This window comes from Effusibacillus consociatus (assembly GCF_042652925.1).
Lineage (GTDB): Bacteria > Bacillota > Bacilli > Tumebacillales > Effusibacillaceae > Effusibacillus > Effusibacillus consociatus.
Map to the genome: position 1 here is coordinate 1 of NZ_JBHSHC010000137.1, position 51,211 is coordinate 51,211.

The 51,211-nt window shown below is 49.2% G+C and carries 26 protein-coding genes and 1 CRISPR repeat array; of the genes, 1 reads left to right on the top strand and 25 read right to left on the bottom strand.

The window, feature by feature from the left end; all coding sequences use genetic code 11:
* The first annotated feature begins 106 nt into the window (after positions 1–106).
* Positions 107–3,980: a CRISPR direct-repeat array (repeat unit 37 nt; unit sequence CTTTCAGTCCCCTTGAAATTCGGGTCTATGTTGAGAC).
* 530 nt (positions 3,981–4,510) lie between these two features.
* The 25 genes from ACFO8Q_RS19470 to ACFO8Q_RS19590 form a co-directional block, all read right to left on the bottom strand.
* Complete coding sequence (locus tag ACFO8Q_RS19470) at positions 4,511–5,266, bottom strand: Fic family protein (RefSeq protein ID WP_380028173.1); 756 nt, start codon at positions 5,264–5,266, stop codon at positions 4,511–4,513.
* A gap of 73 nt (positions 5,267–5,339) precedes the next feature.
* On the bottom strand, positions 5,340–5,513 hold the full coding sequence (locus tag ACFO8Q_RS19475; RefSeq protein ID WP_380028175.1) for a hypothetical protein: 174 nt from the start codon (positions 5,511–5,513) through the stop codon (positions 5,340–5,342).
* Positions 5,514–5,757: 244 nt separating this feature from the next.
* Positions 5,758–6,528 carry a hypothetical protein gene (locus tag ACFO8Q_RS19480; protein WP_380028177.1) on the bottom strand — a complete coding sequence of 257 codons (771 nt, stop codon included), beginning with the start codon at positions 6,526–6,528 and terminating at the stop codon, positions 5,758–5,760.
* Between the two features lie 13 nt (positions 6,529–6,541).
* Positions 6,542–7,498: a hypothetical protein gene (locus tag ACFO8Q_RS19485; RefSeq protein ID WP_380028179.1), complete on the bottom strand. Its 957-nt coding sequence runs from the start codon at positions 7,496–7,498 to the stop codon at positions 6,542–6,544.
* The gene (locus tag ACFO8Q_RS19490; protein WP_380028182.1) at positions 7,495–8,142 is read right to left on the bottom strand and encodes a hypothetical protein; all 648 of its coding nucleotides are present in this window, start codon (positions 8,140–8,142) and stop codon (positions 7,495–7,497) included. Before ACFO8Q_RS19490 ends, ACFO8Q_RS19485 begins: the two co-directional genes overlap by 4 nt.
* Positions 8,132–10,090, bottom strand: a complete 1,959-nt coding sequence (locus ACFO8Q_RS19495; protein WP_380028184.1) for a hypothetical protein — start codon at positions 10,088–10,090, stop codon at positions 8,132–8,134. Before ACFO8Q_RS19495 ends, ACFO8Q_RS19490 begins: the two co-directional genes overlap by 11 nt.
* A gap of 13 nt (positions 10,091–10,103) precedes the next feature.
* Positions 10,104–10,820 (bottom strand): HD domain-containing protein, encoded by a 717-nt coding sequence (locus tag ACFO8Q_RS19500; RefSeq protein WP_380028186.1) that lies wholly within the window; start codon positions 10,818–10,820, stop codon positions 10,104–10,106.
* Positions 10,817–13,624 carry a DEAD/DEAH box helicase gene (locus ACFO8Q_RS19505; RefSeq protein WP_380028188.1) on the bottom strand — a complete coding sequence of 936 codons (2,808 nt, stop codon included), beginning with the start codon at positions 13,622–13,624 and terminating at the stop codon, positions 10,817–10,819. The genes ACFO8Q_RS19500 and ACFO8Q_RS19505 overlap by 4 nt, the downstream gene beginning before the upstream one ends.
* A gap of 84 nt (positions 13,625–13,708) precedes the next feature.
* Positions 13,709–14,683 (bottom strand): helix-turn-helix transcriptional regulator, encoded by a 975-nt coding sequence (locus ACFO8Q_RS19510; RefSeq protein WP_380028191.1) that lies wholly within the window; start codon positions 14,681–14,683, stop codon positions 13,709–13,711.
* 479 nt (positions 14,684–15,162) lie between these two features.
* Positions 15,163–16,122 (bottom strand): CRISPR system precrRNA processing endoribonuclease RAMP protein Cas6, encoded by a 960-nt coding sequence (gene cas6, locus ACFO8Q_RS19515; protein WP_380028193.1) that lies wholly within the window; start codon positions 16,120–16,122, stop codon positions 15,163–15,165.
* Positions 16,123–16,577: 455 nt separating this feature from the next.
* Positions 16,578–19,886, bottom strand: coding sequence for a UvrD-helicase domain-containing protein (locus ACFO8Q_RS19520; protein ID WP_380028195.1), 3,309 nt, complete (start codon positions 19,884–19,886; stop codon positions 16,578–16,580).
* Positions 19,870–22,644 (bottom strand): PD-(D/E)XK nuclease family protein, encoded by a 2,775-nt coding sequence (locus ACFO8Q_RS19525; RefSeq protein ID WP_380028198.1) that lies wholly within the window; start codon positions 22,642–22,644, stop codon positions 19,870–19,872. The genes ACFO8Q_RS19520 and ACFO8Q_RS19525 overlap by 17 nt, the downstream gene beginning before the upstream one ends.
* The gene (gene cas4 / locus ACFO8Q_RS19530; RefSeq protein ID WP_380028200.1) at positions 22,631–23,251 is read right to left on the bottom strand and encodes a CRISPR-associated protein Cas4; all 621 of its coding nucleotides are present in this window, start codon (positions 23,249–23,251) and stop codon (positions 22,631–22,633) included. Before cas4 ends, ACFO8Q_RS19525 begins: the two co-directional genes overlap by 14 nt.
* Complete coding sequence (gene cas2, locus ACFO8Q_RS19535) at positions 23,235–23,489, bottom strand: CRISPR-associated endonuclease Cas2 (RefSeq protein WP_380028202.1); 255 nt, start codon at positions 23,487–23,489, stop codon at positions 23,235–23,237. Before cas2 ends, cas4 begins: the two co-directional genes overlap by 17 nt.
* Positions 23,490–23,492: 3 nt before the next feature.
* Positions 23,493–24,503, bottom strand: a complete 1,011-nt coding sequence (cas1, locus tag ACFO8Q_RS19540) for a CRISPR-associated endonuclease Cas1 (protein ID WP_380028204.1) — start codon at positions 24,501–24,503, stop codon at positions 23,493–23,495.
* Between the two features lie 107 nt (positions 24,504–24,610).
* Complete coding sequence (locus ACFO8Q_RS19545; protein ID WP_380028206.1) at positions 24,611–25,189, bottom strand: Uma2 family endonuclease; 579 nt, start codon at positions 25,187–25,189, stop codon at positions 24,611–24,613.
* Between the two features lie 61 nt (positions 25,190–25,250).
* On the bottom strand, positions 25,251–26,339 hold the full coding sequence (locus ACFO8Q_RS19550) for a tetratricopeptide repeat protein (RefSeq protein ID WP_380028208.1): 1,089 nt from the start codon (positions 26,337–26,339) through the stop codon (positions 25,251–25,253).
* A 28-nt stretch (positions 26,340–26,367) separates the two neighbouring features.
* Positions 26,368–27,768, bottom strand: a complete 1,401-nt coding sequence (locus tag ACFO8Q_RS19555) for a TIGR02679 family protein (RefSeq protein ID WP_380028210.1) — start codon at positions 27,766–27,768, stop codon at positions 26,368–26,370.
* A 71-nt stretch (positions 27,769–27,839) separates the two neighbouring features.
* Positions 27,840–31,964: a TIGR02680 family protein gene (locus tag ACFO8Q_RS19560; RefSeq protein WP_380028212.1), complete on the bottom strand. Its 4,125-nt coding sequence runs from the start codon at positions 31,962–31,964 to the stop codon at positions 27,840–27,842.
* Between the two features lies 1 nt (position 31,965).
* Positions 31,966–33,186, bottom strand: coding sequence for a TIGR02678 family protein (locus tag ACFO8Q_RS19565; protein ID WP_380028214.1), 1,221 nt, complete (start codon positions 33,184–33,186; stop codon positions 31,966–31,968).
* Positions 33,183–34,742 carry a TIGR02677 family protein gene (locus ACFO8Q_RS19570; protein WP_380028217.1) on the bottom strand — a complete coding sequence of 520 codons (1,560 nt, stop codon included), beginning with the start codon at positions 34,740–34,742 and terminating at the stop codon, positions 33,183–33,185. Before ACFO8Q_RS19570 ends, ACFO8Q_RS19565 begins: the two co-directional genes overlap by 4 nt.
* 588 nt (positions 34,743–35,330) lie before the next feature.
* A complete protein-coding gene (locus ACFO8Q_RS19575) occupies positions 35,331–43,676 on the bottom strand; it encodes a glycoside hydrolase family 94 protein (RefSeq protein ID WP_380028219.1) in 8,346 nt (2,781 codons plus the stop codon).
* 213 nt (positions 43,677–43,889) lie between these two features.
* On the bottom strand, positions 43,890–46,022 hold the full coding sequence (locus ACFO8Q_RS19580) for a PAS domain S-box protein (protein ID WP_380028221.1): 2,133 nt from the start codon (positions 46,020–46,022) through the stop codon (positions 43,890–43,892).
* 13 nt (positions 46,023–46,035) lie between these two features.
* Entirely contained in the window at positions 46,036–47,226 is a 1,191-nt protein-coding gene (locus ACFO8Q_RS19585) for a beta-ketoacyl-[acyl-carrier-protein] synthase family protein (RefSeq protein WP_380028223.1), read from the bottom strand.
* A 130-nt stretch (positions 47,227–47,356) separates the two neighbouring features.
* A complete protein-coding gene (locus ACFO8Q_RS19590) occupies positions 47,357–49,915 on the bottom strand; it encodes an AAA family ATPase (protein WP_380028225.1) in 2,559 nt (852 codons plus the stop codon).
* Positions 49,916–50,213: 298 nt separating this feature from the next.
* On the opposite strand from ACFO8Q_RS19590, the gene ACFO8Q_RS19595 reads away from it, so the two are divergent.
* A complete protein-coding gene (locus tag ACFO8Q_RS19595) occupies positions 50,214–51,170 on the top strand; it encodes a glycosyl hydrolase family 18 protein (RefSeq protein ID WP_380028227.1) in 957 nt (318 codons plus the stop codon).
* The last annotated feature ends 41 nt before the right edge of the window (positions 51,171–51,211 follow it).

Below are 51,211 nucleotides of genomic sequence, written 5' to 3' on the forward strand. Positions count from 1 at the left end.
GTTCCTGTTTTCACAGGTGGGGGAAAATTAAATGAGCGAATGGCGGAATTTTCAGTTGACAAATACAACGTTGCCCAGTGCTTCGAAAATGGAATCTAGGCACTTTCTTTCAGTCCCCTTGAAATTCGGGTCTATGTTGAGACACAAGTATTAACGCGCAAGACATCTTTAACATTGTCTTTCAGTCCCCTTGAAATTCGGGTCTATGTTGAGACGTCATTTTGAAATACGGCTCGTTACCTTTCGTCGGCCTTTCAGTCCCCTTGAAATTCGGGTCTATGTTGAGACTTTCAAATGACTCTGTAGGAGCGATTTCGTTAGATCTTTCAGTCCCCTTGAAATTCGGGTCTATGTTGAGACTGGTGGAGAGAGACTTTACAAGGTCTGCAGGGTATTCTTTCAGTCCCCTTGAAATTCGGGTCTATGTTGAGACTGAATATGGCACTTGTGATTACATGCCCCTTTGTCTCCTTTCAGTCCCCTTGAAATTCGGGTCTATGTTGAGACATGGCGTTCCTCTTTGTTCAAACGCTCATCCGAACCGTGCTTTCAGTCCCCTTGAAATTCGGGTCTATGTTGAGACAGCGGAAGTATATGAATGCAAACGGCTCCCAATCTTCTTTCAGTCCCCTTGAAATTCGGGTCTATGTTGAGACATAGTTGGGTAGGCAACCGGCATATTTCCGAGATTGCTTTCAGTCCCCTTGAAATTCGGGTCTATGTTGAGACTATGGGAATCGATCAAAACGTATTTCAGTGCTGTCTCTTTCAGTCCCCTTGAAATTCGGGTCTATGTTGAGACACGACACCTGCTTCAATCCAATCACGAGCCATTTTTTCCTTTCAGTCCCCTTGAAATTCGGGTCTATGTTGAGACGGTGAGTCAGTATATTTTAGGCAAGGCACCGATATGTCTTTCAGTCCCCTTGAAATTCGGGTCTATGTTGAGACTGTACTTCTTTCCGTTAGCCCCTTTATAGTTGTTTACTTTCAGTCCCCTTGAAATTCGGGTCTATGTTGAGACGCAAGCAAACTAATAGATCGGCTCAAAAAGGAGGCTCTTTCAGTCCCCTTGAAATTCGGGTCTATGTTGAGACTGACGTACTAGGTGTTATTCAAGGTTTGTCTTATGACTTTCAGTCCCCTTGAAATTCGGGTCTATGTTGAGACTGGAGATACAGCAGGCGAAGGCTCTGACTGGTTTAGCCTTTCAGTCCCCTTGAAATTCGGGTCTATGTTGAGACGCAAGCAAACTAATAGATCGGCTCAAAAAGGAGGCTCTTTCAGTCCCCTTGAAATTCGGGTCTATGTTGAGACCTCTCACATCTTGTTGCCGACTCGACAACTCCGATGCTTTCAGTCCCCTTGAAATTCGGGTCTATGTTGAGACTGACGTACTAGGTGTTATTCAAGGTTTGTCTTATGACTTTCAGTCCCCTTGAAATTCGGGTCTATGTTGAGACTTGTGTATTTGTGTGTGCAGTTGCATTTTTGATTTTTCTTTCAGTCCCCTTGAAATTCGGGTCTATGTTGAGACAGCCGATAAACTCCCCACGGGAGGGCACAGGATTAAATCTTTCAGTCCCCTTGAAATTCGGGTCTATGTTGAGACTTGTTGTGGTTGTTGTTGTGGTTGTTGTTGCAACTCTTTCAGTCCCCTTGAAATTCGGGTCTATGTTGAGACAAAGCGAAGGGCAACGCGGTCATTGATGTATCCCTCGCTTTCAGTCCCCTTGAAATTCGGGTCTATGTTGAGACGACGCTTAAAAAATCCTTCATGGATGCTTTTACTCCTTCTTTCAGTCCCCTTGAAATTCGGGTCTATGTTGAGACAGTATTGGAGAAAAGGTTGTAAAGCGTTTATCATTCGCTTTCAGTCCCCTTGAAATTCGGGTCTATGTTGAGACGTTCGGCACCTCAAACGGCTCGTCCATGGGCTTGTTGCTTTCAGTCCCCTTGAAATTCGGGTCTATGTTGAGACCGTTTGTAAAAACAAAAGATACCCGCAATACTTATCCTTTCAGTCCCCTTGAAATTCGGGTCTATGTTGAGACTTCAAGCGATCCTGTATATTTATGCGGTTTCCGATTGATCTTTCAGTCCCCTTGAAATTCGGGTCTATGTTGAGACTGGGATGAGCGAGATGTAACGAAGGTTCGGTTTCTGTCTTTCAGTCCCCTTGAAATTCGGGTCTATGTTGAGACTTATGAAAGAGTTGTTGTCTCGGTTGTGGTTTATACTTTCAGTCCCCTTGAAATTCGGGTCTATGTTGAGACGTCCTAACACCTATGTATACTCCACGCCGGAAAACAGTCTTTCAGTCCCCTTGAAATTCGGGTCTATGTTGAGACCGCGCCTCCTGCTAATTAGCAGGCAAAACTATCTCTTCTTTCAGTCCCCTTGAAATTCGGGTCTATGTTGAGACCTGATCGAAGTGCTGTCAGGCTTGCCATGACCCCTTGCTTTCAGTCCCCTTGAAATTCGGGTCTATGTTGAGACAAACAACTCATCCAGTTGTCGTAAAAACGGATTAACTCTTTCAGTCCCCTTGAAATTCGGGTCTATGTTGAGACGCGTGGGTAATCGGACATACCGCGGATAATATCTACGACTTTCAGTCCCCTTGAAATTCGGGTCTATGTTGAGACATGTACCGCGTCCTCGTTTATACATACGAAGTGACGCTTTCAGTCCCCTTGAAATTCGGGTCTATGTTGAGACACACCGGTCGGTATCCCGTCGTCTCAAACTCGCTCGGCCTTTCAGTCCCCTTGAAATTCGGGTCTATGTTGAGACTCGTGAAGTAGCGATTCCGTCCGTCAAATGCGCACTTCTTTCAGTCCCCTTGAAATTCGGGTCTATGTTGAGACCGGATGGCCGCGCTGGATCATGTGGCGTCACCATCCACCTTTCAGTCCCCTTGAAATTCGGGTCTATGTTGAGACAAGATGTCACGTTAGCCGATGGCACGATGCTCACGATCTTTCAGTCCCCTTGAAATTCGGGTCTATGTTGAGACGAGAATGCGCTTGTCATGATAGAGAGCGAGGCTTTCTGCTTTCAGTCCCCTTGAAATTCGGGTCTATGTTGAGACTCCCTTGCCGAAACAGGAAATATTCGCTTGATTGACACTTTCAGTCCCCTTGAAATTCGGGTCTATGTTGAGACGGGGTGGGTGCCGTGGCTTACTGTACATAACGTACACTTTCAGTCCCCTTGAAATTCGGGTCTATGTTGAGACGTTTTGCTGCCTTCTCTCAGGTGCGGGTAGATATCCTCCTTTCAGTCCCCTTGAAATTCGGGTCTATGTTGAGACCGCAAGAAGGTAACGCTTGGGTATCCGGTAACGCTTCTTTCAGTCCCCTTGAAATTCGGGTCTATGTTGAGACACCGATGATAATCACAAATGGATCTACTTTCTCATCTCTTTCAGTCCCCTTGAAATTCGGGTCTATGTTGAGACCGAAGGTTCATGATGATTGGATCACCTCGAATCCAGACTTTCAGTCCCCTTGAAATTCGGGTCTATGTTGAGACTTTCGTTACGTTCACTTGCGACAAGCCTCCTTCCCTGCTTTCAGTCCCCTTGAAATTCGGGTCTATGTTGAGACGCTTGAGCGATTTTACGAAAGATGAGCGGATTTTCACCTTTCAGTCCCCTTGAAATTCGGGTCTATGTTGAGACCTCAAGAGCATGACGAGCTTGTTATGAAGCGCATGAGCTTTCAGTCCCCTTGAAATTCGGGTCTATGTTGAGACTCTTCAGTGGTAACTACGTGTTCGGCGTTGGTTCACAACTTTCAGTCCCCTTGAAATTCGGGTCTATGTTGAGACCTTTTCCTTCCGGAATAGAATATGCTCATGGATCACTTTCAGTCCCCTTGAAATTCGGGTCTATGTTGAGACATCGAGGGGAACACACAAAATGCTGCCTTGGAACGTGCTTTCAGTCCCCTTGAAATTCGGGTCTATGTTGAGACCGACCGCGGTGGACATCATAAAATCCAATTGCGGTGCGGGTTTTCGTATTCTCTAACAGCGTCAATTTCTGCATTTTTTTCGAGTATTGTTTTTTTGTTGAAAAATGGTCGATATCCTCGAAAATAAAAATACCCCTCCTTCAGCCCGGTGAAAACCGGGTCTATTTTAAGACTGTTATCTAAACTTTTACACGATTTGCTTTTGGGTCTTTCAATACGTAGCATTCCCTTTTACAGTATAAATTATGTTACGAAAAGCCTATACTAAACTTTTTAGAACCTCGGGTCATGTCTAAAAGATCAAAAATTCTATTAATCATCTGAACGAGATACCTTCTCCCCAATCATCGGTAACGTCATTTCGTAAATCCGCAGAACGATTCTTCATTTTATTAGAGCTTCAATGATCTTGTCAAGCCATTCATGATGCCACAGACATGTTTTCGATACATCCATGAATCGCAATACTGTCTACTTGAACTTACCACACTCCCTATATGCTTCTTAATCACTGCTTCAAGATTTCATCATCATGGTTCACCCGTTTTATCGGTCAACCCAAGCGCCCATAGATAAGCGTCCAGCAACCGTTCCACCGCTTCAGAAACCAGTAATACAAGCGGTTCCATCATCCCTGTTTCATCCGCTTCACGTAAAGCACTATAATATGTCACGCGATCTTCTTGACGAATGATTGCCGGCGGATATTGCTTCTGCATTAAAATCAGATTCATAAGAAGCCGGGCAGTACGCCCGTTTCCGTCCACAAATGGGTGGATGTGTACAAACCGGTGATGGAAAGTGGCTGCTCGCTCTATCGGGTGCAACATTTGTCCCTCACCTTCAAACCATTCCAGCAAGTCTCTCATCAAACCGGGAACCAACGAATTCATGGGCGGGACATGAGAACTGCCTTGTATGAACACATTGATCGTCCGATAGCTTCCGGCATCCCGCTCGCGGATATTTTTTAAAACCAGTTGATGGATTTGCTTGATTACAAATTCAGTAATCGGACTATTCTTACTTACAAGATCTTCAACCAAGCCAATAGCCTCCGCATGATTAATGACTTCAAAATGCTCACGCAGAGATTTCCCTCCGACGGTAATCCCTTCCAGTACAACTTTAGTTTCCGACAAGGTGAGGGTGTTCCCTTCAATAGCATTGGAATGATAGGTCCACTCCACTAAAAGGCGTTCCCTTAGATTCTTTACAACAGCTTCAGGAAGTGGTCTTTTTAAATCCAACAATTCCTTTTTTTCATCAATACGCTTGAAGTCCATTTTTTCACCTTCTTCCTTAAAACTCCACGTTTAAAATAACCATCCGGAGGGAGAGTGACTTTCTATAGAGCCGCTATTCGGCGGCTCTATGTTTCTCTACTCGTTCGCAATACTTGACGATCGCATCGGTGACAACTTTCGTTTTGTCCACGTCAATACCAAGTGACTTTTCATATTCCAACGCCTTTTCAAAGCGTTCTTTGAGGATCGGACTGATGCGGATGTGCATGTTGTTGGTTTTGCTCATATTACGGCTCAATCCTCTCGTAAAACCGTTTCGAAGCCTGGTTTTGACTAAATTTTTCTGGCACTTTGAGCAATAACTGATTTTTCCTTTCACACGCGGATATCGATGTAAGGAAAGTCCATTTTACCACCACATTGCAGACACAAGCCCGTCGATGCAAGTTTTGCGCGCCCTTGTCGTTTCTTTTCACGTTCGGCGCATTTTCGATCACATTAAATGTTTTGGGAAACCACTCTAATTCAACTTAGCTGGAACCTCCAAAATATCTTTCAGCTCTCTCGACAAAAACACCCGGAAGAAATCTAGTTATGGATTTTCCATCTAAGTAAAAATGAACACGCCAGCATTTCAAAGCTTTTCCTTGGACGAGAAAATAACGTGCATTCACATCATGGATCGTGTAAGAAAAGTATTCATTCAAGTCTTCCATCTGAACCTGAGTCGGAATCGTTTCTTGAAGTTCATCCTCCTGCAGCCGTACGACATCTGAAACACCAAGGACTTCGAACATTGTACGCTTTTTTCCCATTAGATACACATCTTGCGGTGCGTAACAGGACAAGAACCGTTCTTCCTTGCTGATACCAATCGTAAAGACCTTCTGATTTGGCAGAACAGATTCAATTGAGCCGAAGGTTGCAATATTGTTTCGATCGATAAAATTTCGGTTTCCTTTTTTGTCAAACACCGTGCTTTTGGATGTAGACGGTACGATTTCGTCCACGACATTATATTTCACTCGGTCAGTTTTAAGCAGGGTATCACTCTCTTCAATGGACTCCACAAACATCCCGGGAGTGAACCAAATCGGCCTTGCTGAAACGTCATACCCTGTTAAAAAATCGGACTGCATGTTCGCATCAATTCTGCCAAATTTGCGGGTCTCCTCGCGTGTAAGCCCCGCATACAATGACTCCTCACTCAAAAAATGACACGTTGCGTAATCTGACCCAAAGTCAGATCGAACCATTGTATATCGCCCGCAATTCCTAAGGAGCAAAGCTCGTGCATACACTTCACTCCCTCCCTTAACGAATCATTTGAATATACTGTTCGAATTCGCCCTTCAATTCATCCCCGAGCGATACAATAGATTCATGTCCCTTTATAACTGCCCCTTCCGGAGCATCATATTGGAATTTTCCATTCTTAAATCCCTTTTCGATAGCACTTCCATCTCCGTTTGCCTCTTCAAGCAATGTAAGTACCGAAAAACGTGGCATTCCAGGGGCTACTGCCAGAAACGTCGTTTCAAATTTGCCATGGTTGGCGTTGTATTTTCCGTAACCATGAAGATCCGCCATTCGTACCGCTTGGATATACCCTGCAATGTCCAACGCAGTGGGGCTTTCAATAATCGTGATAAACGGAAAATGGGTACCAGCCTTTACATACTCATACAAATGGTAAGAAGCTGAATCACGTTCTCCCCGAAGATCCTCGCTCACCGTGTTCCCGATCCCCATTCCTTCTTCCGATTGCAGACTGGCCACGCACTGCTCTGTACTCTCTACAGACCACGTATCAAAATACCGGATACGAGCAAACGTTCCGCCTTTCCCCGCTTCCAAAGCACCAAAAAGGGAGCAGTTCCAACAGGTGACGCATAACCCGGATGGAATCGTACAGGCACGGCCGAACAACTTTTCAAAAGCGCTCTTCCACTCTTCTTCAAGTGTCCCTTCGATCAAACCTCTAAATACCGACATATGTGCGCGCCGTTCCATACCTTTTAGTTTCCTGGCTATAAATTCAGCCCGCTCTTGCCCTAGTAACTCCACTTTATCAATATGAGTCTCATTGGAATACCCCTCATGTGACACTGGGAGGAATCGCCCCGCCGTTCTTTTAATCCCCACAATTGACACTACATTGCGTTTCATCACCGGTGGCAGTGTTTTAGGCTCATTTTTCTTTTTTCCTTCTTCCAGTTTCAGCACACTTTCAACCGGATTCAACCATTCCCGAATCTGTTCGATACTCACTCTTCTTCTCCCCCGTTCATTTTTTTCATTGCCCTTTCCCTGTAAATCCCAACTTTGTTAAGAAGATGATCTCTAGCCATTTCTTTTAGGCGTGGAGTAATTCTGCCTTGTTCTTTCAACTCTTGGTACCGCTCTTCAACATCTGAAAAAAACCGCTCTTCAATTACTTCCGTGCTAAAAGCGTCCGCCTCCCCCTTGTGGAGTTCCGTATAGAAGTCACTGAGGGTGCGAACCGGAAAAACGTAAGCAAAAGCCCTTGCAAGCAGACTTGTAAGTAAATGATGGGCGTTTTTCTGAATTATGTCTTGATGATTACTACACCAAATTCTAAACCGGTCAAGTTGTTCAAATCTCATTTTACGAACAGTGTCACTTATTTTGTAGGATGGATGTAAACCTGATCGAATGACTCTGCTTTGCCAGTCCTTCAAAACTTCCGTAAAGTTTGCATTTTTGCGTTTCAGCGGGGCAAGTAACTCGCGTGCCCATTTTTCATAAGCATGCGGCTTATCACTCCATTTTTTTGGTAAAAGATCCAACATGTCCAACGTGTAGAAGAGTTCATATGAGAATTCATCAAGAAGTGCACTTTGTTCAGTCTTTTTCACGCCATTTGAAATTTGGGCAGCTGAATCAGTTGGCATTTCTCAATCCCTCCATTTCTAAAATTTCTTGAATTTTTCCATAGACGGTAAAAAATCGTTCCCTTCGATCAGCCGATAATTTCCCCTCCGACATCCAAAACCGTAACTCATCGCTCAACCGGCCTAAAGGGTCCGCTTGAAACCGTTCAGCCATCATCATCTGATGTTTAAACCCGTCTTTCAAACGTGACTGTGACAGTTCCGGAACCACCTGCAAATAAAGATCGTGAAGCTGCAATTGTGTTTCTGTATCGAACTCTTTCCCGTTGATTACCAACACCGATTTATTTTGAATCACTTGCTGAGGATGCGGCAGGGAAAGATAATAGTAAGGTCCCGCTTTACCGCCGATCTCCGTCAACCAGCTTAGCAATTGGCGAGTAGCATACCAATTTTGATTAAACCGTTTTTGGACATCATCATCCAGCCCCGGCAAAACAAAGAGTAAAAGCTGCCTTGTTCCGAACTCTATCGGAAAGAGATACGCTTCCCCTCCATCATTGCCTCGAAACATAGATTTTAGATTTTGAAACTTCGACTGCGAAAAAAACCAATCCATGTCATCTAAAAGTTCACTGGATTCCATTTTTATGTCTTTGTTAGGTTTGGCAAATACCCGACCGGACTGCTCCTCAAACGTCTTAATCATTTCCTCGATTTCGTTACCCGTGTAGGAACCGTAATGAAACACCACATTGCCTTGTCGGGGAACCTGGCCCATACCCGCTCCTTTAGATCCGGTGAACTTGATGTTTAAATATGCGTACAGTGCACAGTTAAGGCAAATCCTTTTTTCATTGTTACCGCGATTTATCGAGTGATTATGAAACTTGCTAAACGAATCGGAAGCAAGGATCGTGGCCCCTTGCAATTTTGCCGGATAACATCCGCAAAGCAGACAACTTTCTTCTGTTGATTCGGATTGAACATCCGAAACCGACCTTCCTGCAATCGTCACACCTGCTGCAAGCTGATTCATTAACTTCTCAGGAGTCTCATCAAGGAAGACCCCCTTCTCGCGATGGTAGCGAAATAGCCAATCGGATATGGCATCCTCTTCGGGGTTACTTGATTCGATCGAGTCGGCAAAGTGCTGCAGTGCTCTTTTAAATACCTGCTTTAAACCATCTGGATAATAAGCAGGGTCCCCTTTTTGAAACAACTTGCTTTGGATCAGGTTTTTGGTTTCCGGGTCGGTAAAATCCGTTCCTGCTGGGAGATTGAAAGCTGCGATCATTTCTTTCGGTTCAATTACATGATATTCCGCAACAAGTCGGCGCAGAAAATTGGGGCAGCTTTGCACATCTCCCGTACCACCGCTCGTCTGTCCATAGAAAAAGCTGAAATTTGCTGTGAAATTGGCAATTTGCTTTTGCCAATCCCCTGACTCCAACATTTCCAACAGATATTGCCTGATGCGTCGCTCTAGTTTTCTCGCATAACCAATCGGGACGATCATCAACGGGAAGGGTTGAATGTTGCTTTTAAAATAGTTTTGCAACATCGTGGAGAATCGCCCGTAATAACCTTTGCCCGCGTATTCGTCAGTTTCACCGTCTGAGGGTTCGGAAAAATAAAGATCCTCAAGCCCGTCGATCCAGCTATTCTTAATTTTTTCGATCAGATCATTCAATGACGTCACTGTGTGAACCAGAAAATAATATGAACTCAGATCGTTAAACACGGGAAGAACGTCAATATCCAATTCCGATTCCAATGTATGTTTCATTGCTAATCCGAGGTAAGCGTTAAACAGCACATTTCCAAGAAACATCTCTTGCCGCATAATGACTGGATGATAGAGACGGATTAGATGCAAATCGCCCTGCTGACAAGGAATTTTCTTATAAGCCACCCCTTTTTCAACATCGTTAACGATGGATTGGGCATCCACGCCACTCCCGTGCTTTTTCAGAAATTCTTCAACCTCCGCTTGCAAAGAGCGCATTGTATCACCTCCGTCACGCTATTAACAGTTCAAGCAAATCCAATGGGATCCGAATATTGTGGTCTTCTTCCTTCACCTGAAGCAATTGTGCCTTACGTGCCACAAGATAATGCTTCCAATCATCAGGATGTTGTGTTTTACGAATGTCAGTAAGATTGTCCCGTCCGGTTGCCAATTGTTCGGAATGCAGCATATCCGCAAAAATCACCGCTCCCCCAAGGGGATAATAACGAATCAGCAAATCAGTCAAAGTAATCCTTCGTTCCTCTCTCGAATGCATTTGGGTCCACTCACGCCGCGCATACCAAGTTCCATCTTCAAGAGCACTATAAAATAATCCGTGATGAGTAACTGCAAACGCAAACAGGTCTGACAAATCATTCGAGGTCACCATGCTACAGGCAAGCTCGTCAGCAATCCATTCGGCAACTTGATCGGCCTCAGCCAGAACTTCCCGATAAAAATCAAATGTTTGCGCCTCATGCTTGACCCGTTTCATTTGAATGCCCGGAGCAGCCCGTAACAAAACCTGAAAATCCGGGTTCAGCTTTCCGATGTCGTGAAAAAACGCTCCTAGCCGCACCATAGATGCCTTATCCACTGGATACCCCTTGGTATGAAGGATCATATGATCGACAATTTGCAATACGCCAAAGCAATGATCAAATAAACTTATTTTTGGAGTTGATTTGGCGTCCGCTTTTTTCATTCGTTCAATAATTGCAATCAAGCTTCCACCAACCTTCTGTACAATTCCGCGCAGGCTCCGGCAAGCCGATCAATCGCAATATGACCGATGGACCGATTTTTAGCTCCGTAATCACTATAACTTTGAACCAATAGTTCCTGTTCGAACCGTTTCCAATACACCGCATTTTCTTCTATACTATCGTCGGCAATTCTTGGTTGTAGCAGGAACATCTGATTTCTTAAAATAATATCTGTGCCCTCTGCATCGACCACTGGATTGACAACGCTCTCATCTGTCCTGCGAACAAGAAAGATATCCCCGATTCCCAATATGTACCGGTTGACCCGGGGATTTGACTTCACTACTTCCAAGTATGGACGAATCTGTTCAGCATTTTCTTTTTTCAAAATCATGTTGACAATGTCAGGCCTGTTTAAATAACAATGAACTGTCTTTGAATAGTCAAAATTCCCCTTATACGGAGGCACACTCTGCAGCAACAGTCTTGGATAGATTCCATGTAAAGTGCCCTTATGCCAATAAACTAAAATGGACATATTACGCAAAGTTCTTTCCTGATCGACAAAAACGTCATACTTCCAGGGTAAATAAATCAATTCATCAAAATAAACATCCGCTTTTGCAACAGAAAAGGGTCCGCTTGCAGCGCGTAACCGATCCGAGGGAACTTGGGCAAGAACTTGAAAAGGCTCGCGACCAATGCCTGTATCAAGAAGTTCAATCTGTGGAAGAGTACTTCGCAGCCCATAGAGAAAACCACTTTTTTCTAACAAAAGCCGCTCAAAATTGCCTTGTTTGGGGGCTATGATCTGTCCTACTTCTCCCAATCGCCTTGTAACGTTCGCTTGCAAGATCTCTAGATAGGGGGAAGATTCCAAATGTTCACGTTTTGGCAGGAGACAATTCATATACTGGGAAAACTCTTCCCGGCTACAGGTCTGGACGTCATTGAAGGTTTGGCGAAATCCTCCGTAAAGAGACCCGTTTTTTGTTACAAGGATAACCCGATCCTGCCCTCCACCGCGTCTGCCCACTCTGCCAAAACGCTGCAAAAAAGAACTGCCTGTACAATCTTCAGTTATTAACAAGTCGGCATCGAAATCCACCCCCGCCTCCACAGCACTTGTAGAAATCAAGATTGCCTGAGAAACTTCCTTTGATTGAAACGCCTGAATCAGCCCTCTACGGGAGTTTTTGGTCATACTTCCCGTATAAAGGATGACTGGAATATTCGTTCCCTTGAGTAATCGAATATGTTGGGTTTTAACCTTTTGTTTACTTACCAAGTGCTCAAATAGAGTGTCGAATGGGATGGCTAACTTATTACAATCTTCTATCAGATTAACCACGGATATGGTCCGCATAGGAATATGTACCATCTGCTGAACATTTATTCCAATCCTTTGCAAAGGGATGGTACAAGTCATGAAAGATTTTTCTATTTCAGAGGCGACGGCTTTCAGCCATCGAGACTCAGAAATCTGCTTCAACCAATTTGTCCATTCGACAACCGTCTGTTCCACTTCTTCCCGATCTTCTGCCAGAACTTGAATACTTTGCTCCCATTCCTTTTGTAATACATCACCATAATTCTCGATTGTTTGGATATACGAATGAAAGTGTAATGACCCGATCTGATTTAACCCGTAGTTGTGCTTATGCAATTTTCCATCAGGCTTGAACGGAAGTTTTTGGAAACTGTGCTGGTTGAAGAAATCTATTGATTCGGCACGCAGGTCAGCAATGGCCCGATTAATTACGGCGGTACCCAACTCGGCAAGAAAAGCAGAAGTTAAACGAACGACCGAATTCTCTGGGAGCAATTTAAAGAACACTACGTTATTCTCCTCATATACTTCCAGCCATTTTTTGATTCCTGCATCGTCTGCCCCAATCGCCATCATGGCGTGGATAACATCTTGGCACGCAACCAGACCAAATTGTTTGTAAAACATTTGCAGCACTGTCGAATTGTTTTGATCAGTACAATCATAAAAAATCTGATGGGCTCTTTTGGCCGAATTCAGTACAAGAATCATGCGATGAAAATTCTCGGAAGCTTCTCTAGACAGCAAATCTCTCCAATAGACCAAATCTTTCTTATCTGTAAACTCTGTACGAAACTGTACATTTCCGACTTTTGACCGTCCAAAAATCTGTTTGCCTCTTGAGAGACGGTCAACTACATTGGTAGGCGTGGCAGTGAGTATGTGACTACGTATTGGGCTACGGTGGAGAAAACGGGAACGAATCTCTTGAATTCGATCCAAAAATGATTTCAGGTTATATCCCATCAATCCCGACAACAAATGTGCTTCATCAATGACTACGTCATCCACGTGACATAAGCCGTAGAAAAGAACAGGACTGTACTTCACATTCTTTTCAAGAAACCAATAAATCGCGTCAGGAGTGGCAACAAGAACCGGTTTCACCATTTGTGAAATCAATTCGCTTCGACTCATACCTCCATAGATATATCCTATTTGATCACCATATCCAACAAGGGACGCTACCTTTCGGATCGTCTCCAACTGATCCTCTAACAAAGCCAGTGTTGGATACAGGAACAGCACTTTATTCGAAGAACCATTTTTTATCCTTAAAAGAAGAGGAATGACAACCGCCAAAGTTTTCCCGGCAGCAGTTCCCGCCACCAGCACACACTCCTCCCCTTTTCGCAAAAGCTGGAATGCTTGATATTGGTGGTGAAAGGGATATATCTTGTTGTTTCCTATGTAGTCTTGAAAGAGACGAACTTCTTCACCATTCGCTCCCAGTTCCTGTTCTGGCGGCTCGTTAGTAATCGTCACCCACTCCACAACGTTGCCCCCCTTCCTGTTCATGCTCATTATAACCAGCAAAGGTGACGTGTACGGTCACTCTAAAAATTACCAGTAATTTCTTTATCCACCGTACTTCTCCATCATTTTTTTGATCTCAAACTTTATTTCCTCACGTAATTCTTGAGGTCCAACCACTTCAACTTCGCTTCCATACTGCATAATCCAACGTTTAATGCTATTCAAGCCCGATGCCTGAAAGTGCATGACGATTTCGCCGTTTGGTTGATCGTAAACTTTTTGGCTTGCATGCCAAATTCGTTCTCGAATGTAAGGAGCTTGTCTGGCAGAAAAACGCAACGTGATTTCATACACCCGATCGCCTCGTTCTTCAAACAGACTGTCCCTCATGTAATGTTCGACATCAAATTCATCACGAATAAATCTTTCATTCGTTACTTGCAGAGACCGAACACGTTGTAAAGCGAACATACGCATGCTGTTCCGATTATGACAGTAGGCGATTACATACCAGATTCCTCGACTTTTACGCAGATGGTATGGATTGATCTTACGCCCGTCGGTAATTTGTGAAGAAAAAGAATCGTAAACAATTTCGACGACGCACCTTTGTTCAATAGCGCTTACCAATGAAAGAAACTGTTCACGAAGATTTCCCGTCTGAAAACTCTCTTGCGCAGAGGAAATTATTTCATTCCAATCGTCGGTATCGATGCTAAGTTCATCCGGTAGTAAACACGATATTTTTTCCATACTTGAAAGCATGGCATCGCGGACTATCGGATCGCCAATCTGTCCAGAGAATGCTAACGCCATTCCAAGAGCCAATTTTTCTTGACTGTTTAGATTGAAAGGAAGTAACGGAAAAGTATCCCGGCTGTAATAATAGCCCCCTCGACTTTTGTCGTACTCGATCGATGCTCCCAAGCTATCCCGTAACATATCAATGTCTCGCTGAATCGTCCGGGAACTGACTTCCAACCTTTCAGCCAGTTGCTGCCGTGAAGGATAACATTTTTGCAACAGCAATTGATGAATTTTATACAATCTTGGCCACACATGGCGCTCGATGGTCATATCTCACACCTCACATGTAAGATTCTGCATCAACTATGGATTTTCCTTCCAAGTGTCCCCTAAGACGGGTCAGTTCAGCTGTTTCAAATTATCTTTCAGTCCTCAATATTTGAGTCATTTCAATGAAAATAAGCTTTGAATTGAATATTTAGGGAGGGGAGGATATACCACGTTTACCTGCTCATTTATAATCAAGGTTCTTCGTGCAATACTTTATAGGTAGTGCTTCACCACTACCCTAAACCAGGTCTTCCGGCGATCGGGGGACCTTTTTGTTATTAGCGCCAAACACTACAAGTAAGGCAATAGGTCCTAATTTGAAGTAGACAACTCTTTACTTCAAATTCACATGCCACCTCCCTCTAATCCGTCCCATCCCTAATTCATTCGTATGCCGGATATCGGAAGAAATGCTGCATAGATAAATTTTTTAGCTTTTTTATATTATAGGTTGGATTTGTTCTCTACCAGGTAAGTAATTACCACCACACACATCGGATTTGCCCAAGGCCAAAAACGGCTTGTTTTGAGGCGTGGACTAGTTCACCCGCCAAGAGAAAAGGTACAAATGGTTCTAAATCCCCTTTGTAAGTGGCTTGTCCAATATATCCGCCCAAGCTCATTTTCGAATCCTGACGGGACGAGTATCTATCAAGATCTACCCACTTTGTATCTTGTGTGATGATCTCGACCGCTTCCGCTTTCTTCACCAGATCAGTAAAATCAATATTCAGACTGACTCCATGATGAAAGTAGAGGAGGCTGGATAATCGTCTCATTAAAGAGCGAAAGACAATATGAAAATCCGCTTTATTGGTGAATCGTCCTTGCCACTTGGTTCGAAAAGGGGTTTCAAAATGAATGGTTACTTGCCCCGAATCGACCATTTTGATTTTTTCAGTTAATGTTTCGCCCGTAAATGTGACTGACTTATTCGATAAGCGTCTAGTTGTCCCATCAAAAAGGACATACGAAAGATTTGAATGGATCTCCAAGCCTTCCACATTCAACAATTTTACAGGGGTTCTTCCGATCCCGATTCCGCTTTCCGTCAGTCGGTCAAAAGTATAAACAAAATACGGAAAATACTTGATTGCCTCTCCCATCAACAACAGATGAAATGACAATGTTTCACCTGGCTTGTAACGCGTCTTTCCGTCCACATGTTCACGTAAAATATATGGGCGCGGAATACTTTCAAATTTGCGTTGGATTTCGGCTTCCGAACTGGAACGAGTCATAAAAATATAGGGAAAAGCGCATGTGTTTCGTTTGGGGCATACCTCACATTCCACAGCAGGGTGTGTACATACCAGGGATTTAAAAACCTGACCAAAGCCACCTCGTAAGGCTGCCGTTTTAAAACTCGGCAGCTCCAATCCCCGCTCCCCGACCTGTAACGTAAATCGATACTTTGCAACTCTCAACTCTTCAAACAAATTTACTTCCTCCCAAAAGTCCCCTTGTAACGGGTCTAATCAACACTCAGTTCCTTCGATTACGGATTGCCACAAAAAGAGCCCACAAAGCAATGATTAGTCCTGCAACACTTATGATAAGGGTCGCGGTTTGCAAAACATTCCCCCCTTTTTGACAAAGGCGAATAATGAGGGTATGATAGACATAAGATGGAGTGTAGGGGAGGGCTTTCGCCCTCGCACCTACTGATTGAGTTGAGACTCTGACCGCGCTATCGGTTCAGGGTCTCTTGCTTTTTCGGTAGTTGATGAACGCTGTCGCGAGGTTCACCAAAGCCGTAATCAGCAAGATCCACTCCATCCGTACCACCCCCTTTCGTTTGGGAGTGGAGAGTGTTTATCACACCCTCAAGAAACAATATACCACAATTTTCTAGATTTGGACTCCATTTCTTTCAGCTATTGAGTTTCCCCATTCACTTCCACTTTCTTCTGCCCATCCAATACATCCGCTCCAACAATCTTTCCCTTTCCCCCTGATCAGAAGGCACTTCCACAAAAGTCCCCTTCGACGTCAAATACAACCCTGCCCGGTCAACGTTCCATCCCAGAAGCTTCTCCACTACGTGAACGTACAACTGAACTTGCGGTGTATACCGCTGAATCACTTGTTGAACTTCCTTTTGGCTCCGGCATCCGTGCGTTTTGAAGTCTACCACAGTCGCACCCCCATCAGAACGCAGCCATACTTTGTCGATTACCCCGTTCAAGAGCAATCCGAATTCCTCCCCGAACAATCGAACAGCAAACGGAAGTTCACTGTAAGCAGTTGAAGCTTTCCGACACTCGGCATGAATGTCACTGTTGAGATAAGTCTCGATATCTCGCCCCAGTCTCTCCCAAGCAAGTTCAGCCACATTTGAACCGGTAATGCCCATAGAAGCCAGAGCCGCTTTTAAATGTCGCGAGTGAATCGTTTCCATATCATCATCACGCCTCAAATGCTCCAAGACAGAATGAAGCACATGTCCCCACTCATGCCCTTCAAGGGTGGCCTGCCTGTTATTACGCCTGCCAATTCTGATAGGAGAACAAGAGTCGGATGCCTTCTCCCCGGACAGAAGGTCTACCCAGTCCGTCACACTCCAAAGCCGGGAGGATTGAGACAATCTTGACAAATTCACTTTTCCCGATGAATGAATCAAATTAGGTGAAGCCGTGAATCTCGTGGTCTGTAATCCAATTTGCCCATCCCCGTCTTTCCGATGCACAAGCCCATCCCTTAAATTGTCGTTTCCATGTTCTTCCCGGAATCGCACTCTTGGAACCACAGGAATGTCGTTCCGAATCCGAAGCTTCCATCCATTCCCCTCAATAATCCCTTGCCGCAATCCGCCTTCCCGCAACTCCGGAATCAGAAACGGCAGCCAGTCAAACCAGTTGGAGCATTCCTGCAAAGACTCCTTCTCCGAGAAAGCAGAAGCCGCTCCGGAGAGAATTAACCGTTCCTGAGCCCTAGTGACTGCCACGTAGAATAACCGCATTTGCTCGGAGGTCATGGCTGTTTTCTCTTCTTCAACGGCTTTCGCATAACTTAGGGAAGGCCGCCAGGATTTCTCATTCTCATCGTAATATTTTGCGGTCAATCCCCAGGCATCGCTGAGATGGAGCCGTCCCATACCAGTCGTAAAACGGTGTGTGAGATCCGGAACAAAGACGATGGGAAACTGGAGTCCCTTCGCCGCATGGATGGTCATGATCCGAACCGCCCCTTTGGGAAAATGGCTTCCAGAATCCCCGTCCTTTTCGTTTTGCTCGATAACGCGATCCCACCATGCCAGCAAATCGGACAGATGAATTTCGCCTCGCTTTTCGGACTCCTCCGCCATGCGAACAATCCTGTCAAAGCTCGCCCCACCCAGCCTTTCGGCTATTCCTTCTTCGTAGAGCACCGCGTAAATCCAGTCGGCCAATCCCATTTCGTCATAGCGAGTCCGTAACCATAAAAGAAGATCGTAAGCCTTTGCCAACCGTGCCTTGTCCTCGTCAGACAATTGGCTTTCGGCGCCCGCATCAAAGTTTAAAAATCCTTTCCCGAGTCCAACATTTTCCGCAAGCCTCCACAGCCCGTTATCCGTCAGGCCGACCAACGGTCCCCGCAAGTATCCCAGTAAGGCAAGATCATTTCCCGGATTCTCAACCAAGCGCAAAAGATGATACAAATCCTGGACTTCCTGGCGTTCCCAATAGCCACGGTCTTCGTATACAACATACGGGATTCCGTACTTTTCCAATGCCTTAAGATATTTCGCAAGATGTGTCCGTGTCTGCAAGAGAATCGCAATGTGTCCCCACATAGCATGGCCCGTTTCCAGTATCCGTTTGGCAACCATGTCCGCTTCTGCTTGGCGTGTGTCTTCTTCACCGTCAAGAACAGGGATCAGGAGTTCTATGATGGGTTCCTCATCCACCGGTACCTCAATTCCCGCAATCGCCCCCTTATCGCCAAACAAAGTTTTTGTCATGTCTGACACAAAAGCAACCAAAGAGGCGCAGGACCGGAAGTTTTCGCGCAGTTGAATATACGCATCGGATTCCCCAAGCTGATTGCGTACCCGTTCGAATCCTCTGACGTCCGCCCCGCGAAAGCGATAGATCGACTGTCTCATATCCCCTACCATAAAGAGGGAAGTTTCCCCTTGCGCTCCCTCCTCCAACAATTCCAATACCGACTGCTGGATAGGACTCGTGTCTTGAAATTCATCGACTAAAATGTGGTTGTAAAGCTTCCCGTATTTGGCTCGTGTTACCTGGGACTGCCTCAGCACATGGTACGCTTTCCTTTGCAAATCCGCAAAGTCACACCACCCGTGTTCCTCTTTCAACTGGCGATAAGCGGAATCCAAGAGTTCCAACAGAGTCAGAAACTCCTGCCGGATAGCATCTGTTTGATCCTTGAGCAACTCCTTCCAAAGCCGCTCGTTCTTCCACACCGCCAATTGCTCAAAGAGTGGCTTGGCTTCTTTTGCCACATTCCTTGAAACTTCCGAAAAAATTGCTCGGATGACCCTTTCCGATTCCGGGGAAGCCGAAGTTTGGCATGAAGCAGGCGAGTGCCAGTCAGTCTGGGGAAATTGCTCCCACGCAGACAAAATCGTCCGCATACGGGAAACTGTTCCAGCAGCTGTCACAGTTCCCGAATGATGCAGTCTTTTCAACCGGTTGATCACCGTCTTTACCTCTTCCCATTGAACCGTACGGTATGCCTCAATCGCAGTTTCCGTTTTTTCGCGTAAGAAGTCGATATCCCAAGGCCGTTCCCGCCACTGTTCATACAAAGTCAGAAGTAGTTCAGAGGACTCATCCAGACCGCAGGTTTCCACCCACTGCAGTACGTTACTAAACCCCGAATCATAAATGAGCCGGTTCACCAGATCCCGCAATAACTGACGTGCCGTGGCTTCGTCGATTAACGCAAAAGCGGGATCCACATCCGCCAGCAGCGGATTTTCCCTGACAATTCTGCCACAAAAGCGATGAAAAGTAAGAATCGTTGCGTCCGTATGACCCAGCTTCTGTTCGACCCGTTGTTTCATTTCCAGGGCTGCCTGGTCGGTAAAAGTAAGAGCGAGGATCCTGTTTGCCGAGACTCCCCGTTCCTGTACGAGGTGACAAATTCTTTCCACCAAAACCCGGGTTTTTCCGGAACCCGCTCCCGCCGACACAAGGATTCGCGCATCTTTTGCTTCAACCGCCATCTGTTGCGATTCAGTCAATTTGCTCATACAATGCACCTCTCTGTGCATATTCGTCCCGTCTGCAAACACCACGGTAAGAACAACGTCTGCATTCGGACAACTCGCGTGGGCGTGGTGCCGTATCGCCTTGCTCCATGCGCTTTACAAGATCAAATAGTTGCCCTGTGATCCTTTCCCTGAACTCATGAAATTGATCCCATGTCTCAAATTCGATGCTCCCTCCCTTGCCAGGATCCCGCAGAACGGCAAACCGCCCTCCGAGCGGTCGTTTGCCGTTCTGAACCAGTGAAAGGTACCCGATCAAGTACAAAGCCAGTTGGAACTCGCGTCCCTCTTCGACATCACGCCTCGTTGGACTCGATGAAAGTTTGTAGTCTACAACAGAAAATCCTTCTTCGCTTTGATCCACCCGGTCGATCATGCCCGTGATCCGAACTTCCCGGTCTCCACTTTTTATAATAAGGGGGGCCGGGGTAGATGCCGCATCCATTTTCTCCGCATGCACACTGCCGAATCCCCACTCTGCCATCTGTTTGATTCCTTCTGTTTGAAGCAATAAGTTCGCTTCGGCTGCCACGAATTCAAGCAAATCCCGCTTCAGAATCCGGCATTGCCCTTCCCATTTCGGCCCGGAGAATCCATACCTCCCCGCGAACTGCTGCAATCTCTCATCCAACAGTTCCTCCGTCCTGTCCATAAGTTCTTCTGTCGTCAAGACTGGTTCCGTGATCAACTTCCGCAGAACTTCGTGGGCAATACTTCCCACATCGACCGGCAAGAAGCCATCTTTCCGAACCGTCTTCTCCCTTACTGACAATACACTTTGTGCGAAAAACTTAAAGGGACATTTTGCGTACTGATTGATTCCCGTTACATGCAGAGGAGTTTGCGGATGGAAAAATTGGGGCTGTTGTACCTGTGCCTCTCCCTTTTTGACGTAACCCTTTCGGTCGTTTCCGGTAGTAAAGAGCATCTTCGGGCTTACCTCGCGCTCCTGTTCGCCTAACCAGTCTGTAACATACCGTGAAATGACTGTCGTGTGACCGCGCTCTCCCCGGATCGGCCCGGAAAGTACGATATCCTTTTGTCCACTCTCAACCGCCCATTCAAAGAACCGGCGATCATCAGCTTCCTGTTCATCAGCACCAGGAACCATTAGACCAGTACCCTCCGTCTCCCTCTTGCATAAGTCCCAGATCCAGTGCGGGTCAAACGAACGAGGCCACAAATCTTCCACAAGACCCAGTACATAAACAGTCGAGAATGCACCCCCGTAGATTTCATCCGGTTGACACACCCGAATACCATCCTCTTCCCTTCCTACCGTCAATTGGAATGTGGAAAGCCGTTCACGAAACCATTTCACAAATCGTTCCAATGAAATCTGCCGTTCACCTTCCGCCGCAAAAGCTGTTGCAATTTCACGCCTGGTCCTTAAACAATTCCGTACCCCTTCATACTCCAGCATCAGCAGAGCATTGAACCGTAATCGGAATGCCGCCTTTTGATCCAGGTCAATCAGGAGGAGGCCCTGATCAAGATAGCTCGTCCAGGTGTCAGATGCAGGTATCGATTGAACCCAACTGTTCAACCGGTACAAAAAGCGGATCCACTTTTCCGCATACATTTGACGTCGCTCAACTTGTTCAGCCTCTGCCTCGCCATTTAAATATTCCAAACGTATGGTGCTTCTGGCGGCATGTCCCCGAAAAAGAGCGCTCCAATTGTGAAATCCCGACCGGACTCCTGATTCCTCAATGCGTTCACGTCCCCAAGCAGCGTCTTCCTCGGTGAGTCCCGCTATTGTTGGGTGTAGACGGGCACATTTTAAAAGGGAGCCTCTCTCCCAATCGTTCTTCTTCAACTGCAACAATGACAAAATTCTTTGGGCGACAGGCAGATGCAGCAGCGGGGTTGTCCTGTCACCCTGTACAGACAACCCTTGTGCCCGAAGTTCCCGTTTGACCCATTGGGAATAATAAGGATTCGGTGATACAACCAAGATCTCATTTTTCGAAACTCCTATATTCAGTTGAGTCACAATATCGGCAACCACCGAACGAACTTCTTCATACACGGTGGCCCCAAATAGAAATCGAACCTTGTCGGCCTTGGTGGACAGATCTGTTGAAACGGGGGACAGCAGAATGGACTCGGGAGCCATCTTCCTAATGCATTCAAGAAAAAGTTTGGCCCCAGGTGTATCCGGAAAGGCACCTTCTATTACAATGACATCAGTCAATATTTCCTTCAGGTGATTCGACGTCTCAAGAATCTCACTGGCAATTCGGAAAACTTGCTCCGTTTCCTTATAGGGAAATTCCTTTTGGCGAACGCACGCAAGATAGGTTTCATAGACTTTGCGTAATTCCTGCAAGACCGATTCTTTGACCGTTGATAAAAAGAGGTCCCACTCCTCCCCCCGTCCTTTCTCCAAATCCTCGATCCACAAAGCGACCGATTTGTACATTCCCGCATGATGCAATCCCGTTTGCAAGCGGGGTACCTTGCCTTCTGCCTCAAGCTTCAGTAACATACTTTCCATAAGATCCTGCCGGATTCCCTGATCAATCCGGACGTATGCCTTTCCTCCCGCCTGGATAATTCGATCGGCAAGCTGGTTCAGAGTTGTCCAATGGATTCCAATATAACCGCCGGCAGCATGGAGGAGTTGGCTTTTCCGTTGTTGAATAAGCAGATGGTGACTTCCGATGTACAGGACTTGCTTTCGTTCCCGGATCGCTTTTGCAAGAACTCGAATACACTCATCATTAGTAAATGTCATTGCAGTACCTCCTGTATTCGCAGTCCGTACAACGGGAACGGGACTTTGGCTCAGGGAACGTCTCCTCCAGCATCATTCGTCGGATCGCGGACAACGAATCCTTTACGTGCTTTCGCATCGGGTCGGTGATCTTGATGATGTTGTAAGCCTTTGTGGGAATTTGATAAACGATTCCCTCACAAACCGGCACCTGGAAATGCTCTTCCAACAGCATCGCGTAGGCAGCCAATTGATATTTGGCATTCGTAAAAAGACCTTTTTCCGTATGCTTGAATTCTACCGGCAGATACTGGGTAACTCCCTTCTTCTCGTATGTAATAACCAGGTCGGGTTTTCCATATAATCCCAGGGTTTCACTCTTCAATTGCAGGTGAAACAGCCTCTTTCCCTCAGTCAGTCCGTAAGAGCGATAACCCCGTCTCTTTTCGAGCCTGTCCAACTCCACATGTTCCTGGACACCATGCTGCATTTTGTAGGTAATGGGCCTTGGCACCGGCATTACATAGAAATAATAGGGAATACGGGGACAATACAGGTATTGCTTCAAGTCTGTCACATTAAGCTCGATCTTATGGCCTTGTTCGAAAGCCTCACATGATTGAGACATTCTCTATCTCCCTCGCTCGTTTCAGATCTTTGTCACACATCGGATACATTTGGATATTTCCTACATCAACACCAAGGATTTTTTTCAGCCGAAAAAACAGTTCTTCCATTCGGTTACCCGTTAGCTCTCCCTTGAAAGCGCTGTACTGAACCCGTTGCAGACCGTAGTCTTTGCATGCATTCGCCACTTTCAACCTGACACGATCGTTTTCCACGTCATAAATCACCAACACCTGCACGGCTCACCAACTCCACACAAACGGCTTGTATTCCCGCCCTTCACGCAAGAACGTGGCAAGGTGATAGGCTTGCCTTTGAATGATCGTTTTCAACTGGTATCTCTTGCCTTCGTAGCGGTCTTTGCTTTCCAGCCGTTCCTTGATCGCTTGGACAATGGCCTGCCGGCTTTCCCTGCTCAGTCCCTCCTCCTCCATCTTTGGAGAGAACCCTTTCGTAAAAAGGGACAATACCGTCCGATCCACAATCGGCTGCCGGAATTCTTCCATGAAATCCAAAACGAACGAGGGTCGCCCGGATCGGTCTACATGCAGAAAACCGGCGCATTCCTCAAGACCCGCCAACAAAATTGCTTTGCTGATTTCATTTTGGAGACAGCCGTAACCGTAATTGAGCACCATATTGACAGGATCGGACGCTCCCCGGTGATCCCGTCCAGGAAAGCCCAGTCCCGGTTTCAGAAGTTTCTTCACTACTTCCCAATACAAGTATGCGGACCGCCCTTCAATCGAAAGCAAAGTTCCCCTTACTTCGTCGATATCGTTTCCGTGCAACCGGTTGAGGTCCTCCAAATTCCGTTCCAGTTTCATGCTTGTGTCTTCAAAAAGCGCGTGGAGGTCGCTCGCGCTTTCTCTTCTGTTTTTGGCCCAATATTTGATCAGGTTCAATTGAGCCCTTATTTTGGCGCCGACAAAATGTTTGCTGATGACCACCGCCCGATGATCGTTGTAAGCCTGAAGCTGGGCCCTTCGTGTGGCAATTGTTGCCTGAAGACTGGGGGATACCAATTTCGCAAACGGATCCCCTTTATAAGACAGAAAATGAATCGGGATTCCATGTTCCGCACAGAATTCGACTACATCTGAGGAAATCGAGACACCACGGGATGCAATAATCACATCGTCAATATCAAAAAACGGGGTTTCTTGGACGATTTTCCGATCTTTGTCCCGGATGACCAATCTCTCACTGATTTTTCGGACTCCGTATCCGTATTGATCCACAATAATCTGCACTGGCTGTCACCTCTATCAATAGGTAATTGTTTCTAGTATTCTCTTGGAATGGATCAGATAAACCCGTTAAAAGTAACGAAAAAACGACCTTTCGGTTAAGGTCGTTTTTACTCTTTGCCAAATATCGAGTCTAAATCAATCGTAAGGTCTTCAAATATACTGACTTTTAATTGATCATCCTTCCCGTATATTTGACTTTCTCCATACTTTGCTTCGTTTAAAACAAAGACCTCAATATTTTCGTTCAGGGGGTCCAGCACCCAATATTCTTTGACACCATAGGTTTCATATAGTTTTTTCTTTGTGGCTTTGTCTTTCTTTGCAGTGGAGGGAGACAAAATCTCAACAATCAAATCCGGAGCGCCTTTACAACCTTTTTCATCTATTTTCTTCTTGTCGCAAACAACCGATATATCCGGTTGCACGACATTGAATATTTCTTCATTTTGTTCACTGGCAGAAAGCCTTACATCAAAGGGGGCTCCGAACACTTCGCAGGGTTTCCCCCGAAGATAAACGGCGAATTCAACCAATAATTCCCTTAAAATAATCTGATGCTTTGTGGAAGGGGCTGGAGTCATGTTGTGAGGGATACCGTCGATCAATTCCCACCGTTGATCGTCATTCCATCTTAAATAATCTCTATAGGAATATTTCGTATCAGGTTCAAACTTTGTAATGCTCATTCCAACACCTCCATGCCATTATTATACACCATGGCAGGAAAAACCGAACGGTTGCAAAACTCTATTTCAATCGCCGTCTTGCCTCACGATTCAGACCGGCTGCCTTTTCCTCAAACAGTTCGTCCCAACTTTCCTGATAATGCTTGTACAGCAGCGGAAATTTCTTTTTCAGTCTGAGAATCCCGGCGGCGTATTCCTCGTTCATCGTTTCCAGTTCTTCGAGCACGTCAGGGGGAATGGCATCCATCAGTTCCGAGAATTCATCCTGATCCAGCACATCCTCATAAAACCATTCCACAGCCTGCAGTTGAACCAATGGAAACAGATCATCATCATTCTGCATGCGCTCGAGTTCTCTTTCCAGTAGAACCATTTCCCGAGTTTCTTTGCGGACTTCAAATAAAAAGGGGTTCGTGGGATCCAGATAATGGGCCAAATCGGCAAACAGCTCCGCCTCCCGATAGCGAACCGCTGCGAAGTATTCACCGTGCTGTTCCAGCAGAGCTTCCAGAATTCTCGATCGATCTTCCTCCTCTTTGATCGTTTTCAGAAACTGCTTGACACGAGTCTGTATTTTTCCCCATAAGTTCCACTTCTCCAGTTCAATCATCAGAAAGATCCAGTTCATGAACTGGGGGAAATGGTCAGCATGCTGTGCTTCAAGCGAAGGGATGGCAGATTGCACAAGATCCCACGCTTCTTCTTCCCTGCCCAGTTCCAGATAAACTTGTACAAAGGAAGTATTAAGATGAAGGGAATGGCCAGGATGCTTTTCCTGACATTCCTCCAATACTTGCAAAGCTTTTTCCGGCTCCTCATAGTCCAGAAGCATTTGCGATTTCGTAATCATAACCATGACCTTCTCATCTTCATCGGTAGCGTGTTCATACGCCTGCCGCATCTGCTCCTCGAACCCGGCCATATCTTCCTTTTGCAATGATAGAATCGCAAGTCCAATGTAAGCAGGCACATATTCCGGTGAAATTTCCAGGGCCGTTTGAAGCAGCTTTACTGCCTTTTTGAGATGTCCCCTGTCGATCCGTTCCAACGCTTCCTCGAATAGTTTCTCCAATTTGACTCGATTCTCGTATTCCAAATCCAATACTCCGGTTTTCCGCCCCTTAAGCCGGGAACGTTTTGTTCGCTCCATTACTATTCCTCCAGTTCAAAAGGTTTCCCTACCCCAATCTCATGGCTTTCCAATCAGCCAACAGCAAATCCAGAATCTGCTCCTGAAAAACTTTCCTTCCCGATTCCCGCATAACTTTCAAAAGCCGATCATCCCAAGGTACCTCCATACGCTCAAGAGCCTGAATCTCTGCCTCCGAAAAAGAGGGGAGATCACCCCGAATGGCGTCCCGATAAGTCTCGGCATCCAATCGCCAGGGAGCAAACCGGTTTCCGTACCTTTGCAAAAGACCGGTCGCCATGGTCAAACCTTTCACGTCAAAATCTCCGCTGTAATGAATCCTGGACTGCTCATCCGTAATCTTGTCCAGCAACCTCAGAGCGGCCAAGGAGGGTTGACCGCTTGTGCAGAGAAGCGGAAACGGCAATGGAGATCCTGTTAGAGATCCCCAATCCACCAATACGCCGAAAATGGACGGGTTCTCCACCACAAAAACCTCTGATACGGAAGGCAATCTGGCTGTGTCAAGGCGGTCGACGGTCAGCAGCGGCAATGCCACCGGGTCTTTTGCGTATTCTCCCCATCCCGCCACCCAAACAATCGAGCTTATGTCATCCAAAACAATCCCGGAGAACGCGTACTGCGCCCTGATGACCTCACTTTGGGAAACACTCTCCAATGAGTTGTCAGAAATCGGATCCGCTTCATCCGTTGATGGCGTTTCTTCGAAACCGTCTTCCTGCGGGGCAGTCCTGCCGGGTTCTTGTATGCCCGGTTCTTGTATGCCCGGTTCCGATCCCTGCCGGTACCGGTATTGCAAAGCTGTCATGCCCCAATAAAAGATTCTCCCTGCTAGGGTCGAACGGTCGAGGCCGTGCGGGTCGCCCGTCGTCCGTGCCGCAAAAACAGGCAACCGTTCATTGCATGCCGGCAACTGTTCCAGAGCGCTTAGCGCAGTTGCCCAGGCCGGACTGTTCCCTCTCTCACAGTAATCCCTGTAACATTCGAGAAACACCCGGTAACCGCCCCCAGATCCTGCCCTTAACTGTTCGATCCAGATCTTCAACTCTTCTTTCCTTGCAAAACGGGCAGCCCAGCGGCAAAACCGTTCCCATGCCCTCTTTTCGGTTTCTCTCTGTTCCCGCTTGGTGATCCATTCCTCTCCATAGAGCAGACGGAGACAATCCTCAACGGACAAACGAAACCTCGTTTCTTGCAACACCTTTTCAAGTTCGGCAAGACGGAACCTGAAATCGGTCCTGCCCAACATATTCGTCGCAAACAATCCCTCAAGCGCTTCCCGTTCTTCCTCTCGCAATCCGGAGAGGTGGATCGTACCTGCGACCCGCCCGTAGCTTTCGTATTTCTTCCGGACCAGCGGCCACATTCTTTGCAGACCAGGTTGCCTTAGAAAGTCCAGGCATTCCGTGTTTGTACCCGAAGGACTCACCGTGCTCTTCTCCCCCATCTAAAGAAAATTTGGCATTCGCCCCGGCAGCGGACGCAGGTGAGTGCCTGCTCTCACCCGTCAAATCTGGCGGCAGCCACTTCCTTAACGGCCTCCCAGTCACCATCTTCCATCATGCGTCTCTGAACGCCGTTCCAGTAGTACGGAATCAGGGTAACGAAATCCACGTCCTGCGGACGGTAAACTTCATAGATGGAAAGCGAGGGGACTGTGTCGTAGCAGCCCCAGAGCACCTGGCTTGTCATCATATAATCGAATCTCATATCGGTGAGCAGTTGGAACATGTCCCGCATATTCTCATCGTCAACTCCTGCGAACGCTTCATCTAATGTGATCAGGCGGGGGGCATCGGAACGGGAATCCTTGTACCGGGAGTCGGTAGCGGCAAAGAGTGGAATGTACATGGCCATTGCCTTCTCGCCGCCGCTCATTACATTAAAGCGTGAATCGGTCAACTCCCGCCATGGTTGGCTCCCCTTGCGGAAATACAGTGTGAACGCGAACCAATTCCGGTAATCGAGCAACTCTTGCATCCACTTGCGCAATCCTTCTCCCTCCACCGCGTCTTCCTTGGCCCAACGGATTCTCGAACGGAAATGCTCCACCATTTGTTCGATTTCTTCCGGAAGCAGCGTGTTCGGATTTTTCCGCAGCAAACGGACCAATTTTTCCGTATCCATTTCCCTTTCGTTGCGGGCGGCCCTTGGCGTCCACTCAAGCGACAGAACCAATCCGCTGGAGGTCTTTCGGCTTTCCATAAAACGGTTCATTTCCTTGACCCACTGCTCGGCCCGGTTGATCTTGTCCTTGATCGCCCGCCCGACACTGTGAATCAGGATTTGCTCGTACAACTCCCGATCCTTCTCTTCAATCAGCAGACGTTGTTCCTCTTCCATGCGCAACAGCTCATTCAGCAGCATGCGGGGCGTCCAGGGCTGGGTACGGTCCCGCAATGACTCGATAAAAATCCGCTCCCCGGTTTCCTCATAACGTTGCGCCAAAGAGTAATCAAGAAGCGCGTTTTTCGCCAAAACGAACGTTTCCTGCAATTGATTGAGCAGCTGCTCTCTTCTCCGGGATTCATAGCGCGAGCGGAAAAGGTTACGGACGGCTTGCGCCGTCTTTAGAATTTCTTCCGCCTTATCCGTCGCGGCCGTTCTCAACGGATGTTCCGGCTCAAATTCAACGAGCCCCAGTTTCCATTCGTATTGCCAGTTTTGAATGGACTTTTGCAATTGTTGTTCACTTTGTTCCAGTTCCGTCCGTTTTTGCCGCAGTCGTTCTTCCGCGGCTCCGAGTTCCCCGTCCAGCCGGCGCAATTCCGTGTTGCACCGGTCAATGGTCGCATTTAGCCCGGAACGCTGCTCCTTAAGCTCTTGCAATCGTTGGAATACGTCATAGACACCCAATTCCTGCACCAGTTTAGTCAGGGACTGAACCGCTGCCGAAAACTGTGTTTCCCGTGCCGCAAGCACATCCAGATGCTCCTGTTCGGAAGCGATGCGATCCGCTGCTGTCTGGAGTTCTTCTTCCAATTGGCGGGCCTCTTGTCGTATCCTTCCCAGAACCGCCAGAGACGATTTTAGGCTCAGTCCCTGGCGTTCATAGTCTTGCAGGATGTCCAGTGCTTCCCGGAAATCTTTTTCCTTTTTCAAACGGGACCACTTTGCCGTTTTCTCCAGAACCGTCCGCTGTTGATCCCGCCATTTTCGGGCCGCTTCTTTGTATTTGTCGCTGCATTCCGTCTCCACTTTTTGGGCATGTTCCCAATCGGCTTTCGCATTGTGCAAAGCCCGGCCAGCGGCCCGCAACTCATCATCTGCAGGCAGGGCTGCCAGTTCTTGCCGGATACGTTCCGACTCTTCCTGAAGTTTCCGGATTTGTCCGCGGCTATTATCGAATTCCCGTTCGACAGCCTGAATCTGTTCTTCCAACCTCTTGATTTCGGCAAGTCTTGCTTGTTTGCGGGCTTCCGCCCCGATCCACTCCGCCCGTTCCTTGCCGGCCGTTTGCCCGGTCAACGGCCCCAGCACAAACTGGCCTGTTTCGGTGATAAAGGCGCCGTTCCCGTCGCCCTGTCCGATTTGAATGGTTCGCAATACTTCTTCCACCTGTTGTGCGGTCAAACCGCTTTCGGCAGAGGGGGTGGGCTCAAGATAATCGGCCAACGTATGGCCGAACCAAACGGGCGACGGCTTGATCCAAACCTCCTCTTCCTGTTCCAGGACTTCTACCGCATCGGATGAAATCCAGGCGTCCAGCAGTCCGGAACGATGCAGCACGGTTTCCAGCACCGCTTTTGTCCGCTCGTCCACATGTGGGCGAAATTCACAGAGAGCATACAATGGCGCGCCGGGCTGTTTTTCCGACTCCATTTTGCGCTTGCGGGAACGTGTACGAGCCTCGGAACGTTCCGGTTCCGGTTCCCGATGTTCACGCCAAGCTTGCAGCTCGCTCCGCAACTGTTCCAGCAGTTGTACTCGCAAATTCATTTCGTGTTCCGCGGTCAGCCTTTGGGCTGTAATCTCTGCAAAAGCCTGCTCCGCCGCCGATTTGAAAGGTTCCACAATCTCGTCGTAAGACAGTTCCGGGTACCTTTGCAGCCGGTGAAGCACGGTTCGGAACGTCTCCTCCGCCACAGGCAACCGCTGGAGCCCTTTGTGCCACGCAAGCAGCGAGTCTTCGTGCCGGATGATCGCCTCTCGCAGTGCTTCCTCCTTTGCATGCATCAACCGTTCGGCCGCATCCCTGTTCTCACGCGCCACACTCATGCTTTGCTCCGCCTCACTCGCCTTGGCGGCCAACTCCCTTTCATAAACGCAATGCTCGTGAATTTCTTTAAGTTCTTGCCTGTAACCTGCCACATCCCGTTTCCAGCCGGTCCAAAGTCTTTCGTCCGCCGGTTGGCCATCGTTTGCCCATTGCCGTTCATAGAAATCGTGATCCTGAAATTCGATCTCCCGCGAGAGAGCATCCATTTCATTCCGCAATTCCCTCTGCTCGTCCAGGTATTTTGCCAATTCTACCTGAACCTTTTCCACCCTTTCCTCCTTCTTCTGCTTATCCCGCTCCAAACCGTCAATCCGCCCGTTCGTACGCTCAATTTCCTCCTGCGTCTCCGCAAGGCGATCCTGCGCGGTCTTCAATTCGTGCTGTTTTTCCATCGCTTCCGAGCGGTTCAAGTGGTCGATTTCGGTCTCTGTTTGCAGCAGTTCCTGCTTGGAGGCATTCAACAAAGCTTGGGTCTGTTGCGCTTCTTCCTGCAACCCGTTCCAGATCTGCTCCTGTTCAAGTACTTCCGCCGCTTTTTGTTTTCGTTCCGTCTCGTCCTGCAAAGCGTTGGCTGAGAGCTCAAACAGTCGCATCTCGTTATACTGGTCGTAAGCATGAACCAGTTTCTGCGCCTCCGTTCGGTGCATCCGCAATTCGTCCAAACGATCCCCAATTTCGTCCATATCCTCGATGATTTCGGCAAGAGGGCGCAAGTCCTCGTCGCTTAGAGGAGGCAGAGCGTCATTCAGAATGCCGTAGATCGTGGAAGGCTTGAAATCTTTCGATAACTTAGGCGAACGAAGTTGGATCATCAACTCCAGCAGGTCTTTGTACGCCTCCAGGTCCGCAAAGCCAAACAGCAATTGATTCACCAGCTGGCAGTATTCACCCTGTTCGCGGACCACTTTCCCACCGTCGCCGATTGCCTGTTCCAATTCTGCCCGATCCAAAGGTACTTTCTGGCCATGTTTTTCGAACAAATTCCAATCATACAAAAACAGGTCCTTGCCAATTCTCCGCTGGTCGGTGATGGCAAACCCCCAGAATCCCACTTGCGCGGCCCCTCGTCTGGCCCGCAAACCGATCCCTACCGTCAGGAACCTGTTTGATTCAGGTTGCCGAAACTCCAGGTACAAGTATCCCGTCCGGTCCTGAATCCCGCTTTCCGTCTCTCCCAGCAGGTAATATTCGATCTTCCGGTCTCTCGAACCGAACGGATCCAGCCTTGAGGGACGCTTGTCCCCGTCCAAAACCAGCGGCAGGAAACTTTGCATGGTCACCGATTTTCCGGAGCCGTTCGCTCCCCGAAAAATCAGCCTTCCGTCAGACAGTTCGAATACTTCGTCCGAGTAGAACCAAAAATTCAGAACGCCCGCTCGGTTCATCACCCATCTGTTCTCAGTCATTTTATTCGGCCTTCTCCTTCCAGTCGTAGGTTCCGTTCCAGCGCATGAACGCCGGATAAAGCTTGACGGTATGGACTCCCGCTTGCATACCTAAATTCCACTCCCGCAAATGGGCAATCAGTTGATCCGCCAGGAAACTGCTCGTCTTCTCACGGTGTCCCTTGCTCCAATAATCGCCATGATACTCTTTCAATCGGCTCAGAATCCCCTCAAACTCGGCTCTTGTAAGCAGCAAATTGCCATGTTCGTCTTTCTCAAAAATCCCGGGGCTCTTGTGCAATATCCGGCGAATTTCGCCGGCCAGCAGCATCAACAGATCCGACTCTCCTGCCAGAGTCGGAAACAACTCCATCTCTCCGGTGACATCCGTCCAAGCGAACAACAGTCCCTCCCGGAAACGCCGCCCCTCAAGGTTTAACATGTTCCGCATCTGCTCGATCAACCAGGACCTTTGGGTCTGGACATACCTCCGCTCTTCGTCCGACCACTGCCAGTCATACACAACAGGTTCCTGCATCAACCGGCGAAAAATTTTATGTCTTCTGGCCTGCACATCCGAACCGGTCGCGGAATCGGCGGCCGCCGGGAGAACCTGTTCGGCCGGAGCAATCAATTCCTCCATGGATCGGTACTCCGTCAGGTCTTTCGGAAACCGGCGCAGCACATATCGGGCCATCGGGGAAGCCTCGTACAACACGTTGTGATTGCCTCCCTCCCGGGCCCAATCCGATTCCTCCCCTTCCACGGCAACGAGCACTTCCAACTCCCTCAGTTTCTTTAACGCCCGGGCCATGGACAGGCGATGTTCGTAAAGAGTCCAGTCCAGATTGACATCCAGAGACAGCAAGTGTTCGCGGATAGCGTCCACCATTTCGGACAGCAAAAATTGTTCCGCTTCTCCCCGTCCTTCCAGATACCACAGTCCATATGCAAACAGAGCGTAATCCCTGGGACCGTGAAAAGTTTCGATTCGCATCCACGGTTGGTAAGAACCGGGGATTTTCTCCAACTTGGCAAAACTGCGCGTGACGATCAGAGAAAAACCCGCATTGTCGTGAAACCAATCCCGCAATTTCTCGTAATGACTCTTGACCAGCAAAAACATCTCCGGGTCTTTCCGCTTCGTAATCCAGGGCCGGTTCAAAAGCGCCTGGGCAGCCTGCTGCAGCTCCGCTCTCACCCGTTCTTGTGTACCGCCTGCAATCTTTCGGATTCGTCTCACTGTGCGGTCACCTCTTTTAAAAACATTCGGAAGTCAGGCAAATCCAACACTCCGTCTTCAAAGACCAATTTTGCCCGTGCACCGTTTTTGGGCTCCAGCAGGCGAATTTCCAATCCGTCGGGTGTCCGGATCTTTCGCGAACGGCTTGCCATGCACCGGCCGATCCACAGTAACAGGAACTTGCGTTCCAGCAGGGTCAACCGCTCCAGCTCACTCATGGAAAATTCGCCCATCCCGACCCATTTTCTCAGAATCTCATCCTCAGACGCTTTTCCCGCAAGAAACGCTTGCCTGGCTTTTTGCTGCTGCTCTTTCCGGTCACGAATCGCCTCGGTTTCGCCCGTCTTTCTTTGGATTCGGCTGCGCGATTTCAACTCCCGAATGACAGGTATCTCGTCCCACATTGACAGATCGGCCGAATCGGAGGTTCGCTCCCCTTCTCCCTGGAAATGCCGCGTTCGATAAAGACCAAACGTATAAGCGCCGAGACGGTGTGCATCTTCCACGTCTTCCAAGCTCAAAAACCACTGCCCCAAATAATCCAGTTCCCGTTTGCGGCTGATTCCCCACTTGTATTTCTCCTGAATCGCCAACGCATACTTCAGCATTTTGGCAATGCTGTCCTTCGTCGCCCGTTCCAGAAAGATCACGTCACTTCTCTCATTGACGTTTCCCGTAAACCACTGGACGAAGATAGACCACTCCTCCCGTCGGCGATCCATCCGTTCTTCAACCGTGATTGACTCTTCGAACGACGGCATCCTTGCTTCATCGGTTACCACCGCGTTAAGAAAAACCTGCCAGACTTCCGGGTCTGTCTCCTGCAGGGTTGCTTCCAACTGTCCCCCGTAGCGCTGCAGCCCGATGACAAAGTTGCGCAGATAGTGAGTCAACGTGTCTTTAAAGACAAGAAACTGCTCCGTAAGCATCAACTCTTCCGCTTTCCCGGTCTGCAGGCTCGCCAAATAATCTGATGCGTTTTCATGCAGTTGGCGAAATGAGTTTTGCAAATCCCGCCACAGCTGCAAGGCTTCCCCATCCGCCCATTCCGGAGTCTCCCGAACCCGCTTGATATAACCCAATAACCGTTCCAGAAGAGTCGGCTCCAGTGAGCCTCCATAGCCCTGAATGTTTTCCAGATTCTCCAGCATCCGCTCAATCTCGATGGTGTACGGTGTCATTTGATATCGGAATCGCTTGCGCAGGTACTCTTCGATGGTTGTCGCCCTGCCACCGTCATGACGGCTGGTCAGATTTTTCCATTCGGCCAGTGTTTCCAAGTCCCTTTGACACTGTTCCAAAGAGTAACCGTCCAGCAGCCCCCAACTCATTACGCCAGCGTAGACTTCTTCTGGTTTCAGCCAATATTTCAACTTGCTGTGATTTTCATAGAAAAGCCGGAGAATCAAACGGTACCGGGCCACATTTTCCGCATTCAGATATTTGGTCTCCGGTACCGGCTTCGTCCACAATTCCCTTGTTTGTCGTCGGTTCACCGCACTCATCCTTTGCAAGACAATGGTTTCTATCTCTCTACTATAATCGATTTCCGTCATCTCATCACCCCTCATGCAGATTTCCAATATTTAGATATTAGGATGGCCAAATTGGAAAACTCTAGACGTAAGGTCCGGAGTATAATTCCATGTAACCGTCTCCGTTCTAGTCAGTCTGCTCGGGACTAAAGGTAAAACACGGAACAAACGGCAAGTCGAATAGCTGATGCTCGGGAAAATGGGCTGCCGAAGGCGGCCTTCTATTCGACACTTGTTACTGGGCTGGGATCCACGTTCTGGAGTGTCGATCTGTTGTGATGATGGGTTCGGTATGCAGTGATGACTCGTCCGCGGGAAATAGCGGACTTTCAGGTGCTTCTTGTGATATTTTTGGGAGTGTTTTTCGAAATAACGGATCGAAAAACCGTTATTCTTCAAACGGCGAGGTACACCGCAACGTCGAATGAAAATTTAGGCCAAAAAAAGATATACTTTCCATTACGATAAATAAAGCTACATTCGAAGCACCTTCAAAGAAGGAAGGGGGCCTTTTTGAGGAAAAAACCATCGCAGTTTGCGATGGTTTTCCCGTGAAGATTTTAATCAGGAGGGGGAACATTCCCCCCCTTTGCTCTGCTCACCCTGTATCTACATCGTCAGAACGACATGGTGAACCTGCCCGTCGTCGCACAATTCAACATAGGGACCGCGCTCCGCGGTAGGCTCCAGGAGGTCAACCTCCTGTCCGTCAATCATTAGCGTGGTTCCTCCGCTGGACTTGCCCGACGGATTTTTCACGGTGATGAGGTAGCGTGAGCTGCCATAACGGTAGCTGACCGAAAACTCCGGCCATTCACAAGGAATGCATGGCCGGATGTACAGCCGCTCTCCGCGGCGGCGCAAACCAAGGATCCACTCGATTCCGGCCTGATACATCCATCCCGCAGCGCCAGTGTACCACGTCCAGCCGGCATGTCCTTTGTGCGGGTCTGTTGTGTAAACGTCTGCCGCCATGACGTAAGGCTCACCTGCATACTGCCGAACTTCACCAGGCGTCCGGGTATGAGTGATGGGATTTAACATGTGAAACAACTCAAGTGCCTTTTCACCGTTCCCGAGTCTGCACCAAGCGACGATGCTCCATATGACACCATGTGTATACTGGGCCCCGTTCTCGCGAATTCCGGGCGGGTAGCCCTGAATGTACCCCGGACTCGGCTCCGTGCGGTCAAAAGGCGGTGTCAGGAGACGAGCGACGGACAGGTCGCGGTCCACGAGTTCGCGATCAAACGCATGCATCGCCTGTGTCGTCTTGTCCTTCGGCGCCACTTCGGAGATGACTGACCACGACTGGGCGATCGCATCGATGCGGCACTCTTCGTTGTGGATGGAGCCTAACCATTGTCCTGCGTCTGTGAAGGCACGCCGGTACCACTGCCCGTCCCAGGCGTGCTCGTCGAGTGAGACGGCGAGTTGTTGCCGCACATCCCGGTAGCGGCTGGCACGCTCGACATCGCCGAACCGTTCGCACAAATCCTCGAACCGGTTCAGAATTTCACACATAAACCAGCCGAGCCACACGCTCTCGCCCCTGCCAGCTTCGCCGACACGGTTCATCCCGTCGTTCCAGTCCCCGATTCCGATCAGGGGCAGCCCGTGTTCGCCGAAGCGCAATGCCCTGTCGATCGCACGCAAGCAGTGCTCGAAAACGGTGCCGCTCTGCTTTGAGATTCGTGTCGGCTCGTACCGTTCATGTTCATCCTCCCGTAAAGGTTCACTATGAAGAAACGGTACCATCTCCTCAAGCAAACTGTCGTCCCCAGTGTGTTCGATGTACCGTGTGACAGCATACGGCAGCCATAGCAAATCGTCGGAGAAACGTGTGCGGATACCGCGCTCCGTTTCTTCATGCCACCAGTGCTGCACATCGCCCTCCTCATATTGGTGCGCGGCATGGAGCAAAATTTGTGCCCGCGTGAGGTCGGGACGGGTGTGAAGCAAAGCCAGTGAATCTTGCAACTGGTCGCGAAAACCGTATGCACCGCCCGCCTGGTAAAAGGCGGAGCGAGCCCACATTCGGCAGGCAAGCGTCTGGTAAATCAACCAGCCGTTCAGCAGGACATCCATCTCCGGGCAGGGCGTTGAAACCGAGATCTGGTCCAACACACTGTCCCAGAAATCTCTCACGCGTTCGAATGACTGCTCACAGACACGCGTTTGGCTGTATTTTTGAGCGAGCTTGACGGCAGTGTCGTGCGAATGTTCGCAACCCAAAAGGATGTAGACTGTCCGTTCTTCATTAGGTTCGAGCGTGAGCTTGGCCTGCACCGCACCGCAAGCGTCATACAGAGCTCCCGTATTGCCCGACAGGCGCTCCCGACCCATCGCGGACGGATTTTCCAGTGTGCCATTGCGGCCGATAAATTCCTTGCGATCCGCTGTCCAAGACAGATCCTGGGCGAGAGTGGCAGGTTGCGCTTCGGAATCTGCCGAATTCGAGAGCGTGGCAGGCCTATTCGGTTGCGGAAACACGCCTAAAAAGACTGTTGCATCGCGAAATGCCTCCTGATACGTGTTGCGTGCCACCAAGATATTGGCAGATTCGTCCCACTCCGTGACGATGAAGGAGGCGTTGGCTTCGCGCCGCACGCCCAATACCCATTCCGCGTAATAAGTGACGGACAGGCGCCGCTGCTTGGCAGTCCGGTTTTGCAGCCGCAATTTGATCACCTTAACGGGGTAATCCACTGGCACAAAAACGGTTGCTTCCTGCATAAGACCATGACTCTCATGGCGAAACCGCGTATACCCCCGACCATGCGACACGATGTAAGGCTTGTCTGTATGAGCGGGAGATGGGTGGACAGACCACATTTCACCGCTCTCTTCGTCCCGCAGATAGCACACTTCACCTGGGGGGTCGAGCACAGGATCATTAGACCACGGGGTAAGTTTCCACTCACGGCTGTTACGCCACCATGTGTAACCGGTGCCAAGCTCGGAAACAAGGCAGCCGAAGTGCCGGTTGGCGATGACATTTATCCATGGCGCCGGCAGATGATTGCCGTTTTTGAGCACAATCCGGTACTCTCGTCCATCCGGCGAAAATCCTCCCCAACCGTTGAAGTAAACCAAATCGTGAACGTCTCCCGAAACTTGGTTGCCGTTGCCGTTCCTGAGTAACGGCGCAGTCGGCTCAAGCGGCGCCGGCAAAACGGTGTCTGAACGGGGCAATCTGATTTGTGCTCTGAGACTGGGACCGTCTGCACGCAGCACGATGCGGGATACGGCGAGTAACAGTGTCTTTTCCTCGTCCGGTAATTGATTGGCAGCAATGACGAAAACGCTCCCAGGCCCTGCCCCATGACGTTCAACACCGTGGTCCACGGCACGTCGCAGCGCTTCCTGCAAATTCTGCTGGTAGCCACCCTCCGATTCGTTCAGGATGACCAGATCGATAAGTAACCCCTTGCGGCGTAAATATTCGTGTCCAATTAGCAGCTTGACGACAAACTGTATATGGGCCACATCCGCGATCCGCACAAGTACAATTGGCCAATCACCGGAGACTCCGTACGCCCAGAGGCCAGACTGCCCTTTTGAATTTGCCGCGATACTTTTCTCTCGCTCTCCCCGTAGCGGGGCCGCGTATAACGCCTGGCCCGCCAAACTTTGAAAGACCATCGCTTCGGCGGCAGTCAGATGCAAATGCCGAAGCTCGATTTGGCTGCGAGTCCAGGCGAGTTGAAACGTCCGTTCTACCTGAAGGTCCCCGGAGAACCGGTGAACGATGCTGATCGCCTCATCCTTGGTTTCCGCAACACCAGTGATAGCGAACAGCTGAACCCGTTCACCGGGCTCGATCGTCAACCGCCGCCGCATGATAAAGGCAGGGTCCGCCACAGCGCCAACCGTTCCACGCAGGCGGGAGCGGATCCCCTGCGGCTGGGATAGCTTATGGCCCCGGTTGATAAAGCTGGCTCGATCTGTCTCGTATTCCACCGGTCCGAGAGGCCGACCGCCGACCATCAGCGAGTGCACCGCCCACAGCGGTTTCTCGCTTCCGTCACGAGACCGCCGGCGGGCGAGCAGGCACTCGTCATCCGCTGCATATTCCGTTTCGACGAACAATTTGCTGAACGCCGGGTGTGCATCGTCGGCGATGGGAGGTGCCAAGGCTACTTCAAGAAAAGTCGTGACCTCGATGATCCGCGTTTCACTTCCTGAGTTGGTGAGCGTCAATCGGCGAACTTCCGCATTCCATTCCGGCGACACGCAGATTTCAAGGCTCGTCTGCACGTCTCCGTCCACACGCATGAAGGTGGCCCGCTCGAGCGCGAACTGCACGCGCTGTTCAGGGGACGGGACCCGGCACGGCTGAAACGTCGGGGACCAGACCACATCACAGGTAACGTCCCGGATATACATGTAGCTCCCCCAATCGTCCGCCACAGGATCCTCGCGCCAACGTGAGACGGCCACACCTTCGTACCGGCTGAAGCCACTGCCGCTGTTGGTCACCACGCTCATGAATGTACCGTTGGAAAGAACACACACCTCAGGCGTCGGCGTGTCCGCAGAAAGATACTCGCGTAGAGGAACAGTTTGTGCCGGTTTTGGATCCGGCAGGCGCACCCGTGCTTTGGCACGATGCTCAATGATTGCAGGTCGTTCGGGAATCCGTTCCTGCAGCAGCAGTTCGGCCGCCTGCACCCGCTTGTCGCTGTGAAAACGTTCGTACATTTTCTGAGGCAGCAGCAAGTTGGCAAGCGTGAGCAGGCTCATGCCTTGATGATGTGCCATGAAACTGCGGATGACCATGCAGGTCTGATCTTTCGGCATCCTCTCAGCCGTGAAGTCGATGGCTTCGTAGTAGCCGTATGTTCCACGTGCGCCAAGCTCCTCCATTTTGCGCAGATCCTCCAGCACTTGGCGCTTCGAAAAGGGCAGGGCCAGGATTGCCGCATACGGCGCCACGACCAAATCCTGTTCGAGTCCACGCTTGAATCCGAGACCGGGAACGCCAAACGCCCGGTATTGATAGTTCATTTGATAATCAAACGCGTAATAGCCCGATTCCGAGATGCCGAACGGGACACCCCGTTGATGCGCATACTCGATTTGCCGCTGCACGACGGCACGATAGGTGCTGTCCCAGACTGTGTTCCGATAAGTGCGCATAATGGACCACGGCATTAAATATTCAAACATCGTCCCGGACCACGAGAGTAACGTGGCCCCCGGCCCAATCTTTGTCATCGTCCGCCCGAGTGCATGCCAGTGTGCTACAGACACTTGTCCGAGGGCGATGGCAACAAAGCTTGCCTGCCTAGCCTCTGAAGCTAGCAGATCATACAGAACCGTATCTCGCTCGTCCAACGCCGCGTGATAACCCAAGGTGAACAATTTCGCCTTGTGATCGTAAAGCGGGCGGAAGTCTGTCTCGTTTATCATCTCGTCTATGCGGGCGATCAGGTTTTGCCCGCGTGCCACCCAATCCTTGCGTGCTGCCTCTGCTGATATCCGACGGTTCGTTTCTGTGTCAGGCCGAGGCATCAACTCCACGCTGAATTCAACATTCATCGCTTCTGATCCCTTGCCTCCATATTCAACCGGGCCTAGCCGGACGCTCTGTGCAAAGTCTTTCTTGAGCCACTCTCCCAATCCCTCTTTGACCACCATCAGATAGGCCACGAAGTTGCCGGAATCCACCGTCGACACATACAGCGGCGGCAGTGGTTCGAGGGTAACCGTATCGTACCAGTTGTAAAGATGGCCTTTCCATTTGTCTAGGCGCTCAACCGTCTTGATCGTTCGTTCCAGACGTTCAATCAACCCGGGCGTATCGATAAATCCGAAATCCCGCGCAGCCAGGGTGGAGGCCAGATAAAGTCCAATGTTGGTAGGCGACGTACGATGCGCGACCCCATTAGGCGGATCGATTTGAACGTTGTCAGGTGGCAGCCAATTGTCTTTTGGACTGGTGAAGTCCTCGAAAAACGCCCAAATCTGTTTCGCCAGCACCCGCAGTTCTTCCTCCTCAGCCGGTTCGAGCGGCCGCTCGGGTTGTGCCACGGGGCGATCCAACCAGCGGAGGCCAAGCGGAGCGAGTGCCCATAGTGCACTGAGCGCCAAGCCCGTCCACTGTACCGCCGAGGTGCTTCGCGTCCCCACTGCCAATATAAAGAGGAGCACCAGTGTATAGCCGCCCCATACCCCAAGCAGTGCCGGGTGGCGACCCCGACGATTGCGGCGTTCAATTTCAGAGGAACTGACCCATTCGAGCAAATGACGTTTGGAGATGAATAAACGGTTTAGACTTCTAGCGATTGCGTCAAGTAGCAGCGCACTTTGAAACGGCAGCGTCCAGATAATTACCAAAACCTGCCCGATAGCAGACAGCAATCGCCGGGTCCGCCAGACTGTTCGTCGAATTGCCGCCAATTGCCGGATCACCGGCAAGAACAACGCAGCGAACACAATCGCAAGCCAGCGCCCGGGGGAACCTGGCAGAACGGTCAACCCGAGAAGCAGAAGTCCAAAAAGCGCGGGCGGGAGTAAACTGCGCCGCAAGTTATCAATCATCTGCCAGCGAGTGAGGGCGGACAGATCGACCGGAACCAGTACTCCCCGCCGGTCGCAAACGCGGGGAAACAGCCAGCAGAGCAATTGCCAATCCCCGCGAACCCAACGGTGCAGTCTCTTCTGGTAAGAACTGAACGCAGCGGGGTGGTCATCGATCAATTCGATGTCTGACAGAAGGCCGGCACGTAAAAAGCCTCCTTCCAACAAATCGTGGCTAAGCACACGGTTTTCGGGAATGCGTTCACACAGTACCTGCGCAAACATATCAACATCGAATATGCCCTTGCCCGTAAAAATTCCCTGCCCTAGTCCGTCCTGGTATGGATCCGAGACGGCAAACGCGTACGGATCAATTCCCGGCTCCCCTGACCACAAATAAGCAAACCGCGAGCGTACGGCCGCCTCGTGGCTAATGCCTATGCGAGGCTGCAGCACGCCGTATCCCTCGACGACCCGTGTCCGCGTGCGGTTTAACCGCGGTCGATTATAGGGCAGATGCAGGGTGCCGATCATCCGTTGCGCGCTGCCCATGGGTAGCTTCGTGTCCGCATCGAGCGTGATGATGTATCGAATGCGCGAAAGGACAGCCGAATCCCCGACTACGAAGTCATACGCCGTCTCTGTACGTCCTTTTAGCAGTTCGACAAACTCCACCAATTTGCCACGCTTGCGCTCCCACCCCATCCATACCCCCTCGGACGGGTTCCACAGCCTACGGCGCTGAAAGAGGTGAAAGGTCGTCCCGCCCGGACGGGAATACGTTCTGTTTAACGCCTCAATACTTTCGCGCGCGGCTGCCAGAACGGCGGTGTCCTCCGGAAGGCTCTCCTCGTCGGCGTCGACGAAATCCCCCAGGAGAGCGTAGTGGATATTCGGGTCGCGGTTCGCCAGGTAATGCAGTTCCAGTCGATCCACCAATTCCTGCACTTCTTCGACTGTCGACCAAATTACGGGAATTACGACCATAGTGGTCGCTTCGGCCGGAATTCCATGCGAAAAATCGTATCGCAACAACGGCCGCGGACGCATTCCGCATTCTATAAGCCAGTGCACCGCTGTGACGGCCCACTCGCTCGCAGGAAACGCCAGTGCCAGTACAATTACCGCCCACTGGGTCGGCGTTAAGCTGACGCCGCCACCGATCCACGCGGCGAATCCCAACAGGGCAAGCGCAAACAATCCTGCGAGCAGGGTGAAATACACGCCAGTGGCGCGTCTCAATATACCTATTTCCGGCAAAAGCCGGGGCCTGCCGCAAATTTGCAGCGCACTTCTCAACTCCCTGACGCCAGCCGGCTCGAGCAAGTAGTAAGCTGCAAACGCCTGTCGCGGCAGTTCCGCTGATTCTGTCGAACTGCCATCCGCATCATCTCTGTTTGTCCGCCCGACCTTTGCACACGCCCGCTCGTGCTCCCCTGCCGCGAGCTCCACTGCCTGCTTTGCGACCAAATTTTCCGGAACGTGCAAGCGGCGGGCCAATTCCTCAACTCGTCTACGCAACTGGTCGCGGCTGGAAAAATCGAGGAGCGGATAAACGCCTGTGCTTTCCTGGCGCAGAGTGCGCTCGACCAAGCAAATCTGTTCGAACGGATCGCTCCAGTCCCAGCGCTCGATTTTGCGGAGACTGCCGATAACGTTGCCTGCCGCCACTTGATAAGCGGCCTGAAGCTGATACTCGTATGAGACAATTCGATCAAGGCTGTCAGGCCCATTTTCCAGTTTGCACAACAGCCATTCGCGCACGGTTGCGGAATCGTCCGCCCACTCGCGCAGGTGACTCACCAAGTGCGCGATCAACGGACCAGAGAGCGGAATATCTTGCCCCGCGTCTTCCAGTGCAGCCCTGAGTGTATCCGGATTTAACTTCGACGGCTCTATTTGCGCCAGCAGCCGTTCGACTAGCGAACACACCTCCCGTCGTTCGCGAACGAGTTCCATGATTTCGGCAAGGCGCCGGGTCAAGGCTACGCGCAGCATAAGCGGAATCGACCACGCCTCGGCAATCGTCAAAACGGATACTTCCTGGTAAAAATTGATGTAGGAAACAAGTGAGTCCTCGTCAAGGATACCGTCCGCATGCTTAAGATAATCCGAGCACAGAGACAGGACGCGTGGCTCACCGCTCTTGCGCAGGCGTGGCAAACAACGTAGAAATGCGCCGGAGAGTCGGTGTCGAACGACCAATGCCTGTTCCTCGATGAACTCAGCGTGGTCGAGCAGCCATTCTTCCGCGGGCTGCGAACAACTTGCACGACCGTCTTGCAGGGAGCGTACGAACGCGCGCAAACTCTCGATGTCTGCATAAAACTCCCGCCACAGGTACTTCGACGAGCATCGTCCCACGTACGAGTCGTGTTTCAGCCCGAGATCGTGCGCTTTTTGTCGGAGTTGTTCAGTACTAAGAATCATAGGTCCTCCCGGAGATAGTCAGTAGTTGAAAAGTGTTCAGAAGTACTCAGCACCCGATGCTGCGGAAGAATCCGCAATCTAAATATTCCCATCTTGACTTCGTGTTATGAAATTCGGTTTTGTGCCTGTGAAGGCAAGGACAAAAAAAGAAAGAGCCTCTAAATGCAAGGCTCTACTCCAAACACGCTGTGAAGGTGGATTGTTTGATTCATTTTAAGCAACAGGCAGAACAATATTTACACAGGTTCCTTTGTTGAGTTCACTTTCAATCTGGATGCTCCCCTTATGAGCTTCAATAATTTTATAGCTGATCATCAGCCCCAGTCCTGTCCCCTTTTCTTTCGTTGTGTAAAAGGGTTCACCTAACCTTTGGATCCGTTCCTCGGGAATCCCGCAGCCCTGATCAATGAAACGAATCAACACTTTGTCTTGCTCTTGCATCTGAATCCGAATTTCAATGTTTCCGCCGTGCGGCATTGCTTCAATCGAGTTTTTCAGGACATTGAGAAACACCTGCTTCAATTGATTCTCTTCACATTTGATCAGGGGAATGTCCGGTTCAAATGAATTTTTGATCTGAACGTTGTTTAAAATCGCTTGGGTCTCGAGCAAGGCAACAATACTCCGCAGCAATACCCGAACATCTTTTTGTTGGAAGTTCATGGCCTGCGGTTTTGCAAGGACAAGGAATTCGTTGACGATCAATTCAATCCGTTCCAGCTCCGATAGCATAATCGTAAAGTACTTTTCGTTATCATCAATTTTTGCTTGCAGCAATTGGACAAATCCTTTTAGGGCGGTTAGCGGATTTCGAATCTCATGAGCGACTCCCGCTGCCAACTCGCCTACAACAGAGAGTTTATCGGATTTGCGCAGCAATTCCTCGGTCTTCTTATGCTCTGTGATATCAAGCAGTGTGCCAATAATGGCAGGTATCCCTTTATAAACGGTGGTCGATCCGTAGACTTCAGTCTCAATAACAGTTCGGTCTTTCTTGACTCCCCGGACCTGGTAGCGCATGCTTTTCATCTCACCGCCCACCGATTTCTGAAAATACTCGGCTGCGAGAGGCCGATCGTCCGGCAATAGTAAATCCATGACATCCATTTCCAGGATTTCCTGTTGCGTATAACCGAAAATTTCAGCGTAACGAGGATTCACATAAGAAAATCGCCCATTTTGATAAATGTAGACTCCCACTAACGATCCTTCCACCAGGCTTCGATACTTGGTTTCCGCTTCCGTCAAAGCTTCCTCTATCTGTTTTCGCTCCGTAATGTCGGTGGACACACAAAGGATTTGTTTTCGGTTGGACGAGATAATGGGAATCTTTGCAGTTTGTACCCATCGTACATTCCCTTGCGGGTCAATAAAGGTTTCTTCAGGTGTAAACTTCTTCTGAAATGATTTCATCACTTCCCGGTCTTCCTGAAGATTTTTTAGAACTTCCTCCCGATTGGGGTTCAAATCCGCTTCACTTTTGCCAAGGAGCTGCTCAGGGGTGGTTCCATACAACTTGGCAAGCGAAAGATTGGCGAGAATAAATTTTCCCTCCCAGTCTTTTGCATAGATAAAGTTCGGATTCATATCGATGATTTTGCGGAGAAAATCTTTCTGCCCAAGAAGAGAAGCGTTCATTTCCCGAATCATGTTGGCGTGCATCCGAATAAACGCCACAAAGATGACGATGGAATGGAGCATTACAGCGATTCCGCTGGAGAACGCAATCGTTTTTTCTGACATGTTCAGAATCCCGATCAAGTAGGTGACCACCATAGCCCAAACAAAAAGAATCAAGAAAGAACGGAGATACAGATCCGTTACTTTCAAACTGGCAAACAAACTGATCAGAATGCTAATCAGCAGCAAAATGAGATAGAGCTTGAATGTCCATCCCCATTCTCCATACGTGGGATACAGGAGATTGGTACTGCTGTTTTCAATCAGATGAACGTCTTTTATGCCTTTGTCGCTCCAACCTGCCAGATATACGATTACGCTCCATAAATAAAAAGCCATTACAACATATTTATTCAGAACAAGACGGCATGTTCTATCTATTACTCCCTCAGAAGACATTTCCCTCGAAGCGATGTATGCGACAGTCAATAACGCAGGTGCAAGCATCACGGTTCCGAACCGAAATAACCGGAATAAAAAATCAATTGTTTCGAGTGAGAGGATTCCGTATGAATACAATACAGCCACATCAAGCTGCCACACGCTGATCGATAACATAAAACCAAACAACGCGATGGTAAACTTCGATTTTCGGAACAGGACGATCATCGCAATCCCAAGCGTTAATGGAACCGCACAAATGGCAAACATCAATGTGTAAGGCATACTTCTCGCACCTCTAAGACGTATATTTCGATACCAATAAACACGCGTTATTGCCTCCATACCCATGGGTGGTTATGGCTACATGCCGGACCTCACAATATCGTGTTTGGAGAACAATCGGCAAGTCCCCATATCCTTCTCCGGATGTCTTGCTTGTTGGAGGTATGAATCCGTATTCCATACTTAAAAGAGCGGAGACGATTTGCATACCGCCGGATGCTCCAAAAGCATGTCCAATCATTCCTTTTATGGATGTAATCGGAACCGAGGTTCCGAATAACGTTCGGTGAGCAATGCTCTCCACAGTATCGTTTTCGTTCAAGCCCAGCGCCTGACTGTTGACATATGTAGGGACAATACTGCCAACCGCATCCCGAAGAGCAGAAATCATATTGTTCCCCGTCTGATCGGAGCGGTTGATCGACAGACCATCATTATTGGCACTGCCCCGATTTACAATGCCAAAGATCGATGCATCTCTGGAGATCGCATCCGCTTCCCGTTCCAATATGAGAACCGCAGCTCCTTCCGACATAACAAACCCTTCGGTTGCAGAGGAAAAAGGGACTCCCGCCTGATGGATACCCTGATTGATCGGCAGCGAATTTAACTTTGCAAAAGAATAGAGCACAACACTGGAAAAAGGAGCTTCCGCCCCTCCTGCGATACAAACATCAGACTGCCCGCTTTCCAACAACAGCTTTCCAAGAAGCAATGCATCTGAACTCGCTGTACATCCGGTGCTCAGAGTAAACACTTGCGCCTGAATCCCCAAATGACCGGCGACAGCGGAGGATACGCTGTGCATATTCACTAATCCGGCCGTCCAAAAAGGAAACTTCTTAAATTGATCGTTCGTGCTCAGGGCGGCAGCCGCTTCGAATTCTGCAAGCCCGCTGGTGGACGAGCCGATCAGGATTGCCACACGCCTGCCGCGTAAATCCCGTAACCCTGCCATTTCTATCGCATCGTCTGCTGCCGCCACCGCCAGCCGACTGGCTCGCGGATGATGCTTATAGTTTCGCCCGTTAATTTTTTCAAATCGATCATGTATCACGCCACAAATAAGATCCGACCCGTTAGGCCCGATTCCTTGCAGAACCTCCTGGGTGCAAATCCCCTGTTCCAAAACATCCTTAAACTCTTGTTTATTACGAACTCCAGGAGCTTTGATACCGTACCCTGTAACGACTACTTTTCCCACGATTGCTGACCTCCTACTGCCTCCTACTACAATAACTGAATTGCAGGATAAAATATAGATGCTTCTAGCCAAAACAACGCTAAAAAAGGCGTCAGCCCAAGAGCCGACGCCTTATTCTGTTATATTTGGTCTACGCCTCTGAATCAATTATAATATCATCTTCAGTTATTGTGCACAGTATCTCCCGCCCCTGTGCTTCCTGCATCCGGCTGATCCTGGTGGACATGTTCAATTTCGCCTGTTCGAATACTGTCTCGGCCAAGCGCCCGTTGCCAAAATCGGTCCCTGCCGCCAACGATTCCTGCAAAAAGATACGCCACAACTTTTCAGCCGCCTCCTCCGACAACCGGTAATCGGATGCACGCGCCTTCCTTTTTACAATCTCGACCAGTTCACTTGGCGAATAGTCGGGAAAATGAAGCGTAAAGCGAACCCTGCTTTTAAGCCCGGGATTTGATTCAAACAGATTCTCCATTTCTTTTGTGTATCCCGCGAGTATAACGGTCAAAAGTCCCTTCTTGTCTTCCATCTCCTTGATCAGTGCAGTCAAAGCTTCCCAGCCAAAATCCTCTCGTCCGCGCGGGGCCAAAGCATACGCTTCGTCGATAAACAGCACCCCTCCGAGAGCTTCCTTGATCTTTTCGGCCGTCTTCAACGCAGTTTGCCCGATATAGCCCGCCACCAAATCTTTACGGCTCACTTCCACGAAATGGCCCTTTGGGAGCAAATTCATGGCCTGGAGAATCCGTCCCATAAGCCGGGCTACCGTAGTCTTCCCGGTACCCGGATTCCCGGTGAAGGCCATATGGGTCGTGATCGGTTCATCGGTGAATCCATGCTCCGCCCGTTTCCGCTCAAAGCCCAGCACATCGACTATCTGGTTCACCAACCGTTTCACCTGCTCTAACCCGACTAATTGATCCAGTTCGGCCAGCAGGCTTTCCAGGCTGTCTGATTCCGAAAGATCATCTTTCAGAAAATCGTCCGCCGCCAATGTGGTATAAACATCCTCGGATGGTTCTCGATCGGCAGCGCGGAGGGCATGCCGAATTTTGGCTTTTTCGAACAGGTTTCGAACTGTCCGGGCATTCCCGAACGATTCATCCACCTTCTCCCGCAGCACCTGTCTGATCAAAGTTTCTTTCGCATCCTCTGTGAGTGCATAATGATCCTTCTGCGCGATATATTCCGCAATTTCAATCAATTCTTTTTCCGTATAATCGGGAAATTCAATATGAAACGGAATCCGTTCCCTAAGCCCCGGGTTCGATCCGATAAACTCATTCATTTCCTTCTTGTATCCGGCCAAAATAACGATCAGATTCTCCCGGTAATCTTCCATCATCTTGACCAGTCCATGTATGGCATTCAGCCCAAAATCCTTGTTGGAGTCTTTTTTGTAGAGAGCATAGGCCTCATCGATAAACAATATCCCCCCCATCGCACGCCTCATGTATTTGACAAGGTTCGATTCCGTATGTCCCATATATTGGCCGACCAACAATTGCCGGTCCACTTCCACAACATGCCCTTTCGACAGAAAGCCCAGCTCTTTAAAAATTTTCCCTAACATGCGTGCGACCATAGTTTTCCCCGTACCCGGATTTCCAAGGAACGCCATGTGCAGCGTGGGTGATTTCGAGGGGACGCCAATCGCGTTCATCCGCTTTTTCTCAAAAGCGGCAAACTGGGCAATCTCCCGAATCTGCTTCTTAACGAATGCAAGTCCCGGCAATTGTTCCAGTTTGCTTAACATGGATTCGACAGGATCTGCCGCAGGCTCCTCTTCCTCCTTTTCCGGTCGGATGGAGAAATCGGCCTGCACCAAGAGTTCGGAAACTGTTGCCTCCAATTGCTGTTCCACATCCTCAACCGGCGGCTGGAGGATTACTTTTGTCGGCGGTGTGTTCTTCTCATCCTGTTTTTGATGGGAATCCGGCTCCTTCCTGACATTCTCGCGGTTTGACAGATAGAGAGTAGGAGCAGTCGCCGGATACGGTTTAATCAGGATCTCTCTTATACCGGATGCCCCTGCTCCGGAAAGATACACCAACCGGTCATCCGCAATGCAATTGAGTTTAAGACCCTCCGGGACTTGTGCAAGACGGTTGCAGAATGTCTCACAGGGCCATAAAAATACACCCGATGTATAGGGATTGGTTTCAAACTTTTCCGTATGAAGGCACACCCATCCTCCCCCAACACGAACGGGAATGGCTGTCCCTTCGCATGAAGCCAGAGAACGCAGCAACTGCTTGCTGTCAGAAATCAAAAACCGGATCACCCGGTGCGATTCGAAATTGCTCTTGGCAAAGTCATGATTCTTGGAAGGTTCTTCAATAATATGATTCGGGACATGGAAATGTTTCTTTCCCGATTGAAAAGAAAGAGTGGTTTCCCGGCACGTAACCGTGATTTCCCTTCCCACACGAAAGAGCTTGATCATGGGCTTTAATTTATGAACCTGGACACGGCAATACAACACCTCCCGTTCGTCAGTCGAACGGATCGGCAGAATGATTTTATAAACGCTTTCTGCATCTTCATCCACAAACGTTAAAGTTCCGAAATTTACATCTATACATAACAGGATCGTACGCACCTGATCCAATTTGGCAGCTCGCACCGTGATATCCTGAAGCGCTGACATCCAGTGTTCCGAAGCGATCGTTACCTGTACCGCCCTCATCCTGCTCTCTCCCTTCAGCCGACTCTTGCTACATCGTATGCGAATTCCGGTTCAAGTGCCCAAAGAAAACGTCAGCCCATTTTTTGGTTAATTCCCCCTGATTTCCCAGTATCCGTTTCTATCGATCCCCTTCCTTTGTTCAGTAGAATAGTTGGTAGAAGGCAACCGAAACGAGAGGAGTTTATCGTGAAAGAACTGTGGATCATTTACCTGCTGTCCTTTTTGCTCTCAGTATCATCTCACTCTTATACACCTGAAGATTTCCGGAACGGCACTGTTCTCTCGGTCGCAGCGGTTGATGCGGGACCAGGTTCAAGTTTATTCAGAGCCAAATAGCGCTTCCGGCATCGCCGCTTCTCTTCAGAAAGGAGAAGAATACCCGATTGTGGAATCTGCCAGGTCCTACTACAAGATTCAGATGCTGGGCGGAAAGCAGGGGTGGGTGAAAAAATCACAGGTTCAGCATAAAAAAGTGAAGAGAGTCGTGATGAGCTGGAACTTCGGCGGCAGTACGAATCTTTACATGCAGCAAAGCGCTTCCGCCAACCAGCACGTGGTGTCCCCGCGCTGGTATGTTTTATCGGATAAGAAGGATCCGATGGTTTCCATTCAGGTGGACCCTGCATATGTAAAATGGGCTCATGACAATGGCAAACAAATCTGGCCTTTGTTCGGAAACCGGTTTGATCCGGAACTTACCCGTTCTTTGTTGAGCAGCCCGGAGAAACGGCAAAAAGTTGTCGCAGCGATTAAAGAGTCACTTGTACAGTATCAAATTGACGGCATCAACGTTGATTTTGAAAACGTGGATATCAGGAACAAAGCGGACTTCGTGGCATTTGTCCAAGAACTTAGCGATGCCTTAAAACCGCTTGGCAAAGTGGTATCCGTCGACGTAGCCCGTATCAGCCCGGATCCGAACTGGTCGGGCAGCTATGACCGGGCCGGTCTTGGCAAAGCTGCCGACTACGTAATCCTGATGGGATATGACGAGCACTGGAATGGCGGGGGAAAGGCCGGGTCGGTTGCTTCTCTGCCGTGGACGGAAGAAGGAATCACATTGTTGATGAATGAGGTCCCGTCGCACAAAATCATTCTTGGAGTTCCATTCTACACAAGGGAATGGGTAACCGATCCTGCTACCGGGAAGGTGACAGGCATTGACCGTTCGATGGGAGAGGTTGAAAAGCTGGTTGCGGAAAGAGGATTGCAAAAAATCCGGGATGTGAATATTTCGGCGCGGCAGAGCCGCTAGGTTAATGAATGAGAGCCAATATGTTAATGGGGAGAGCCACC

Bases quoted from the DNA above. Each gene is read 5' to 3' on its own strand.
- ACFO8Q_RS19470 (WP_380028173.1), bottom strand. From the start codon at position 5,266: ATGGACTTCAAGCGTATTGATGAAAAAAAGGAATTGTTGGATTTAAAA.
- ACFO8Q_RS19475 (WP_380028175.1), bottom strand. From the start codon at position 5,513: ATGAGCAAAACCAACAACATGCACATCCGCATCAGTCCGATCCTCAAA.
- ACFO8Q_RS19490 (WP_380028182.1), bottom strand. From the start codon at position 8,142: ATGCCAACTGATTCAGCTGCCCAAATTTCAAATGGCGTGAAAAAGACT.
- ACFO8Q_RS19495 (WP_380028184.1), bottom strand. From the start codon at position 10,090: ATGCGCTCTTTGCAAGCGGAGGTTGAAGAATTTCTGAAAAAGCACGGG.
- ACFO8Q_RS19510 (WP_380028191.1), bottom strand. From the start codon at position 14,683: ATGACCATCGAGCGCCATGTGTGGCCAAGATTGTATAAAATTCATCAA.
- ACFO8Q_RS19520 (WP_380028195.1), bottom strand. From the start codon at position 19,886: ATGAGCAAATTGACTGAATCGCAACAGATGGCGGTTGAAGCAAAAGAT.
- ACFO8Q_RS19525 (WP_380028198.1), bottom strand. From the start codon at position 22,644: ATGACATTTACTAATGATGAGTGTATTCGAGTTCTTGCAAAAGCGATC.
- cas4 (WP_380028200.1), bottom strand. From the start codon at position 23,251: ATGTCTCAATCATGTGAGGCTTTCGAACAAGGCCATAAGATCGAGCTT.
- ACFO8Q_RS19545 (WP_380028206.1), bottom strand. From the start codon at position 25,189: ATGAGCATTACAAAGTTTGAACCTGATACGAAATATTCCTATAGAGAT.
- ACFO8Q_RS19550 (WP_380028208.1), bottom strand. From the start codon at position 26,339: ATGGAGCGAACAAAACGTTCCCGGCTTAAGGGGCGGAAAACCGGAGTA.
- ACFO8Q_RS19560 (WP_380028212.1), bottom strand. From the start codon at position 31,964: ATGACTGAGAACAGATGGGTGATGAACCGAGCGGGCGTTCTGAATTTT.
- ACFO8Q_RS19570 (WP_380028217.1), bottom strand. From the start codon at position 34,742: ATGACGGAAATCGATTATAGTAGAGAGATAGAAACCATTGTCTTGCAA.
- ACFO8Q_RS19575 (WP_380028219.1), bottom strand. From the start codon at position 43,676: ATGATTCTTAGTACTGAACAACTCCGACAAAAAGCGCACGATCTCGGG.
- ACFO8Q_RS19580 (WP_380028221.1), bottom strand. From the start codon at position 46,022: ATGCCTTACACATTGATGTTTGCCATTTGTGCGGTTCCATTAACGCTT.
- ACFO8Q_RS19590 (WP_380028225.1), bottom strand. From the start codon at position 49,915: ATGAGGGCGGTACAGGTAACGATCGCTTCGGAACACTGGATGTCAGCG.
- ACFO8Q_RS19595 (WP_380028227.1), top strand. From the start codon at position 50,214: ATGCGGGACCAGGTTCAAGTTTATTCAGAGCCAAATAGCGCTTCCGGC.